45 protein-coding genes are annotated in these 57,671 nt (G+C 44.5%); 4 read left to right on the top strand and 41 right to left on the bottom strand.

Going from position 1 to position 57,671, the window contains the following annotated elements; translation table 11 throughout:
• Window positions 1-64: 64 nt before the first annotated feature.
• The 17 genes from T357_RS0102410 to T357_RS0102325 all read right to left on the bottom strand — a co-directional run bounded on the left by T357_RS0102410 (window position 65) and on the right by T357_RS0102325 (window position 23,866).
• A complete protein-coding gene (locus T357_RS0102410; protein ID WP_081828016.1) occupies window positions 65-1,354 on the bottom strand; it encodes a PspC-like choline-binding domain-containing protein in 1,290 nt (429 codons plus the stop codon).
• A gap of 67 nt (window positions 1,355-1,421) precedes the next feature.
• On the bottom strand, window positions 1,422-3,479 hold the full coding sequence (locus T357_RS0102405; RefSeq protein WP_031548259.1) for a sugar phosphate nucleotidyltransferase: 2,058 nt from the start codon (window positions 3,477-3,479) through the stop codon (window positions 1,422-1,424).
• A 765-nt stretch (window positions 3,480-4,244) separates the two neighbouring features.
• Window positions 4,245-6,380, bottom strand: a complete 2,136-nt coding sequence (locus tag T357_RS0102400) for a glutamine synthetase III family protein (RefSeq protein WP_031548257.1) — start codon at window positions 6,378-6,380, stop codon at window positions 4,245-4,247.
• Between the two features lie 186 nt (window positions 6,381-6,566).
• Window positions 6,567-7,430, bottom strand: coding sequence for a class II fructose-1,6-bisphosphate aldolase (gene fba, locus T357_RS0102395; RefSeq protein WP_031548256.1), 864 nt, complete (start codon window positions 7,428-7,430; stop codon window positions 6,567-6,569).
• A 647-nt stretch (window positions 7,431-8,077) separates the two neighbouring features.
• The gene (gene thrC / locus T357_RS0102385) at window positions 8,078-9,559 is read right to left on the bottom strand and encodes a threonine synthase (RefSeq protein WP_242840049.1); all 1,482 of its coding nucleotides are present in this window, start codon (window positions 9,557-9,559) and stop codon (window positions 8,078-8,080) included.
• Window positions 9,560-9,627: 68 nt separating this feature from the next.
• Window positions 9,628-10,248: a uridine kinase gene (gene udk, locus T357_RS0102380; RefSeq protein ID WP_031548252.1), complete on the bottom strand. Its 621-nt coding sequence runs from the start codon at window positions 10,246-10,248 to the stop codon at window positions 9,628-9,630.
• Window positions 10,249-10,536: 288 nt separating this feature from the next.
• The gene (locus tag T357_RS0102375) at window positions 10,537-11,004 is read right to left on the bottom strand and encodes a VanZ family protein (protein ID WP_031548250.1); all 468 of its coding nucleotides are present in this window, start codon (window positions 11,002-11,004) and stop codon (window positions 10,537-10,539) included.
• Between the two features lie 141 nt (window positions 11,005-11,145).
• Entirely contained in the window at window positions 11,146-11,868 is a 723-nt protein-coding gene (locus tag T357_RS0102370; RefSeq protein WP_049962222.1) for an ABC transporter permease subunit, read from the bottom strand.
• On the bottom strand, window positions 11,846-12,808 hold the full coding sequence (locus tag T357_RS0102365) for an ABC transporter ATP-binding protein (RefSeq protein WP_031548246.1): 963 nt from the start codon (window positions 12,806-12,808) through the stop codon (window positions 11,846-11,848). Before T357_RS0102365 ends, T357_RS0102370 begins: the two co-directional genes overlap by 23 nt.
• Window positions 12,808-15,384, bottom strand: a complete 2,577-nt coding sequence (locus T357_RS0102360) for a hypothetical protein (protein ID WP_031548244.1) — start codon at window positions 15,382-15,384, stop codon at window positions 12,808-12,810. Before T357_RS0102360 ends, T357_RS0102365 begins: the two co-directional genes overlap by 1 nt.
• Complete coding sequence (locus T357_RS0102355; RefSeq protein WP_330373075.1) at window positions 15,368-16,582, bottom strand: sensor histidine kinase; 1,215 nt, start codon at window positions 16,580-16,582, stop codon at window positions 15,368-15,370. Before T357_RS0102355 ends, T357_RS0102360 begins: the two co-directional genes overlap by 17 nt.
• Before the next feature lie 180 nt (window positions 16,583-16,762).
• The gene (locus T357_RS0102350) at window positions 16,763-17,464 is read right to left on the bottom strand and encodes a response regulator transcription factor (protein WP_031548240.1); all 702 of its coding nucleotides are present in this window, start codon (window positions 17,462-17,464) and stop codon (window positions 16,763-16,765) included.
• Window positions 17,465-17,488: 24 nt separating this feature from the next.
• A complete protein-coding gene (locus T357_RS0102345; RefSeq protein WP_031548239.1) occupies window positions 17,489-19,708 on the bottom strand; it encodes an RNA degradosome polyphosphate kinase in 2,220 nt (739 codons plus the stop codon).
• Between the two features lie 14 nt (window positions 19,709-19,722).
• Window positions 19,723-20,865, bottom strand: a complete 1,143-nt coding sequence (gene pheA, locus T357_RS0102340) for a prephenate dehydratase (protein WP_031548236.1) — start codon at window positions 20,863-20,865, stop codon at window positions 19,723-19,725.
• Window positions 20,866-20,898: 33 nt separating this feature from the next.
• Window positions 20,899-21,648 (bottom strand): lysophospholipid acyltransferase family protein, encoded by a 750-nt coding sequence (locus tag T357_RS0102335; RefSeq protein WP_031548234.1) that lies wholly within the window; start codon window positions 21,646-21,648, stop codon window positions 20,899-20,901.
• Window positions 21,649-21,765: 117 nt separating this feature from the next.
• Complete coding sequence (locus T357_RS0102330) at window positions 21,766-22,581, bottom strand: ABC transporter permease (RefSeq protein WP_031548232.1); 816 nt, start codon at window positions 22,579-22,581, stop codon at window positions 21,766-21,768.
• 100 nt (window positions 22,582-22,681) lie between these two features.
• Window positions 22,682-23,866 carry an acyltransferase family protein gene (locus tag T357_RS0102325; protein ID WP_031548230.1) on the bottom strand — a complete coding sequence of 395 codons (1,185 nt, stop codon included), beginning with the start codon at window positions 23,864-23,866 and terminating at the stop codon, window positions 22,682-22,684.
• Between the two features lie 264 nt (window positions 23,867-24,130).
• Here T357_RS0102325 and T357_RS0102320 point away from each other — a divergent pair, with 264 nt between their 5' ends.
• Complete coding sequence (locus T357_RS0102320) at window positions 24,131-25,609, top strand: DUF2142 domain-containing protein (protein WP_049962221.1); 1,479 nt, start codon at window positions 24,131-24,133, stop codon at window positions 25,607-25,609.
• 53 nt (window positions 25,610-25,662) lie between these two features.
• On the opposite strand, the gene T357_RS0102315 is transcribed toward T357_RS0102320, so the two are convergent.
• From T357_RS0102315 to T357_RS0102285, 7 genes are all read right to left on the bottom strand, one after another.
• Window positions 25,663-26,964, bottom strand: a complete 1,302-nt coding sequence (locus T357_RS0102315; RefSeq protein WP_031548226.1) for an acyltransferase family protein — start codon at window positions 26,962-26,964, stop codon at window positions 25,663-25,665.
• A gap of 28 nt (window positions 26,965-26,992) precedes the next feature.
• Window positions 26,993-27,418 (bottom strand): DUF2304 domain-containing protein, encoded by a 426-nt coding sequence (locus T357_RS0102310; RefSeq protein WP_044915893.1) that lies wholly within the window; start codon window positions 27,416-27,418, stop codon window positions 26,993-26,995.
• 35 nt (window positions 27,419-27,453) lie between these two features.
• Window positions 27,454-28,377, bottom strand: a complete 924-nt coding sequence (locus T357_RS0102305; RefSeq protein ID WP_031548222.1) for a glycosyltransferase family 2 protein — start codon at window positions 28,375-28,377, stop codon at window positions 27,454-27,456.
• Window positions 28,364-29,635, bottom strand: a complete 1,272-nt coding sequence (locus T357_RS0102300; protein ID WP_044915891.1) for a lipopolysaccharide biosynthesis protein — start codon at window positions 29,633-29,635, stop codon at window positions 28,364-28,366. Before T357_RS0102300 ends, T357_RS0102305 begins: the two co-directional genes overlap by 14 nt.
• Before the next feature lie 5 nt (window positions 29,636-29,640).
• Window positions 29,641-30,354: a glycosyltransferase family 2 protein gene (locus tag T357_RS0102295; RefSeq protein WP_031548218.1), complete on the bottom strand. Its 714-nt coding sequence runs from the start codon at window positions 30,352-30,354 to the stop codon at window positions 29,641-29,643.
• A 122-nt stretch (window positions 30,355-30,476) separates the two neighbouring features.
• Window positions 30,477-31,499 (bottom strand): ATP-grasp domain-containing protein, encoded by a 1,023-nt coding sequence (locus tag T357_RS0102290; protein ID WP_031548216.1) that lies wholly within the window; start codon window positions 31,497-31,499, stop codon window positions 30,477-30,479.
• Between the two features lie 10 nt (window positions 31,500-31,509).
• The gene (locus tag T357_RS0102285; RefSeq protein ID WP_031548214.1) at window positions 31,510-32,622 is read right to left on the bottom strand and encodes a DegT/DnrJ/EryC1/StrS family aminotransferase; all 1,113 of its coding nucleotides are present in this window, start codon (window positions 32,620-32,622) and stop codon (window positions 31,510-31,512) included.
• A gap of 206 nt (window positions 32,623-32,828) precedes the next feature.
• Here T357_RS0102285 and T357_RS0102280 point away from each other — a divergent pair, with 206 nt between their 5' ends.
• Entirely contained in the window at window positions 32,829-34,586 is a 1,758-nt protein-coding gene (locus tag T357_RS0102280) for a L,D-transpeptidase (protein WP_242840048.1), read from the top strand.
• 86 nt (window positions 34,587-34,672) lie between these two features.
• On the opposite strand, the gene T357_RS0102275 is transcribed toward T357_RS0102280, so the two are convergent.
• The 6 genes from T357_RS0102275 to T357_RS0102250 form a co-directional block, all read right to left on the bottom strand.
• Window positions 34,673-36,271, bottom strand: a complete 1,599-nt coding sequence (locus tag T357_RS0102275; protein ID WP_031548209.1) for an ATP-binding protein — start codon at window positions 36,269-36,271, stop codon at window positions 34,673-34,675.
• Window positions 36,272-36,522: 251 nt separating this feature from the next.
• Window positions 36,523-38,421 carry an autotransporter outer membrane beta-barrel domain-containing protein gene (locus T357_RS0102270; protein ID WP_031548207.1) on the bottom strand — a complete coding sequence of 633 codons (1,899 nt, stop codon included), beginning with the start codon at window positions 38,419-38,421 and terminating at the stop codon, window positions 36,523-36,525.
• 276 nt (window positions 38,422-38,697) lie between these two features.
• On the bottom strand, window positions 38,698-39,075 hold the full coding sequence (locus T357_RS0102265; protein ID WP_031548205.1) for a type II toxin-antitoxin system VapC family toxin: 378 nt from the start codon (window positions 39,073-39,075) through the stop codon (window positions 38,698-38,700).
• On the bottom strand, window positions 39,075-39,275 hold the full coding sequence (locus T357_RS0102260; protein ID WP_031548203.1) for a DUF2281 domain-containing protein: 201 nt from the start codon (window positions 39,273-39,275) through the stop codon (window positions 39,075-39,077). The genes T357_RS0102265 and T357_RS0102260 overlap by 1 nt, the downstream gene beginning before the upstream one ends.
• Window positions 39,276-39,438: 163 nt before the next feature.
• Window positions 39,439-40,146, bottom strand: coding sequence for an LrgB family protein (locus T357_RS0102255; RefSeq protein WP_031548201.1), 708 nt, complete (start codon window positions 40,144-40,146; stop codon window positions 39,439-39,441).
• Window positions 40,143-40,517 carry a CidA/LrgA family protein gene (locus T357_RS0102250; protein ID WP_031548199.1) on the bottom strand — a complete coding sequence of 125 codons (375 nt, stop codon included), beginning with the start codon at window positions 40,515-40,517 and terminating at the stop codon, window positions 40,143-40,145. Before T357_RS0102250 ends, T357_RS0102255 begins: the two co-directional genes overlap by 4 nt.
• 709 nt (window positions 40,518-41,226) lie before the next feature.
• Here T357_RS0102250 and T357_RS0102240 point away from each other — a divergent pair.
• Together T357_RS0102240 and T357_RS0102235 are read left to right on the top strand one after the other, a co-directional pair.
• Window positions 41,227-42,519: an acyltransferase family protein gene (locus T357_RS0102240; protein ID WP_031548197.1), complete on the top strand. Its 1,293-nt coding sequence runs from the start codon at window positions 41,227-41,229 to the stop codon at window positions 42,517-42,519.
• Entirely contained in the window at window positions 42,519-43,589 is a 1,071-nt protein-coding gene (locus tag T357_RS0102235) for a glycosyltransferase family 2 protein (RefSeq protein ID WP_044915888.1), read from the top strand. The genes T357_RS0102240 and T357_RS0102235 overlap by 1 nt, the downstream gene beginning before the upstream one ends.
• On the opposite strand, the gene T357_RS0102230 is transcribed toward T357_RS0102235, so the two are convergent.
• From T357_RS0102230 to rfbA, 11 genes are all read right to left on the bottom strand, one after another.
• Window positions 43,531-44,976, bottom strand: a complete 1,446-nt coding sequence (locus T357_RS0102230; RefSeq protein WP_031548193.1) for a lipopolysaccharide biosynthesis protein — start codon at window positions 44,974-44,976, stop codon at window positions 43,531-43,533. The genes T357_RS0102235 and T357_RS0102230 overlap by 59 nt on opposite strands.
• Entirely contained in the window at window positions 44,966-45,970 is a 1,005-nt protein-coding gene (locus T357_RS0102225) for a glycosyltransferase (protein WP_044915886.1), read from the bottom strand. Before T357_RS0102225 ends, T357_RS0102230 begins: the two co-directional genes overlap by 11 nt.
• Window positions 45,971-46,437: 467 nt before the next feature.
• Window positions 46,438-47,433 (bottom strand): glycosyltransferase family 2 protein, encoded by a 996-nt coding sequence (locus tag T357_RS0102220; RefSeq protein WP_031548189.1) that lies wholly within the window; start codon window positions 47,431-47,433, stop codon window positions 46,438-46,440.
• Between the two features lie 139 nt (window positions 47,434-47,572).
• The gene (locus T357_RS0102215; protein ID WP_031548187.1) at window positions 47,573-48,412 is read right to left on the bottom strand and encodes an NAD-dependent epimerase/dehydratase family protein; all 840 of its coding nucleotides are present in this window, start codon (window positions 48,410-48,412) and stop codon (window positions 47,573-47,575) included.
• Complete coding sequence (locus tag T357_RS0102210) at window positions 48,409-49,401, bottom strand: WaaS/CpsH family glycosyltransferase (RefSeq protein ID WP_031548185.1); 993 nt, start codon at window positions 49,399-49,401, stop codon at window positions 48,409-48,411. Before T357_RS0102210 ends, T357_RS0102215 begins: the two co-directional genes overlap by 4 nt.
• A complete protein-coding gene (locus T357_RS0102205) occupies window positions 49,382-50,356 on the bottom strand; it encodes a glycosyltransferase family 8 protein (protein WP_031548183.1) in 975 nt (324 codons plus the stop codon). Before T357_RS0102205 ends, T357_RS0102210 begins: the two co-directional genes overlap by 20 nt.
• A 434-nt stretch (window positions 50,357-50,790) precedes the next feature.
• On the bottom strand, window positions 50,791-52,548 hold the full coding sequence (gene leuA / locus T357_RS0102200; protein WP_044915944.1) for a 2-isopropylmalate synthase: 1,758 nt from the start codon (window positions 52,546-52,548) through the stop codon (window positions 50,791-50,793).
• Window positions 52,549-52,701: 153 nt separating this feature from the next.
• Window positions 52,702-54,063 carry a phosphoglucosamine mutase gene (gene glmM, locus T357_RS0102195; protein ID WP_031548180.1) on the bottom strand — a complete coding sequence of 454 codons (1,362 nt, stop codon included), beginning with the start codon at window positions 54,061-54,063 and terminating at the stop codon, window positions 52,702-52,704.
• Window positions 54,064-54,258: 195 nt separating this feature from the next.
• Window positions 54,259-55,182 (bottom strand): dTDP-4-dehydrorhamnose reductase, encoded by a 924-nt coding sequence (gene rfbD / locus T357_RS0102190; protein WP_031548178.1) that lies wholly within the window; start codon window positions 55,180-55,182, stop codon window positions 54,259-54,261.
• A gap of 84 nt (window positions 55,183-55,266) precedes the next feature.
• Window positions 55,267-56,304: a dTDP-glucose 4,6-dehydratase gene (gene rfbB / locus T357_RS0102185; RefSeq protein WP_031548175.1), complete on the bottom strand. Its 1,038-nt coding sequence runs from the start codon at window positions 56,302-56,304 to the stop codon at window positions 55,267-55,269.
• A 119-nt stretch (window positions 56,305-56,423) separates the two neighbouring features.
• Entirely contained in the window at window positions 56,424-57,323 is a 900-nt protein-coding gene (gene rfbA, locus T357_RS0102180) for a glucose-1-phosphate thymidylyltransferase RfbA (RefSeq protein WP_031548173.1), read from the bottom strand.
• Window positions 57,324-57,671 lie beyond the last annotated feature (348 nt).

The following is a 57,671-nucleotide window of genomic DNA, read 5'->3' as shown; positions in this document are numbered from 1 at the left end:
CAGACCTGTCACAGCCTGATCCCTTTCCAATTGTACCAGTGTCAAATTATGCCACGGATTTAAATCACTTAGGTCCGGTTGTTGAACCTGCATTTATGTTTACAGAAGAACCACTGTTAACGGAAGCAGACACATTAGTAGTTGATGTGGTAGTATCCGACGGAGCAACCGTTGCTGAAACAACATTGCCTGAAGTAGATGTAGAAGATGATGGCGATGTTGCGGTTACGGCACTTGTGCCGGAAGAAGGTGATGTAGTTACTGAAGTATTGGAATCAGGTCCTTCACCAACCGTGCCGCTTGCAAGTGTTGTGGAGGCAGCATTTGTTGTGCCGGTATTTCCTGTTGTTGTCACTGTAGTGGTTGTTGTGGTTGTTGTAGTTGTGCTGGTTCCATTGCTGCCGGATACTGTGCTGCTACTGCTGCTTCCTGAGGTTGTTCCTCCCGGTGATGTAACAGAATCAGAGCTGTCTGATGATCCTGTTGATGCATGTGTAACGGAAACTCCGTCTACCGAACTTGTGCATTCACCGTCGCTGTTGAACTTGTACTCAGTGCCGTCAATGGTGAGAGTCTTGTTCTTCTGCATCTTGCCATCCTTGAAGTAATAGTAAGAGCCTTCATACTCAAGCCATCCCACTACCATCTTGCCGTTCTGTGCAAAATAGTACTTCGCGCCATCGATCTCCTTAAAGCCCTGAGCCATCTTGCCGTTCTCAGTATCAAGATAATACTTATTGCCGGAAGCATCTTTCTTCCAGCCTGTCTGCATAACGCCCTGAGCATTGAGATAATAGTAAGAACCGTTGTTGGAATACCATCCGGTCTGCATAACACCATTGGACTCAAAGCGATACCACTTGCCATCGATCTTCGCCCAGGAATCCATAACGAGGGTTCCGTCTCCCGGCTGGAAATAATACCACTTATCGTTGAGCTCGATCCAGCCTGTTGTCATGGTTCCGTTGGACTTCAGATAATACCACTTGGTCTCTGTACCTTCTGTGAGTTTGAGCCATCCGGTCTGCATAACACCGTCTGACTGAAGATAATACCACTTGTTGTCTATCTGTCTCCAGCCGGTTGCCATGAGGCCGTTGCTTCTGAAATAGTGCCAGTTATCATTGATCTTCTTCCAGCCCGTTACCATGTATCCATCGTTTCCGATGTAGTAGTAGCCGGATGAAGTATGTATCCACTTATTGCTGATCTTTTCGTTGGTTGACTCATCTACATAATAATATTTTCCGTCTTTCTGACCCCAGCCGGCAAATGCCATCGGTGCAAAAGCACTGCATCCAATCACGATACTAAGTCCGGCTATTCCCAGTTTTGATTTTATATTCTTAATCATAAGACACCCCCAAAATCATCTATAGAAATTTTATCACGCATTCAAGCGTAAGTCTTTTTCTATTACATTAAAATTTTTCCAGGTTTCGTAAGATTTTGTAGGAGTCCTTGAAATACCTGTACATCTTAAGGGTGTAATCTCCGAAACTTTCCCCCAAAGCCATCTTATATATCCCCCAAAGCGCCCAGAGAAGCCCGCCGAGACCCATGTAGGCGATCACTATGGCATAGGCGTCGTCCGGTGAAAGCCCCTTCAGGGCAATGCCTCCACGAGACTCGAAAATCTTCTGCAGTTCTGACTCTGCAAGCGCATCTGCCACCCCGGAGGTTTCCAACAGACCTTTTTCTTCCCCACCTGACTGCAGTTTTTTATTCTGATTTATGGATTCGGTTTCCGAGCCGGGAATCCCCGACTCTCCATCTGCCTGCAGCTTTATATCCTGAACCTTTCCGGGTTCAGGTGCAGCAGCGTACACCCTTACAAGCTCCTTCGCCTTATCAAAGCTCATGTAGGAGTAAATTGCCGACATAGCAAGATCCAGCAAAGGATCCGCCATTCCCGCATACTCCCAGTCGATCATCTTTAAGCCTTCATCAGTAAAAATGAAATTGTCCTTTACGGAATCGATATGCGCGATGGTCTTAGGCCTGTTCAAAGAATCGATCCAGCCGAGCACCTCCTCCGCCTTCATCCTGACAGCCGGATAATCCTCGTAAGGAACCTCAGCTCCTGCTTCCTTTATATCCTTTTCATAGTTACCAAGCTCTCTTCTCAGGTCAAAATCATGTCCAAGCTTTATTCCGGAATTATGAAGCTTTTTGAGCACCGACATGCACTGTGAAAGCTCCTCGACATTATCAAAATCCGCGTTTCTTGCCCCATGATAATATCTCGATATCTTGTATCCGCTTTCCGCGTCAAAATACACAAGCTCTTCAGTTATATCAAGTCCTGCCACAGCTTTGTAAACCTCACCCTCCTGCCGACGGTTAATAAGCTTCTCCGTTCCGGGTCCGGGGATACGGCATATAAAGGCTTTGTTCCTGTACTTCTCAGAGATTTCCTCCGAATCCGAAACATTAAAATACCAGGACTTATTGGTCATACCCGCCTTCAGGCACTTAATGTTTATGATCTCCGACTCCGGAATTCCGAATATTTCCGAAACCAGCTGCATGGCCTTGGAGCCTGAATTGTTAACATACTTCTCGTCAAAGCGGCGGAGCTCCTCCAGGTTTTCGAATTCATAAACCACGCCCTCAGGCTGCTTGTTTATATAGATATCCGGAAGATTCTTCAGGTTTCTGATGAGAACATCCTCCCAGTAGAACTGCTCGGTTCCGGGCATCTTGTAGTAAGCTTCAATAAGCGGAAGAAATGCTTCCGAAAATTCCTTTGTGAGATAAACCGGACCGTACATGCACCACTTGTCGCAGCCGCCGACGCGCACATCCTTTATGGCACCGTTCTTTCCGGTCTCCATAGCCCATTCACGGGTCTCACCCTTCATAAAGGTTGCCGCATACCAGGTATCCGCCTCGAAACTGTGATAAATATTGTCCCTCATCCAGTTGTCGGAGGACAGGATATAGCAGTTTTTACCCTTAAGTACATCCTTCGCATGATACAAAGTCGCAAGCGTATTTTTATCACTGTATTCAGGATTATAGATAAGCTTTACATCATACTTATCGATGAGATAATCAAACTTCTCCTTGAGGTATCCCACCATGATGGTAATGTCTCTGACACCCACTTCATGAAGCTGCCTTATCTGACGCTCGATCATGCGCTCCCCAAAAACCTCAAGAAGTCCCTTGGGTGTCTCATAAGTAAGCGGCACAAACCTTGATCCGAATCCTGAAGCCAGTATCAGCGCTCTTTCCACCCGATACTTCTCCAGCATCCTTCTTCCCGTTTCGGTTATCTCGTAAGAGACATTTCTTCCCCTTCCCTCCGAGCTCTCCACCTTCGACAGAAGCCCCTCTTCAACCGTTTCCGCTATAAGCTTGTTGGTCTTCCCCAGCGACACCTCCAGCTGCTGTGCAATATCCCTCTGGGTACTCTCCCTGTTTTCAAAAAGAGTCCTTAAAATAATAATCGATTCCCTGCTCGCCTTACTCATATCTCTTCCTTCGGCAATACGCCTCATGTTTTGTTCAAATCAGCAAAATCTTCCTTGTTTTTGAACATGATACCATCATCTTCTCATGATTTCAAGTATTCACCTTATGTACCATCGTCACATTAAGGTCTCAAATTCATTTACCCGGTATAAAAAATGACTTTATATCTCCATTACGGAATATGAATCAATGAACAATATGATCTTCAATGACCTATATCTCCAAAAATGAGTTATAGGTCATGAATGAGTCCACTTATATATGACCTATTTCCATAAAATCAGATTATGAGTCAAGAAAGGATCTGTCTTATCATGACTTATATCCCAGAATTTGAATTTTGAGGCAAGGAACTATCAACCTTACCATGACCTATATTCCAAAAATCGTATTTTGAGGCAAGGAACTATCAGTCAAAGTCAGAGAAAATGCAAGGGATGGGTGGCAAGGCTTGCTTTATCAGCGTTTCGTAAGAAACGCTGATGCCCCCAGGCGGCGAGGCTGTTTCGGCGTAAGCCGAAATCAAACGAAAATGCCTGCGCGTAGCGCATTCCAATGGCATTTTCTCCTTTCTCGAGTTGAAAGAACAGACTAATAGGCGTGTCCGTACACGACACACGTAAGTGTGATCGGGTACGGACACGCCTATTAGGATGTACTTTCAATCTCGTGGGCCGTCGCACGTCCCCTGCATTTTCTGCACCATTTCAATCTCGTGGGCCGCCACGCGTCCCTTGCATTTTCTCGTCCGTCTTATAATACATTTACGGCTCAGAAACCTCGAAGATCAAATCGCCATAGCTTGGATATGGCCATAGATCCTTGTCCACGATCTGCTCAAGCTCGTCAACGGGAGCTCTCAGAGCCTTCATGGCAGGAACGATAACATCGTGGTATTTATGAGCCTTCTTCTCGGCATTCTTCTCCTTGCCGTACTTCTCAACCTTCTCGTAAAGATCGGTACGTGCATCCTCCATGTCCCCGAGAAGCTTTGAAGCTCTTTCAAGGAGAGTCTTCTGAACAGAAACATTGGCATCAGGGCAGGCCTTCACGACCTTATTCACAGAATCCGCAAGTCTTGTGGTGTAGTGAATAACCGCCGGAATAATCTGCTTTCCGGAGATATTGATCATGGCACGGGCTTCAATGTTGGTTACCTTTACATAGTGCTCATACTCAACCTCTGTGCGGCTCTCAAGCTCTGGCTGAGTGTAAATGCCAAATTCTTTGAAGAGCTTAACAGCTTTTTCGGTTGTGAGTGCAGGTATGGCATCAACCATTGACGGAAGATTCGGAAGTCCGCGTCTCTCGGCTTCCTTAACCCACTCTTCGCTGTAACCGTTGCCGTTGAAGATGATTCTCTGGTGCTCTGTAAGAAGCTTCTTAATGTAGTCGTGGCAGGCAGTTTTGAAATCCTCTGCCTTCTCAAGTACATCCGCAGCCTCTTTGAACTGCTCAGCCACTATTGCATCGAGGATGATATTAGCCTCGGCAATGGAATCGCTGGAACCTACCATACGGAACTCGAATTTGTTTCCGGTGAAGGCAAATGGTGATGTACGGTTACGGTCTGTAACGTCAGCATAGAGATCCGGCATGGTGTTGACACCGGTAGGAAGCTTCTTGCCCTTCTTGGACTTTGTAGCATAGCCCTGACCGATGAGCTGCTCCACCACATCCTCAAGCTGTGTTCCGATAAATGCGGAAATGATTGCAGGAGGTGCCTCATCAGCTCCCAGTCTGTGCTCATTTCCCACGTCTGCTGCGCTGAGTCTGAGAAGATCCGCATGCTTGTCAACCGCAGCGAGAACGCAGGCCAGAACCAGCAGGAACTGAACATTTTCATGAGGTGTATCTCCGGGGCTCATGAGGTTAATGCCGTCGTCTGTGGTAAGGGACCAGTTATTGTGCTTACCGGAACCATTGATACCTTCAAACGGCTTTTCGTGAAGAAGACACTCAAGACCGTGCTTGGGCGCAGTCTTCTTCATTACCTCCATCAACAGCTGGTTATGATCTACAGCAAGATTTGCCTCATCATAAACCGGTGCAAGCTCATGCTGTGCCGGTGCAACTTCATTATGTTCTGTTTTTGCCGTTACTCCGAGTTTCCAAAGCTGAATGTCTACATCACGCATGAACTCGGCGATTCTGTGTCTGATGGAACCAAAATAGTGATCATCAAGCTCCTGACCCTTTGCAGGCATCACGCCAAACAGGGTACGGCCTGTATAGATAAGGTCTTTACGCTTTAAATATTTGTTACGATCTACGAGGAAATACTCCTGCTCGGCACCTACAGAAGGCTTGACACTTTTAGAGCTTGTATTTCCAAAAAGACGAAGAATACGCAGGGCCTGTTCATTTACAGCCTGCATTGAACGGAGAAGCGGAGTCTTGGTATCAAGCGCCTCACCGCCGAAGGAGCAAAAAGAAGTAGGAATGCAAAGGGTGACAATGTCTCTGTTATCACCTTCGTGACGTAAAAATGCAGGGCTTGTGCAATCCCAGATGGTATAACCTCTGGCCTCGAATGTTGCACGAAGTCCGCCGGAAGGAAAAGATGATGCATCTGTTTCACTGCGGACAAGCTCTTTGCCGGAAAACTCCATGATGACCTTTCCGTTTTGATCAGCAGCTGAAATAAAGGAATCATGCTTTTCGGCAGTTATACCCGTAAGTGGCTGGAACCAATGAGTATAGTGGGTAGCACCATGCTCGAGAGCCCACTCTTTCATTGCCTGAGCAACAGAATCCGCAATGGTCGGATCAAGTTCATAGCCCTCAGTGATCGTCTTCTTAAGCTTCTTATAAACAGCCTTCGGAAGACGTTCCTGCATAACCTTGTCGTTGAATACATCTTCGCCAAAGATTTCAGCAACATTCAGAACATCATTCATTCTCAAATCTCCTTTTAACACCCTTGTCTTTGTATATTTAGTTGTGCTGTGCTGATTGTAAACCACCGAATAACAGTGTGGCAAGAAAAAAATATTCTGCTTTTCATTAAAGACATTGGTTAATGTGATGAAAAAGCTGCCGGAACTTTCATTCCGACAGCTTTTGAAAATTTATTATTTTGCTTATCAAGCCTTGTTAGCAGAACCGAAGATATTGATCTTGTTCTTGCACTCTGCAATGATAGCCTCTGTGCCCGGCTTAAGGAGCTTACGAGGGTCATAGCCCTTGCCTTCCTTATCCTTGCCAGCCTCAACGTACTCTCTTGTAGCCTTGGCAAATACAAGCTGAAGCTCTGTGTTTACATTGATCTTTGAAACACCGAGAGAGATAGCCTTCTTGATCTGATCCTCGGGGATACCTGAACCACCGTGGAGAACCAGTGGAAGCTCACCGATCTTATCCTTGATAGCTGCAAGAACATCAAAATCAAGACCCTTCCAGTCAGCAGGATATACACCGTGAATGTTTCCGATACCTGCAGCAAGGAAATCGATTCCGAGATCAGCGATCATCTTGCACTCATTAGGATCAGCCTTCTCACCGTCAGATGCAACACCGTCTTCTACACCACCGATGCCGCCAACTTCAGCCTCAATAGAAATGCCTAAATCATGAGCTGTCTTAACAAGTTCTTTTGTCTTTTCAACGTTCTCATTGATATCATAGTGAGAGCCGTCAAACATGATAGAAGTAAATCCAGCTTCGATACAAGCCTTGGAGCCTTCGTATGTACCGTGATCAAGGTGAAGAGCTACAGGAACTGTGATTCCAAGAGACTCATCCATAGCCTTAACCATAGCAACTACTGTCTTGAAGCCTGTCATGTACTTGCCGGCACCCTCAGATACACCGAGGATTACAGGTGACTTGCACTCTTCACAAGCAAGAAGAATTGACTTTGTCCACTCGAGATTGTTGATGTTGAACTGTGGGATTGCATAGTGTCCTGCAAGTGCCTTGTCCAGCATGTCCTTTGCGTTTACTAACATTTGATTTCCTCCTAATGTAATTACTTTTACATAGCCTGTTAATATATTAACATACTATGTATTGTATTTCTATAAGAACATAAAAGATTGTTAAAAATTTCGCATCATGCCCTTACAAATACCATTTTTCCAAAAAGCCGAAAATATCATCACTAAACAAATTAGCGGTGAAAAAATCATCTTGGTCTATAATAGCATTTTTTAACCCAATATGGTACTCTTCGTTATTAAAAATACACAAATTTCTCCGTATTGTAACTGTACGTCCGAGTATAAAACAGACCGGAGCCGGTGGGCATCCATTTAAAGACGTTGAGCCGAGTCGAGAAAAAATAAAATCGGACCCCTATGAGCCGACGGGTGTCCATTTAAAAACGTTGAGCGAGGACGAGAAAAATCAAGGTCAGACCCCTTAGAGACACTTGGTTCCTTTTCCTTAGCCCCCTCGCCAAGTCTGAGTTTTCATAAAAGTAAACTCAGACATTGGCGAGGGCCTAGTGTCTCTTAGGGGTCTGACCTTAGATTTTTCCGCCGCAGCGACTCGTTTTTAAATGGACACCCGCCGACTCGTAGGGGTCCGATTTTAAATTTTTCCGACGAGACGACTCGTCTTTAAATGGATGCCCGCCGGCTCCGGTCGTACGTCATCAACCGAAGAGAAACTTCTCAACAACATCTTCCATATCTGCTATCTCACAGACTGTGTTGTGGCGAATCTCCGCGCTTCGTACATCCTTAATTGCTCTCGGCTCCGGAACACCCGCAATCTTCTGAAGCGCATCGATAACCTTGAAAACATCCTCATCATCGCCGTTCTCACCCAGGGCCTTCATGACATTCGGAGAGAACTTGAAAGGACTTGCAGTCGAAGCGATAACAGTCTTTGTCTTGTCGCCGCTTTCCTTAACATAGTTATCGTAAACCGCCTTGGCAACCGCTGTGTGAGGATCGATAACATAACCGGTCTTCTCCTTGAGAGCCCTGATGGAGGCAAATACAGACTCCTCATCAGCATAGCCACCCACGAAATCCTTGATAAAGGAACGCATCTCATCAGTAATCTCGTAAACACCGGTCTCCTTAAGGTCAGCCATAAGCTTTGCTGTCTTCTCAGCGGAACGACCTGTGCTGAGATATATGAGACGCTCAAGATTTGAACTGATAAGGATATCCATGGAAGGACTTGAGGTCAGGATGAAAGGACGGTTCCTGTCATACTTTCCGGTTCCGAAGAAATCGGTAAGCACTCTGTTCTCATTGGAAGCACAAATCAGCTTCTCGATAGGAACACCCATATGCTTTGCGAGGTAAGCCGCAAGGATGTTTCCGAAGTTGCCTGTAGGAACACAGACATTGATCTTCTCACCGTCTTCGATCTCACCTGTGGCAATCAGCTTGGCGTAAGCATAAACATAGTATGCAACCTGGGGAACGAGACGTCCGATATTGATGGAGTTTGCAGAGCTCAGGATAACACCCTTGTCCTTCAGCTTCTTTGCAAACTCCTTATCTCCAAATATCTTCTTAACCCCTGTCTGGGCATCATCGAAATTACCATGGATAGCCGCCGCATGAGTATTGAGCCCCGGCTCTGTACGCATCTGAAGCTCCTGGAACTTTGATACACCGCCGTAAGGATAGAAAACTATGATCTCTGTACCCGGCACATCACTGAAGCCTGCCATGGCAGCCTTTCCGGTATCGCCGGAGGTGGCTGTAAGGATAACGATCTTGTCGGTAACATTGTTCTTTCTTGCACTTGTCACCATGAGGTGAGGAAGTATGGAAAGTGCCATATCCTTAAAGGCAATGGTTCTTCCGTGGAAAAGCTCAAGGAAATATGCATCGTCCTTCTTTACAAGGGGAGCTATCTCCGGAGTCTCGAATTTCTCATCATAAGCAGAGTTGATGCAGTGACGAAGCTCCTCCTCCGTGAAATCCGTAAGGAACTCTTTCATTACCTCATAAGCGAGATCCTGATAGGACATGCCGCTGAGCTCCTTTAAAGATTTTGAAAGCCTGGGAAGTGACTCCGGCATAAATAATCCGCCGTCATCGGCAAGTCCCTTAAGTATAGCCTCTGATGCCTGCAGGCCTGTTTCTCCGCCACGTGTACTATTGTAAAGCATTGGTACTGTTTCCTCCTCATCTATATACATATGTTTTTGCCGTTTGTTTCTGCCATACAGATGCAGGTCTAATCGGCTCCATTTTTTAAAAGACTGCTGATTTTTGTTTTCATAAGATCGAATGCCACATCATTCATTCCACTGTTGATGACGATATCCGCCATAGCCTTTGTAGGTTCAACATAAAGATAATGCATAGGCTTTACGGTTGTGAGATACTGGGTGGATATGTCCTCAACCTGTCTGCCTCTTTCCTTAACATCCCTGATGATTCGTCTGATGATTCGCTCATCGGCATCAGCTTCAACATAAATCTTTATATCAAAAAGTGAACGAAGCTCGGGATTCTCAAGAACCAAAATGCCTTCCACAATGATGATCTTTGAAGGCTTAAGTTCTACGGTCTTGTCTGTACGATTATGCTGTGAATAATCATAAACCGGACACTGTACCGTTTCTCCACGTCTCAGGGCCTTTAAATGTGAGATCAGAAGATCCGTTTCAAATGCCTCAGGAGAATCATAATTGTTTTTCTGACGTATCTCAAAAGGTATTCCGTCATTGGACTTATAGTAATTATCATGATAAATGACAGTTACCTTATCTCCGAATTCAGCTTTGATCCTGTTTGTAAATGTTGACTTGCCGGAACCGGAACCGCCGGCGATGCCGATCATAATACAGCTCATAAATATTACACCTCTGTGTTTTTGTTGAAACAACGATACCTCGGGAGCGGATTCCACCGTCGGGTTGTACTGCCGCCGTTTCACCTTTCCCGTAGAGTTTCTACATCATTATAATCATATCCATAAGTCCTTTTCAACCGAAGACAAAAGAAAAACCGGGGCAAAACCCCGGTTGTATAAATCCCAGTTATAGCACTGATATATTTAAAAGCTTTGTTAATCTGTCATCGGATCAACATTGTATCATGACCACTTCAGAATTGGCGGCACATTCTCTGAGAGTACATTTCAATTCTTCCTGAAAACCTTGTACAAGGCATAGATCACGAGGCATCCAAACAATACTCCCATGGAATCGATGAGAACATCAGATATCATTCCTGCTCTTCCGGGCACAAACAATTGGTGAAACTCATCTGTTGCGGCATAGATTGTTCCTGTTAAAAAAGCTGTCCTGAAGGAACCTTTAAGATTCATTCCAAAACTGCTCCGGCAGGTCATAAACAAAAGGATACCAAGTACCGTATACTCCGTGGCATGGGCTGCTTTTCTCACCGGATGATCGATATGTTCGGCAAATTCAATCTGTTCCTCCGGTGACCACCCGGTGTATCCCGGTACAAAAACTTTTCCTATGGTTTCTCCCACATACAAACTCGTTTCAGTGGAGTCATCAGCAGGCTGCGAAGACATTAAAAATATCACCAGCATCCACAGCAGAGTCAGCACCAGAAATATCCACCGCCTACTGCTCATATTTACCTCTCTGATCATATGTCGATTTGTTCCTCATATATCAATGTTTTTTATCCGGAATATCTGATATGCCGGCGTCAATCTGATTGGCTCAATAAAAGTCATTTCTTCATGTCACCTATGTCCAAATCCGAGCTTCCTCTATCCTTCCTTTATCTTCTTTCTCCTTCGCGGCGTAATCTGTCTCTTACTGATATAAAGCATAAATGCCGACAACAGGAGCATAGCGGCTACTGCTTCAGAAATAAGTCTCGCCTCACTTATGCCCATGGCGTCCTTAAATATATATGACACTATGATCAATGCATAGCTGATAAATATGATCACATACGCTATGGCATTGGCCGCTGCAGTACTGTTTACGAGAGAACTTCCCATGATCCCGACACTGGTGCAAAAGACTGCCGTCACCATGAGGGCCCCTGTATACTGCAAAACCTCGGTAAGTGTAATCCCTCCATATATATACACAGTTGAAAGTATGGGTATGGAGGTGATGGCCAGAAGAAGCAGTGTACTCAATGCTCCCAGAAACTTACCGATCACTATATCCCAGGGATCCAGCTGCGTCGTCAGAAGCAGGCCCAGAGTCTTCCTCTCTCTTTCTCCCGAAATGGAAGAAGATGTAAGCGCCGGTGCTATGAGAAGTATAAGGAGCAGCTCAGCTGCTGCTGCGATATAGTAGATCCTCAGGAAATTGATATAGGATATCTCCCCCGTTGCTCTTGCGTTTTTCGAAACATAGAAAAGATTCACAAGTACAAGAAAGGCAAGGCAGCCATTTACCAGAGTGATAAGAAAAGGAAGAAAATATCTTCTGACGCTTGTTATCTCATCCTTTTTAAAAATCGGACTCAGCTTCATAGTAGGTCACCCTCCTTTCCTCCCTTGCTCCGGTAAGCTGCAGGAACAACGACTCCAGATTTCCCTTCTCACGATGGAACCCTTTAATATTAACCCCTGCCTCAACAAGCTTTTTCAGAAGCAGAGCCTCATCCCGGTCTGAACCCCCGTATGTGATAAGGAGATCCTTGTTACGGATGCTCACAGACTTAACCATCTTGTCTGCCCGCAATGTAGTAAGGGCCGAACTAAGATTACCCGAGACTGAGATGATGATGGGGTTCGAAGCATTAACCTGATCAAGTACATCCTCGATTTTTCCTTCCATAACGATTTTTCCCTGATCAATGATACCTATATCGGTACAGAGTTCAGAAATCTCGTTAAGTATATGGGACGAAATCACTATGGTTTTTCCGGTATCAGCAAGGTTTGCTATTATCTGCCGGAACTCAAATCTTGTATTGGGATCAAGACCTGCAGTAGGCTCATCCAGTATGAGTATCTTCGGGTCATGGATAAGGGCTCTCGCAAGGCTCAGCTTCTGCTGCCCTCCACGACTCAGGGAATCCATGTACTGGTTCTGCCTGTCGGCAAGTCCTACCATATTGAGAAGTTTCTGAATGCGCCTCTTTATCTTCGGCTCATTAATATCATAGCAGTCCGCAAAAAAATCCATATACTCTATGATGCGGAGATTCGGGTAGCTTCCGGTGTAATCAGGAACATATCCTATCCTTTTCTTAAGTCTGCGGACATTGGAACCGGCTTCCATATCATCCACCATGACAACTCCCTGATCAGGGAAATCAAGGCCGCACATCATCTGGATAGCTGTGGTTTTGCCGGCTCCGTTGGGACCGACAAAACCATACATGGCACCGTCTTCTATGTGCATAGTGAGCCCGTCAAGAGCATTTATATGTCCATATGTTTTTTTAACATTTTCAAGGGAGATCATCAGCTGTCTCCTTTCCCAGTCTCGGAAACGGTCTCCTGAACAGTCGCAGGAACCGACGGTGCAATTTCGTCGGCAACAACACTTCCATCGGCATCCAGCGGAAGCGGTCCTTCTCCTTCCTGCTGCTCACCTCCGACTTCATTTTCAAGTATCTGATTTATGACAGTAACATTTTCCTTCACGGTGACAGTGATCATCGGAAGATACATTCTCTCATCGATGCCCAGATTCTGCTCGCCCGGTGTATATTTCACCACGAGAACATTATCCTCATCAAGATAGTATGTAAGCTCCTTATCGCTCAGAACTCCATCTCCTATGTCCACGGGATCAAAACCGCCGGTACTATTGTTATAGAAGCTTAAGGAGCCCTTAAACGGTCTCAGATTTCCTATCCTGTGGTTAGGATTTCCTGAATCATCGGAGCTCAGGCTCTCTATGGTTATACTGCTAATGTTATCGCCCTCTCCAAGGTGGTAAGCCAGAACTGCAGGAACCACGCCAGAAATAGTGTTGTCACTGATGTCATAATCTCCGGTCCTGATCTCAGGGTCCGTAGACATAACACTGTAGCTGTATTCATCCCCGACCCTTGTGTCCAGAGGAAGAGATGCCACCACCATGCTGACTCCGTAGCTGTCATAATTAAGCTGATCTGAGAAACTTAAGTGTTCTCCCAGGCCGCTCTCACGGACAAATCCCACAAGCCTTGCATCCCCGTAATATCCCGCCATGTTGTCGGAAATATAATATTTCAGGAAGCTGAAATTTGCACCGTCCGTAACTGTATCGGCAATCCTTTGATAATCCCCGACGGGAACATTGACAATGTCCTTTCCCGACAGGTCAACTTCCTCACCTGCTCCAAGTTTCCCTATAAGGATAACCTTGCCATAGATAAGGATGGCTGCATCAGAAAGCTCATAGTCCGAATCATTTTTGAGCACACCCTGCACCTTGCCGTTTGAGTACACCATATCTGTGGTAAAGCAGCCTCCGGGATTCGGTGTTTTCGTGTTAAACTCAAAATATCTTCCGGTAAACGTATCTGTCCTGGAAATGATTATCTCAGTTTTGTCACGATCATTATTGATGGTAGTGTGTCCGGTTTCCGAATCCAAAGAAAGCTCCTGGATATCTCCGTTATAATCGGATCCTTTAAGCACCGGATATACATAGTATTCAGATTTTACATCAAAGGTATAGGTACTGTTATAGGGAGACCTCAGATTTACATAATCGATCTCGTTAATGCTGTCTTTGGACACTTCATTGAGCTTTGCGTATGTAAGGAAAGGGCCTGAGAATCTGGTTCCAACGCCCATTACCCATACGAGCATGGCAGCCAGAGCAGTAACCACTATAACTCCGGGTCTGTAAAGCCTTATCATGTCATGGGTACGGAGGTAGAAATAAAGACCCGGCCCCACCAGAAGCACATAAGCAGACAGAATTGTCACATAAAACAAAGGTTCAGGGATCTTACTGAGATCACTCATATTCATAAGAGCCTGAATATCCCAGTAACGCTTGAGACTTCTCTCCGATGCCGCAACAGACAGCTTGTCCAGACGGTTCTGTCCCAGTATCGCCTTAAAAAGATCGTCCACATAGAACATCTGATCCGTTGCGAATCTCTGAATATCGCAAAAATCATAACCCGAGACAGCTATAGCGCCCGTCCCTTCCGTAACAGTAGAAATAATGGGGACACCGTCGGAATACATCACTTCTCTTCCTCGTGTAAGTGTCACGGCAGAAGCATTGAGATCAAGGATATTTTTATTGGATCCTCCGGAATACTGCTCTCCCATATTGAGCTTCATTTCTCCCGGCATGAGGGGCTCCCTCAGATAACCGTCAAAGTATGGCGCAAGAGCAAAATTTCCCTTTGCTCCTGTTCCCAAAACCAGGACTCCGCCACTTTTAACCCAGTCAATTATGGTTTCAGCCTCGATCTCCGTCATAAGATGAATGTTATAGTCGGAAATAAAAAGGACATCCAGCTGGTCAAGTTCTTTCTTGTCCTTCGGCAGATTTTCTGTGTCAAGAGTTACTGTTCTCGTGCGGAGGATACCGTTATTGATACCAACACCGCCAAGGTAGGTAAGGGTTTCGGGACTCTGGGAAATAAGGCCAATGATCAGTTCCGCGTCAGAGCCCGCCACATCCAGGCCCACTCGCCTTGAGCCAAGCAATTCTCCCTTGGAATCCTCCGCGGTCACCAGAATCTGATTCACTCCGGAACTGAGGGATACGGTAGCCGAAAGCACATCCTCGGATTCTCCTTCTACGGTCTTCCTGTATCTGTACTCATAAACACTGTTCTCAGACTCCACCATGTACACATGGATATAACCTGAAAAAGTCTTTTCGCTTGTATTTTCTATGGTAATGCTCAGGGGCAGAAATCTTCCGGCCTTGGCAGTATTCTGATACCCATAGGTGACGGAAAGGTCAATGGTATCCGCTTTTGTTATCAGAGGAAATACCATCACCATGAAAAGCACGGCGCAAATAATCTTTATCTTTGAAAGCAGGCATAATGAGAGCCTTGCATTATCTTCTGTAGTCATAACCTCTCGAGTCATGATTGTGGGATTCAATATTTCTGGATTCAAAATTCTCTTTCCCTTCCTCAAAGTGGATCTTCAGCTTAACAGTAAAAACTGTTCCCGAAAGATCTGAAGATACCGAAACCGCACCATGATGCATGTCGGTAATGTTTTTAACGATAGCAAGTCCAAGTCCCGTTCCGCCGGGGCCGTTCTGAGTGGTACGACTGTGATCCGTTCTGTAAAATCTGTCAAAAATAAGCGGCAGTTCCTTTTCCGGGATCACATAACCGTAATTGACGATCTTGATGGTGACGATCTCTCTGTCGGCACGCAGGTTAACCTTTACTCTCTTACCCTCTTTGCCGTACTTGATGGCGTTATTGATAAGATTGTCAAAAAGCCGGGCCAGAAGGTCACCGTCTGCTTCTATGATCTGGGAGCCGGTATTGGAAACATAATCGTAGCTGAGCCCGTTCTTCGCGAAATTAGGATAGCTTTCCTCCAGCAGCTGTGCCAGGAGCTTTACTATATCAACCTCTTTGATGTTCAGGTTCACTTTTCCGTAGGAAAGCTTGGTGAATCCGAAAAGCTCTTCGATAAGCTTCTGAAGTCTCTCCGATTTGTTGTAGGCTATATCCAGGTATTTCTGTCTCATTTCCGGGGATATGCTGTTGTTCTTTCTGAGAAGTTCCAGGTATCCGATAATGGATGTAAGAGGAGTTCTCAGATCATGGGCAACATTGGTGATAAGGTCTGTTTTTGACTGCTCCGAATTTCGCTCCTTCTCAATGAGATCCCTTATATCCTTCTCCATGCGGCTGATGTTTTCGGCAATCTCTGTCAGCTCTCCCTCACCGGTCACATCAAGCTTTGTGGTGAGATCCCCTTCCGAAATCTGCTGTACCGCATTGGCGATGGTCTCTATGTCTCTTGCGGTTTTCCTCTGCATCATCAGGAAGATAAAAGAAAAAACAGCTATTCCGAACAGCACAAAAAGAAGGACACTTATCGTAGACCCGAAAGCAAAACGTTTCACTGTCTGCGAGTCGTTTCCCGTCTGATAAAGAAAACTTGTGATGGCTGTAATGTTGGTAACCAGAAAGACCTCAAGAACTGCGGTGATCACTGCCGAAACGCCAATATTTGCAATAATCTGCATCATGTAACCGCGTCCTGTACTGATCCTGCCGGTATTTTGTTTCTTTTCGTTATCCAAGGCTTTGTCTCACCTCTCAATGATTCTCTGCCATGGGTATACTACCGGGGACGGTTCTCGCGGTTGAGAACCGTCCCCGGTGGCAATCACAATTGAGGACCGTTCCCCATGACACCGATAGCACTCTACAAATAAAGCCGGAGGAACTCCTGCGTCTGCAGTGCTCCGTCCGGCTTAAAATCATTTTTCAATCTTATATCCAACGCCCCAAACGGTGGTAATGATCTTGTTTTCTCTGCTGTCTTCCTTCATCTTTCCGCGGAGACGACGGATATGAACCATAACTGTGTTATTGGCCTCATAAACCTTTTCGTTCCATACCTTCTCAAATATCTCATCTGTGGAGAATACCTTACCGGGATGAGAAGCCAGAAGGAAGAGTATATCAAACTCAATAGGTGTAAGCTTTATATCCTCTCCGTCGATGATAACCTTGTGATTATCCTTATTGATAGTCATGTTGCGGATGGTTATCTCATTGTTAGTGAACTGGTTGGCCGCGTTCGGATTTAACTGTGTATATCTGCGAAGCTGTGACTTCACTCTGGCTGTCAGCTCAAGAGGATTAAATGGCTTTGTAACGTAATCATCAGCTCCTCCGGTAAGACCCACGATCTTATCAAGGTCTGTGGACTTTGCTGAAAGCATGATTACAGGGATATTGGACTTTTCACGGATCTTCTTGCACATCTCGAGACCGTTCATGCCCGGCATCATGATATCAAGGAGTACCAGGTGGATCTCCTGCTCATCCAGAATCCTGAGTCCATCCTCGGCGTTATAGGCTTTGAACACCTTATATCCGTCACTTACCAGATAAATCTCAACAAGCTCGGCGATCTCCTTTTCATCATCTACTACAAGAATATTAATCTGTGGCATAACTACTCCTTTTACTTTTTGTCTTTACTTCTTAATATCTTTATGTTCTACTGGTTTGAATAATTTCTTTTCAGACTTTTTGCGGCCCTTCAGCTTTTTGCTCTGCTCCATGGCTTCTTTGCACTGAAGCTCCTGGGAATTTATCTGCTTGCGGCCTCTCAGATCAGGGTGATGATACTCACCTTTCTCATCCATGATAGAGGCTTTAACATTATCCGCAAGTTCCAGATCCAGGATATGCTGAAGTCTGTTCTGAATGTCTTTGTCATGAACAGGGAACACAATCTCTATACGTCTGTCAAGGTTTCTCGGCATCCAGTCTGCACTTCCGAGATAATACTCCGGATCCCCGCCGTTTTCAAATCTGAAAATACGGGCATGCTCAAGGAAATATCCGACTATGGATCTCACACGTATATGATCGCTGAGCTTGGGTATGCCGGCTCTTAAGCAGCATATACCTCTGACTATAAGGTCTATCTCGACTCCTGCCTGACTGGCCTCATAAAGAGTTCCTATAACCTCAGGATCGCACAGAGAGTTCATCTTTGCTGTTATTTTAGCAGGAAGCCCTTTCTTTGCGTTCTCTATTTCCTTACGTATTTTTTTCAATACCCATTTTCTGAGCCATAAAGGTGCCAGAATCAGTTCATTCCAGTTCTCGGGCTCAGAATATCCGGAGATCATGTTGAAGAAATTGGAAGCATCCTCTCCGAATTCGGGACGGCAGGTGAAGATACCGAGATCGGTATAAAGCTTGGCCGTGCTGTCATTATAGTTTCCGGTTGCAAGATGCACGTATCTGCGGATTCCATCTTTTTCCCTGCGGACTACAAGGGCAATCTTACTGTGAGTCTTCAGTCCCACAAGTCCGTAGATAACGTGAGCTCCCGCTTTCTCAAGACGTTCCGCCCACTGGATATTGTTCTCTTCGTCAAAACGGGCTTTAAGCTCCACGAGAGCGGTAACATCCTTGCCGTTTGCGGTTGCCTCCTCCAGAGCCTTTACTATGGGGGAATTACCCGACACTCTGTAAAGTGTGATCTTTATGGCCAGGGTTTCCGGATCTTTCGAGGCATCCTTAATAAGCCTTACAACCGAATCAAAGGTTTCATACGGTACGGTCTCAAAGATATCCTTCTGCCTGATGCATTTAAATATGGAATCCTCATTATCAAGAGCCGGTACCGGCTGAGGAACATACGGAGGGGTCTTCAGATGCTCAAAGCCTTCCACATTATAAAGCTTCATAAGGAAGGTGAGATCCAGAGGACCGTTTATCCTGTAAACGTCATTTTTGTTCTCAATGGCAAGCTCTTTACGGAGTACCTTGAGAAGCCGCTTATCTATGGTGTCCTCCACCTCGAGACGCACTACTTCGCCCCAGCGGCGCTGCTTAAGCTGTTTCTTTATCTCTTCAAGAAGATCCGTTGCCTCCTCTTCGTCGATACTGAGGTCGGCATTTCTCATGATTCTGAACAAATGGGTGGATACTATCTCGTAATTCGCAAACAGCAGTCCCATATTACGCTCTATGACCTCTTCCAGTAATATGAAGACCCTCTGCTTCTTTCCGTCTGACAATGTTTCCTCAGGAAGCTCCACAAGACGCGGAAGAGTATTCGGCACCTGTACCATCGCAAACTCGAAGTTGTCCTGGGTGATGTCGAGGCCGGCTGCCTTTTTATGTTTCTTGCTGGTAATGCTCTTTCCCTTTACCTTCTTGGGTTTAACCAGAGCCGCGATATTCAGGGTTCTGTTAAGCACCAGCGGGAATGGCCTTGAGGAATCCACAGCAACCGGTGTAAGAACAGGATATACCTGCTCCTTAAAATACTTATCGATAAACCCGCCTTCCTCTTCAGTAAGCTTCTCATGCTCGGAGATGAGGTAAAGTCCCTGATTCCTGAGGGCAGGCAGTATGGACCTGTTGTAGGTTGAATACTGCAGGCTCATAAATCCCTGAACCTTTTCCGAGATGGCATCCAGCTGCTGCTGCGGTGTCATACCGGCTATATCCTTCTTCAGATATCCGGCATTAACCTGATCCTTGAGAGAAGCCACTCTGACGGTATAGAACTCATCCAGATTGGAGGCGGTAATGCTTAAAAATTTCAGTCTCTCAAACAAAGGCTCGTCATGATTCCTTGCCTCATAAAGACAGCGGGCATCAAAGTCAAGCCAGCTTAATTCACGATTTGTGTAGTTACCCGGATCAAAAACATTTTTAGTATTAAATGCCATGGCAAACTCCCTTATCAGTAGTTACCGAGTATCCTTAATTCTGACACCTGATCTCCCATGCCGGAAATTGCATTGATAACATTTGGCATGTCAAGTCTTCCTTCGATATCAACAAAAAAGCGATACTCAAAGATGTGTTCCGGAATAGGACGGGATGAGATCATAGTCATATTGACATCATTGAAAATAAAGTTTCCGAGGATGTTGTACAGAGCTCCCGGCTCGTGCTGAGCTTCAAAGCAGAGGCTTATCCTCTTTGCCTTATCGGTGTAAACCTTGTCCTTTCCGATAACGAGAAATCTTGTGGTGTTTGTTTTCTGCTGGTTCACTGATCTTTGAAGAATGTTGAGACCGTAAAGCTCGGCAGATCTTTCCGAGGCTAATGCTGCTATCGCGGCATCCCCCTTATCTTTCACGTACTTTGCGGCAACGGCTGTATTGATGACCGGAACCGGCTTTATACCGGGATGGGCATCAAAAAAGTCACTGCACTGTCCCAATGCCTGAGGGTGGGAATATACTTCCTTAAGTCCCGAAACGGAAGCTCCCTCTACACCCATAAGTGCATGTTCTACCTTTAAATCTACTTCCTCTATTATAGCAAGTTCGGGATATTTTATCATCAGGTCAAAATTGTCAGAAACCACGCCATGGCTTGAATTTTCGATAGGGATCACTGCATAGTCGGCTTTCCCCGCTCTCACCATGTCCGCTGCGTCCTTCCAGGTATGAACGCTTTCTATGTCATAATCTGTACCGAAACATTTAAATGCCGCAAGCTGGGCATAGGCACCTTCCACTCCCTGATATACAGCCTTCTTTCCTGTCTTATCTATCTCGCTTATTTTCGAAAAACCGGAATCAAAGTTCTTTCCGTGCTGAGTCATGATACCGAACTGAAGTCTCCGGGAAATGGTCATCATCTGACGATACAGTTCCTTAATTGCCTTCTTGTCAAAATCACTTTCCAGATAAGACGCCACCGAATCCAGCTTCTGCTGTTCTCTCGCAGGATCAAAAACTGCTTTTCCGCTGTTGATCTTTACTTCAGCAACCCTGGCACAGAGATCCATACGTTTCTTGTAAAGCAGGGTAATGTCTCTGTCTATGGTGTCAAGCTGATCCCTGATATCCAGAAGTGTCTCTTTGTTTTCCATGTGTCGGTCCCTTTCAGTCTCTGAATTATGTCTTTAAGCTTCTTTTGCTTTCAATTCCTTTATGCCCTCTATAACCTTGTCTCTGGCATAGCTTCCGATATGATTTCTTTCTTCTTCCGTAAGCTCACTCATAAGTATCGGCTCTCCGATCTTTACCTTAACGTGCTGAGGATGAATAAAAGGAAAATGGGATTCCAAAACTTCTCTGGTGTGTATCATTGAAATCGGCACTATCTTGCAGCCGGCCTTTTCTGCGATCTTGAAGGAGCCTTCCTTGAACGGCAGCATTTCTTCCTCCGTCTCACTATGAGAACGTGTTCCTTCGGGATAAATGTAAATGGAGATCCCGGCTTTCACGTACTTTATTGCTGTAAGGATAACCTTAAGGGATTGCCTGAGATCGTTTCTGTCTATCATGAGACAGCCTGCATAGTCCATCCATCTTGCCAGAGGCTTAATCTTCTGCATCTCTATCTTTGCAATAAAACCTGTCGGTCTGTCTACAAGTGTGTAACCTATAACCACATCAAAATATGAGCGGTGATTACCGACAAACATAACTGCCTCTTCTTTTGGGATGTTTGTGAGGTTTTCCATTCCTTCAACATCATAAGTAACCTTGCAGGAATTCAGGATGTTACGAAACAACACCTGCACCTTATTAAGGGTTGCAAGAGATCTTTCTCTTCTGTCCTCAACTTTTTCTATTTTTTTGGCATTAAAAATATCACCGATTGTGAAGAAAAAGATTAAATGTGCCAATGCAAGTATTGTGTAAATCATGAATTCCTCCTGAATCTTGACTCTTCTTCATGAAGAGCTTAAATCAATGCCCTTAATTCAAATAAATATATTTGATTTCGGGAAGGTATAACGTTATCCGGGAACATGGATTTTTTCTCAAAGAACGTCCGAGAAATGCGGGCGTACCCGTTTAAAGAATCCGAGTCCCATGAAAAATATGATGAGGGTAACAGCCCAAAAGTAAATGCTCAGTGTAGGTCTCATCCAAAACGGATCCCCTGTCAGCATTGAATCACGGTACCCTGCAACGATATAGTAAAACGGGTTTAACTTAAGTACTGTTCCGACCCAGGGTGCACGGCTTGTGAATAATGTCTCATCATACATAATGGGGCACATCCAGATGCCGAACTGAAGCATTATCCCTACTATCTGCTGCATGTCCTTAAAGAAGACATTAACAGCACTTGTAAGATAACCAAGTCCCAATGCCAGAACGGAAGCCGCAAAGCTGTAGTATAGGATCTGTATCCAGCTTGGCTGCGGCATCTTTCCGGAAATGAGATATGCCGCAAGCATGATAACTATAAAGCAAAGGTGTACAAAAAAGCAGGATGCCAGCTTTATGATGGGCAAAAGTTCCACCGGAAATACCACTTTCTTCACGAGATAGCTGTACTCATGAAGTATTCCGGTTATGGTGTTCATGGCTTCACTGAAGTAAAACCAGGGAACAAGGCCGGGAATCAGCCAGATTACGTAGCTTGTGTTGGGAACCGGAGGCGCCGATTTGAAGCCGTAGGGTCCGAAAATAAAAGCATAGATAGCTACCGTAACGAGAGGCTGGACAAACATCCAGATGATCCCGAAATAGGATCCAACAAATCTCTTTCGGAAATCTGACTTTGCGAGATCCAGGATCATCCTCCTTCTCCCGATGATATCCCTTATCAGTTGTTTTAAATATTTCATATATTTACAAGGGCTCTGTAATAAGCCTCTTTATAACTCCTCGAAAAATCTTAATAACTCATTATACCACTTTTTTGAGGTATTTCCTAATATTACAGGTTTATAAACAGATGGTTTTCATTATTGTATCATTTATCTTTTTTATCATCCTGTTTTGAAATTTTCCTACTGTGTTTTCATAAATCCAGGCTATTACAAAGAGGGCTATAAAGGTGGTGATCGCCAAAATAATGAACTCTTTGCTGTAGGATATACGGTTCACCATCAGTATATAAAGGTGTAAAGAAAAGCAGCTTATGAGCGGGAAATGAATAAGGTAAATCGAGAAGTTGGAGGGAGCCAGTGCTCTCAAAGGCTTTATCTCCAAAGCTTTTTGTAATGCGGGCGTATGCATTATGCCCAGTATCAGGAAAAAGCTGAAGCCTATTACCCAGTACATGTTCCAGATGAAGTATTTACTGATTTCCGGAAAATGTGCATGTATATAAGGAAACAGGATATTGGTGAGTCCTCCGGCATCCAGAAATACAGGCACTATCGCAACAGGCAGGAAAATGGAGTTGTTGCCTTTCTGTATATGTTCATTAATCCGCATCAGCACTACACCCATGAGCACCAGATGAAAGTGGAAGAAGTTTGGCTCCGGGAGATGAAAAAAACTGTAGATCATACAAAGAAGACAGATAATGTCATAAATAATAACTGCCGCCGCTGATCCGGATGATGCTTTCTTTTCTATGAGTTCCCTTACAAAATTATATAAAAAGATAAAACAGGTTCCGAAAAAGATGTACTTCATCATCCATAATGGGCCATTCAGTTCGCCGCTCATGGTCAGTGAGGCAGTGATGAGCCCGCTTAAGGTTGGCGCATGATTGTAGAAAGTGCCTATCCAGCTGTTATTCAGAAGTTGACTGGAAATGACAGTTGGAAATCCGATGGTGTAGTAAATCACAAACGAAATAAGATTTATAAAGAAAAACGGAATCACAAACCTGATATATCTTGTGATAAACTGTACAATCAGGTCTTTCAAAGACGATATCTTTTTATGTGCCGCCAGGTACCCTGCCAGCATACAGAACCCGTAAAGTGCCAGATTTGAATCCACCAGTATGGAAAGCGGCGGAAGAAAAAGCGCCTGGAGCTCCGGACGAAGATCCGGCTTGATCTCACACATTGTCCAGAAAGCTCCCGTAAAGTGAGTCCAGAAAATAATAAGACAAAAGATATATTTCAATGAATCAAGATAGTAAAGCCTCTTTGAAGCTGATTTCTCTGACATAAAAACCCCATAAAATGTTATTCGTTTTATTTAAAGCCATATCCAATCTGCTTTTTATTAAATAACTCTACTAAAAACGTGTAAAAATCTCAAGAAACAACTATTATGAGACGGACAAACCGCTCACGATGTGCTATCAATCGAGTGGGCCGGCACACATCCCTTGCATTTTCCGGACGGGATATAATAGTTCAATTGACACCCCTAATATGATATGCTTTGGTTGTTTAGAAGATTTTTGGAATTCGGGGGGCGCACATCAAGATGCTTAAGCTTCATAAGATATATTTTCTGACAATCCTTATTATGGGCATGATCTTTACGGCGGTGCTCCCGCCTCTTTCGGCCCCGGATGAAGTGCTGCATTTCGTCGGAGCCTATGAGCTTTCAAATAAGCTGATGCTTAAACCTGCAAGGGACACAAACGGAAATGTCATCATCCGAAAGGAAGACGAATACATCGTAAACTGGCCCGGAGACAATGACTGGAATAAAGCAACGGTTATCGGGCAGACACTGGACGCTTCAGTTTACAAGGAAATACATGATTATGGTTTCTTCGGCGTGAGAGAAGAAGGAGAAAGCATCACTCTGCAGCAGCCCGTGGCAACAACTCCACTTGCATATCTTATGCCGGCCCTTGGGATCACACTGGCAAGGTTTGTAAATCTCAGCGCTTTTGGGCTTCTGTTTCTGGGAAGATTTATGAACCTTCTGCTTTTCTCTGTTCTCGGAGCACTTTCCGTGAAAAGGACTCCCGTTGGAAAGAAAGTATTTTTTGCCGTATCTCTTTTTCCCATGGCACTTGAAATAGCGGGAAGCTACAGCTATGACTCCTACATCATGGCGCTGAGCTTTTACCTTACAGCGGTGATTCTTGACCACGCTGTCGGAAGTGAGAATCGTATGATAACAATCAGGGACATCGTGGAGATGGGGCTTCTTGCGGTGCTTCTGTCTCCCTGCAAGATGATATACTCAACGCTTTTTGCATTATGCCTCATGATTCCGATAAAAAAGTGGAAGAAGCCGAGCTTTGCGAGATGGGGTATGACAGTTTTGCTTATCGGAGCATTGATAATCGGCTCCATCGTGCTTGTGAATCTCCGTGAAGTGCTTCGTTATATCAATGCTTCCGGCGTGACCCAGGCACCGGAACTGACTTCTTCGGGAGAAGTAAACACTGTAAAGCTTCATGATCTCTCGGAACTCCTCCGGGATAAAACTTTAGTGTTCCGCATCATCAGAAACACCTTCCAGATCCTTGGAACCCAGTATCTGGGAACTACAGTCGGTATGTGGCTGGGAGCCTTTGACAGAGGCCTGGCAACGCCTGTACCTTTTCTTTTTGTATTCTGGATAGGCGCTATAATCACAGGAGCATATGATCCGGAAGAACCGGTTCCGGAAATTTGGAAAAGAATTATCATGGCAGGAACCGTTATCTTACTGACATTTATTCTGCTCACCAGCATGCTGCTATCCTATACCCCGGCGGACACCTTCTACATCTTAGGAGTTCAGGGAAGATACTTCCTCCCCTACCTGCCGGTGCTGCTGCTTTGCTTCCGGGCAAAGTGGATCAAAGGTCTTATCGAAAAACTTAACGCCATATCGGGAAAAGGGCTTTCCCAAAACCTAACAGCATCAATCCCTAAGCTATTTCTTATATTAGAAATTGTGATGGATGGAATAATCCTCGCCGGATGCTACCAGACTGTCGTTTCAAGAATGATATATTAGATGACCCTTCATCCGAGATATGTAGGCACTTCTAGTTCAAAGGTCCTATGGGACTATTTCCCTCGTATCCTGCTCTTTATTCTGTCAATCATGATGCCCACGAGCATCGGTACCAGCACCGGCACCACCAGATAAAGCACCCACCACTGCTGAGATAAAGGCGAAGGATACTGCGACAGATCCATACCCGGATCCCTGTAGTAGAATTTTCTAAGCAGCATATCCAGCATCTTGAAAACAAAGATGTGGAGCGCCATGATATCAAAACTGTATCTTCCGGCAGCTGCAAGAAGCGCTGCCACCGGATTCGGTCCCAAGGTAAACAAAGGACACGCTCTAAGCTTACTGTCTTCCGGAAGCTTATCATTGACCTCTACTCTCTCAACAAGCTTTGAAAGCATAATGGTGAAGAGTATTCCGAGAACTCCGCCAACATAATACCAGCATCCAAAGATATCCTGGCTTGCAAGATCGAACCATATCCCCGCATCTATGAATTTATTGAAGATGAAATAGATCAATACCACTGCCGGAATCATTATGGGCCAGCCAAGCTTGTCCTGCCAGTTCGGAAGGTATTTCTTCATGAAATATCCGAAAGCAAAAAACGGCTCTATCACAAAAGCAAGTTCCATATGATAAAGAATGTTAATGCCTTTGTCCACTGCATAGATTCCTATGAAAAGACATAACAGAGACATGATCACTATGCTGATATTTTCAGAGGTCTGATATTCCTGTGATACAGTTTTTTCACGAATGCTCGCGAGATTCACAAGCTTTTTCACGTCTCTGTGTTCGGACTTATAATCCGCTGCGGAAGTCACATTTGATTTTTCCGCATCCTTATTCGGATTTTTACCATCTTCCGCAGAGGATCCCGCAAAAGCACCGGAAATCTTGTTTGAAAGATATATAACTCCGGCAAAAAGCACCGAACCCAAAAGCCAGAGAGGCACAAACCACATGGGGCCCGAATAAAGTTCAGGTCTTTCAAGCACCATACTGCCCATGATGGATCTCAGAAATTCAGGTCCGTCATAAATCACTGAACCGGGTGTCATTAGACCGTGTACCACACAGAAGTTGTGGGTAATTGCAAAGAAAATGCAGTACAGCATGTACCTTCCCCAGGTTCCCTTTATACGTTTCCCAAAATACCTGAAAGGATCACGTCCATACTTTTCTTCATTAAAAAAATATCCCGTTACAAAAAAGAACAGAGCCAGATGGAAAAGATATACTATGGCTCCGCCAACCTTTCCGGTGTGACCGAAAACGATAAACACTATTCCAAAGCCCTTAAATATATCCCATAAAAGATATCTTTGTTTCTCGCCCTTAACTGATGTCATTTCCTTCACCCTGTTCTGATGTCCCGTTTTATTTTGCCGGCTTTACATCTTCAAGTCTTTCATGAGCCTTCACTGAAGAGACTCCCCGATCATCTGTGGATCTCAATGTTTTATCATCCATTTCATTCTTTTCTTTAAGCGCCAGCTCCTGAACCAGATTCCTGAGCTTGTCCTCCAGAGAACTCACCCTCATGCTCATGGAAAAAAGTCTCATGATCAGGATAAATATCATGAAGAGGAACAGGAAATTGGCAGTGCTGTAAATCCCCAGAAGTCCTGCCAGGGCATCCGGCACCACAGGAAATACCGCGAACACTACGAACATGAATACCAAAAGAATCCAGAATATAGAATCCTCAATATTCAGTTTTGCCTTGTGTATCCTGTTAAGGACCACTGTCAATGTTCCGACAGATGCGACCACCAGTACAGCTCTGAAAAGCGGTGTCATCATAATACTGTTTCTCCTCAAAAATAGTTGTTTAGAAATCAATTTCCCCAATAGTGTTTATTCATAGTAAGCTTCAATATGGTTTTCTTTGAAAGCTTCTTATAGTTCCTTCCCAACCTGAAACCTATATACTTGCAACCGGAAACCCAAATGAGTCTGACCACCGAAAAAAGCTTTCCTTTTTTCATAAGTGCGGCTGCATTACCCTTTACCAGTTTAATGCCTTCGCCCTCTGACTTGAGGCCTCCGAATACCTCCGGATGATCCGCCTGAGAAACTCCCAGATCAAAGTTTCTTCTCAGCTGCTGCATGCCGGTGTAATTATGTGCATGGAAAACCGCTGCTTCGGCACAGTAGGCACTGGCGTAACCTGCTTTAAGCATCCTGCAGCAGTAGATCATATCCTCATTAAAGATAGTATGGTCAATAAATCCACCAAGCTTGTCGAAAATATCCCTTCTGTAAAGACAGCATACATTGGACTCAAAATAGGTCTTGATGCCAAGCCGCGGCAGATCCTCGATGGTTTTTACGAAAGATTGTGCCGGATAATTAAAGCTCCTTGAATACTTTTCATCCTCTGAGCTCTCTCCCGTCGCAAGCTGCCTTCCGTAAACCGCCCCGATTTCCTTATCCTGTGATGATTCCATCATCTTCACAAGATTCTCCACCATATGTTCGTCCTTCGGCACAGCATCATCTGTCATCATAAGGAAATAATCCGCCCGGGATTTGGAAACTCCGAGATTTCTGGTGGCGCCATGATCAAACTCCTTAGCCGAAATATCTGTCACGGAGACATTCTCATAATCCTGAAGGAGCCTTCGGTCCAGGAATTTTTCTTCTGTGTTAACTATGATCACGCGGTTCACAGGATAAGTCTGTTTTTGGAGCATTTCCTGCTGCCTTATGAACTTGGATCCCGGTTTGTAGGTCGGGATGATAACATCAACTGTTTTCATTGATTTTCCTCACCGAAACTATTGTATACAGTGTAAAGATAACCGTAAGGAGTGACATCAGCATAACATAGTTAAGAGCGCCGCCAAACATTCCCCGGGTTCTCACCATGGGGCCTGCCGTTAATATCGCCACCGCAGCCGTCATCACATAACCTATAAATATCTGAAGCTGTTTCCGGACGGTCACAAGAATATAGTACATAACATTGGCAAAGGCATAAAGTGAGCCGCCAACTATGAGAAGTGCAAATGTCATAAATTCTGACACCAGCTTTCCATCAGCGGAAGGTCCCAGGAGAAATTCGAATACTCCGAGCCCGAAACGTCCGAATATAAAGGTCAGTATCAAAATCAAAATACTAAGGACCGCAACCGCCTTTACCATGTAAATACAAGTCCGGTCAAAGGCCTTCCTATTGTTCTCGCTGTAGTAGGTTGCCAGTTTTGTAAGCATTGGCCTGATAAGAAAATTCGCGATGAGATAAATAAATGATGTGGGCATGAAAAGTACGTTAAAGTACCCGGAAGCCGCATCTGAAAGCTCGGCGTCAATGGCATACTTCGAGGCCGAGAAAATGTAAAAGTCCACAAAAACGCTGAGGAACAAAAGAGCTGTTGAGGATATAAGCTCGTAGGATTTTTTGAATTCACGCTCTGATGGAGCGAGTCCCTTTCCGAGAACTCTCACGGCAAAAAGTTTTGTTCCCATAATCTGCATCACATCTGCTGCTGCAACCGCAATCAGAAGATTTCCGGACACAAGCAGCACAAGAAGCAATGTCAGAACCGAAAGACTTGTTCTGAACGCAAGGGACTGTCCGGTACGGTACAGCTTATCCTGTCGCTGAAGCTCTGACTCATAAACATCAGCATAACCGTCTATGATTTTATATACGGATAGCAAAACAAGGATCATCGACTTATGGATATCATAATTTCCTTCCATCATCTGTATGCCGACGAACAAAAGGCTTCCCAAAAAAGCCAGCAGCGATGTGATCCGCCTGGTAAGAAGATAATCCGAGAAGCTGAACTGTCTTTTCATATCCGTTATATGAAACGGTCTGATGCCGAAGTAGGAAATGATGAACATCTGCTGCCCAAGGGTTGAGAAGCCGAAACCGAATATTCCTCCCTCTGAAGGTCCTGCAATACGTATCACCGCAAAGGCGAGAACTATGGAAGCCATTGCATAGATAAGACTTCCTAACGCATTCCATATAAAATCTCTGTTGGATTCAATAATGATATTTTTCATGAATCTTACCTGCTGCTCTGTATGACCAGTATGGATATGAGCATCCTTGCCATATATTTCATTGCGTTCACAGGCTTCAGATATGATTCCCCTGCAAGCCTGTCATCTATAGTCACGGGAGCTTCGGTAACCTTTGCACCCTTTTTGATCAAAAATGAAATGGTATCCGGTTCCGGCCCGTAATTCAGCCTGTTGGCAAAGCTGTCGATAACGCGTCCGCTGTACATCCTTAATCCGCAGGTGGGATCGGTTATGGTCTTTCCGGTGGTGATCTTGATAGCCACTGAAATGAGTCTCGAGCCTATCTCACGCATGGAGCCGCCCTTTTTCTTTTCCAGAAAGCGGGAACCCTGGACAATGTCATAATCCCCTTCTTTCATCTTCTCATACAGTGTTTCTATATCTTCGGCACGATGCTGCCCGTCTCCGTCAAACTGAACGGCGTAGCTGTAGCCCTTCCTGTAGGCATATTTCATACCTGTCTGGAAGCAGCCCGCAAGTCCGAGATTGGCCGGAAGGGATATATAGTTATAATGCTCCCGTTCGCAAAGCTCCACAGTACCGTCGGTTGAACCGTCGGAAATGATGATGTAATCCATGGGGAACTTTTGCGCCTTGATGTCTGCCACAACCTTCGGAAGATTCTCCGCCTCATTATAGGCAGGTATGACCAAAAGCACTTTTTCTCTATTTGAATTTTCCTTTAATGCTTCCGCCATACAGATCTCCATTCCGCCGCAATTGACCTGCAGCACATATAGCATTGAAAAGTATTTTTCACATTAATCTCCATTCTGCCTTCAAGCTGCGGCACAAATAGTGATGGAATATATTTTTCACACTACATCTTTATTTCCATATATTTTCTGGTCATAAAGCCGCATTTTTGCTTAGGCAGTTCTTCCATCTTCTGACCGTCAAAAATGCGCATATGATTCTTTATCATGGGAACGCCTGAAAGCTCCGTAAAGGCTACGCCTCCGGAGAATCGGGGATTACATTCAACAAAATAATAAACTCCTGAGCCCTCACCGCGGATAAACTCGAAGTTAACGCAGCCCGTGATACCGGCGCGCTCAGCTATCCTGCAGCATACATCCTGAAGAACCTCATCCTCCATTATCCTTACGCTGAGTCCCGCACCGTTTGCCGTACGGAGAAGCTCTTCTCTCGGTACCGCCCTGCAGTTTCCTTTGGTATCGCGAAGGATGTCCACGGTGATAACATTACCCTTTATCATAGGCTGAACGATGTATCTGGTAAGATTTGTATCATTCAGCTTTTCGGGATCGATGATGTTTGAAAATGCAAAGCCCAGCTGATCCTCATGGTAGATTCGGTAAAGTCCGCCTGAGCTTCTTCCGTCCACAGGCTTAAGGATAAGTGGATAAGTAACCTGCTCAAAATCCACTTCCTCAGCAAGCTTTGTAGGAATGATCCTGACAGCACCCTTTACCTCAGGCTCCTCTATCTCATTAAGAACACCTTCAACCAGACGGCTCATGAGATACTTGTCTCTCAGTACCTCGATTGCCTCTTTCGAAGACATGCAGATGGTTACCTTTTCGTTTTCCAGTTCTTCTCTGTGGCGGTTAAGTACGTCAATCTCCACATCGATGAGTGGAAGGATGCGGTCCACATGCTCCTCTTCACATACCTTTTTTATAAAGGAAATGTAGGCTTCTTCATCACTTGCGTAGGGCGCTTTGTAAAACACGTCCACATCAAGGGAGGCTGCAACCCACTCTTTATCATATATGTCGCTGCCCACTACCTTATAGCCCATCTCATGAAGACTTCTTATAACCGCGTCCGCGGAAAAGGAGCCGATGGCTGTGACCAGCGCTGTTCTTTGTTCTGTCATTTTGTTCTCCTCAGTTAAGTATCATCATGCAGATACGGTCCACATCCTCAAGGCTCAGATCCGGATAGATCGGAAGTGTAAGTATCTCAAGAGATGCGAGAAGCGCCCGGGGAGTATCATTAACATCATACTGATCCCTGTAGCAGCCATAGGCATTGATGCATGGATAGAAATACTTACGGGCGTTAACATTACCGCCCTTAAGTGCTGCCCAGACCTCATCTCTGGATTTTCCGAACTCGTGGAAACGCACCGGCATATAGGCATAATTCGGCTTAAGGTCCGGATTTTCCTCAGGCAGTATGATTCCGGGAACGCCGCTGAGATTCTCCATATATCTCTCAAATACTGTCTTACGTTTTTCGATATACTCCGAAACATGGCGGAGATTGCAAAGTCCCATGGCGGCAGCGAATTCATTCATCTTGCCGTTACCGCCCACGGAAGCCACTTCCTCCTGGCCGAGGATTCCGAAGTTTTTAAGCTCATAGAGCTTGGCCATGAGCTTCTCGTTCTTTTCTCCTGTTGTAACAGCGCCGCCTTCAATAGAATTGAAAACCTTGGTGGCATGGAAGGAAAACATTGAAGCGTCCCCGAAGGTACCGATTCCCTTTCCCTTATACTCCTCACCAAATGTGTGGGCAGCATCATAAAGAACCTTGAGGTGATGCCTGTCTGCAATTTCCTGTATCTTTTCCACGTCACAGACATTACCGTAAACATGCACGGGAACTATGGCAGAGGTTTTTTCGGTTATAAGTGACTCCAGCTTATCTGTATCGATGGTATAGTCCTTTAAATTAATGTCACAAAAAACCGGCTTCAGCCCGTTTCTCACGATGGCATGGGTTGTGGACGCAAAAGAAAAAGGAGTGGTAATGACCTCTCCGGAAAGCTCCATGGCCTGAATCAGGAACTCAAGGGCGCTGTGGCCATTGACAAAAAGCTGCAGGGAACCAACCTTAAGATACTTCGTAAGTTCTTCCCTAAGCTCTTCGTGATACTTACCCATATTGGTAAGCCATGCAGAATCCCATATATCCCTCAGCATCTGAGTGTATTCATCCAGAGGCGGGAGGCTTGCCTTAGTTACATTTATGATATTTTTTTCTATATCTGACATTTTATCTCCAAAAATTTTTTCCTTATCATAGTTTTCTTCCGAAATATTTATAAAAAATAGATAAGGTTTGTTGCCAATACTTTACGATTTTATAATATGCCCTATAAAAAGTAAATCCCGTCTAGCACTTTCCAAAAGCTTGTGTTAAAGTGTATGCGTGCATTTTTTAATAAGGAAATAGTTTCCATATTTTTGGAGGATAAAAAATGATTAGTATGAAACGTACTGTCGCTATCCTTGCAGCAGCTGCCATGATGGTTCAGCCCATGTCTGTACTTGCTGCAACCCCCGGCGACAATCTCGTCCCTCAGTTTGAAATTACAGATGACACAACAACCAACTCATCCGTAATCACCACCAATGCTGTCACAGCATCAGATCCTGCTGTAACCTCAGACCAGGTTATAGACCAGAGTCAGACAGGAGTAATTGTTCAGGACTCTTCTGCAGGAAGCATTACACCGGGTGCAGTTGAAGGGCCCACAGGTGATAACGCAGTTATTTCTGCGGATCCGCAGACAACCACTGAAAGTACCGGAACACCTGATAATACCGAAACAGTTACAGGAAATACACTTCCTGCAGCCACAACAACTCAGTCAACAGGATCATTTGCCGATAATAGTGGAGCAAGCTCAAGCTCAAAAACACTTCCTGTTGTAGATCCTACAGATGTTGAAGGCATCCGTTACAAATACATGACAACCCCTAACGAAGGAAACATGGAGGCAGATCCTGTTCTGAACCTTGTACCGATGGGTTCCTACTTCATCTATGACGGATCAGGAAAGCGCCTCGACTGGGGAACCACTTCCAAGAATGATTCCTTCGCATATTCTTCAATCGGTTTCACAAGCTTCATGCTTGAGCATGCAAATGTAGGAAGATGGTACTACAGAACCTACTCCAATGGCACAGGCTGGGGCCCATGGGCAACCTCAAAGGAGGCTACACCTAACCAGGGTATCATTTCCGCAATGCAGATCCGTGTAAAGGGTTATACACACAACCTCGGTGATCTTTACTACAGAGCACTTCTTAATGACGGTACTGTTACTGACTGGGCTAAGGAAGGTCAGGCAGTAGGTTCCATCGGTGATGACCGCTATATCGTAGGTATCAAGCTTGCTCTTTGGAAGAAGGGCGTTCAGTTCTTTGATTCAACAGAGAAGCCTATGACTAATGCCTCTAACGAAGGTGTTTACCATACCTCATCAGGCACTATTTATGTAACAGCTGATGGTCGTTCCTATACAGGATGGGGCTTTGACAGTGATTCCAACCAGTACTACTTCAACGATGGTGTTGCGGTAACAGGATGGAATGTGGTCAACGGCTACAACATTTACTTTGATGAGAACGGTGTAGCTCTTAAGGATCTTTCAGAAGTTATGGGTGCACCGGGAGCTTATGCATTGAGAATCAACAAGGCAACCAGAACCATGTACGTTCTTGCACAGGATTCTACAGGAAACTTCACAATTCCTTACAAGACACTCATGGTAACAGTTGGTGATGATACTCCTATCGGTTCCTTCAGCATCTATGAGAAGTACAGATGGCACTTCATGCACACAGACTGCTATTGCCAGTTCCTTTCAAGATTCAAGGGTCACTACCTGCTTCACTCACTGCTTTACTCAAGACCTGACTACAACACAATGGATGCCATCTACTACAACTACATGGATGACTCAATGTCCGGCGGATGTATCCGTCTCCGTGCTGTAGACTGTGCTTGGATATACAACAACTGTCCAAACGGCACAACCGTTACAGTTTACAATGACAAGTGGGACAAGGGTCCTATCGAGAAGGATGCTATCCAGCAGGCTATCCCGAGAAACCAGACCTTCGATCCTACAGATCCTTTAGTAACAGCTGCTCAGGACGCTGCTGCCAAGGCTGCTGCTGAAGCTGCTGCCGCTGCCGCTGCCAGTGAGACAGGCGGAGAGCCACAGTAAAATAAAAGTTTCAATTAATTTAAAAGAGGTTTGTCGCATGAATGCGGCAAACCTCTTTTTTTGCTTCAAATCATTTCCCTTGGCCTTTATTCTACGGGATCATCACTAGCTTCTGCCACCTTCCATCCTACGAGCTTCCTTGACTGTGAATCAAACGAAACACCAATCTTGTAGAGCTTTCTTCCGTCAGCAATATACGGCAATGCATACTCCTTGGTATCTATTTGTGCAAGTGCAGACTCTGCCGTATCATCCCTCTTGAATTCAAACAAGTAAATGTAGTCCTCTGTCTGAATACATAGATCAATGCGTCCATCATAAATCTGTCTCTCGCAGTCAACATACTTCCCAAGCAATATGACAAGCAGATAGACTACTGACTGAAAATAATGCTCAAAAGGATCATCTTCTCGTGTATAGGTGATGCTGGCAAACAATCCCGACAGCACATCCCTGATTTTATCCAATTGTCCGCTTTCTATGTATTCATCTAAAGTAAAGATATCAAGACCGTTTCCGGATGTTGCTTTTGGCACATAATATTTCAAAAGGCTATCGACAAAGCCATATTTCACTTCATCATTCGGGAAGCATAATGTATATCTTCTGCGCCTTTTATCATAATCAGCTATTGTAAGATATCCCGTCTGATAGAGAAGAGGAATAAGATCCAATGTATCTCCCGTATAATCCTTCAGGGTCGCTTCGTCTGCATAAATTGTTCTGTTTGTAAACTTCCGGACATCAAATCTGCTTTCCTTTATTTTACTTAAAAGAAATGTCGGTGTCCCTGTTTCAAACCAGTAAGAACCAAACTCTTTTGAGAAAAATGCATTCAACAGACTAAAGGGATTATAAACACCCTCAGAGAATGGATAAAACCGATAACCATCATATTGTTTTTTGATAGCATCCAGACACTCATCAATACTTAGGCCATGACAATCCGCCAACATTTGTAATTCCCGGTCGAAAAAGTTCGTTATCTCACTATCAGTAATTCCACATAACGCAGCATATTCTTTGTCCATGGAAATATCTTTGAGTTGATTAAGGTCACTGAAAATGCTGACCTTATGGAATTTAGTAACGCCGGTAATAAAGATAAACTGAATTGATTCATCGGCTTTCTTCAATCTGCTGAAGAAGCCTTTGAACACCTCTTTGATATGATTCTGCAATTCCGGATTATTTATCGTGTCCAATAACGGCTTATCATATTCATCGATCAGAACTACGCTTCTCAACCCGGTCTTTTCAGCAGCCAGTTCCATGACTTTTTGGAAACGATCCCCCAAGGTTCGGTCTTTATATTGTTCACCATAAATTGCTTCCCAATCCGAAAGCATTCCATCAAGAACTGTCTCAATAGGGGTCTGTAAATAGTTGTCACCATTAAAGTCCAGATAAAATACGGGATATCTTTTCCAGGCCTCTGCATTATCCTTCTCCAGCTCTTCTATTTCAAGTCCCTTAAATAATTCCTTCTTCCCCTCCCAATATGCCTTCATGGCAGATAGCAAAAGGCTCTTTCCGAATCTCCTGGGTCTCGACAAAAAATAAGGAACATTATTATGAGCCAGTCTGTAGATATATTCTGTCTTGTCAACATAAAGGAAATTATCAGTCCTTAGTTTCTCAAATCCCTGTATACCTACAGGCAGTTTTCTGATAAATTCTCCCATGGTCCAGCGCTCCTTTATGATTCAAACACTCGTCTTGATAACAGTATACTAAATACCATAATTATAGTAAACGCATAGCGATTCCCCCTACATCAATTATGCTGAATAAAAAAACAGGACCTCTGTCCCATAATTGAGACAGAGGCTCCGGTTTTGAAAAGAAGGTATATTGATATTCAGAATGCTCTGAACATATCATCTTGCCTTAAATCGTCTTGCAATAATTTCCTGATACCATTATTCAGTATCTATCAATATGTCCATTCGCTAGTCGCAGGCATTCCCAGGAACATTGAAGGATCCATCTGAAGTCCGTAAATAATGTAAGTGAGTCCTTCTGCATTCTTATTGAATGGAATGTTAAGCACACCGTTAGCTAAACACTGAACCACTACGCTTGTTCCATCACTGAACATAACAGTGTAAGACTGACCTTCTGCTACACTTGCTGCAACAGGAACATCAACTGTATCAGTAGCAGCTGTAAGGAACATGCTCTTGAAGTCTACCACTCCGGCACCCATTATGTTATTGGTTCCCATAGTACTTACATTGTTTGCCGAGAAATTGTTGAGAGCTGTTATGGTATCTACCGGTGTAAGAACATCAGCTACATTCTGAACCATATCTGCTCCGCCGAGATTCAAAGCATGCACCTGAAGTCCCTGTATTGCCTGCATGGTTGCGGCTGCATTAGCATCAGAATAATTACCAACTGACCAGTTTTGTACGCCGGTTGTGCCGGTTGTCTCATCTGACTCATGCTTCTTACTGTTGTCAATGCTGGTTGAAGCAACCTGAATCTGTGCACTGCTCTGATTGCTTGTAGTGGCCTGAACATCATTCTGAATCTTCTTCAGGGTTACACCGATATCAACACCACCGCCTCTTGGAACAGTAAGGAGGTAGGTTCCGTCAGCAGAGCCCTTGTTAAGGCTAATGATATGTCCGGGGCTTACGTTGAAGAAATTCTCAATTTCATAACCGGAAGGAACTGTTACTGCAAAGGTAACTGTTTCATCCTGATGAGCTGTGTCATATCCATTAACTTCTCTTGTACCTGAAGCGATTGAAACGTCTGACTGTACGCTGATGATGTAGTTGATGCTCTGTTCAGCCTTCTTGGTGACATCATTTGTACCATAAGTAGGCTTTTTAGTATTCTCATCATATCCTGTGATTGCTTCTACGACAGGCTTATCATCTGAAGTATCAACCTTCCATACAGTGGTGATGTTTACGTCATCAAGAGAAGCCTTCTCATTTAGAACTATATTGTGTTCTTCACCTGAAATTTCACCTTCAACTGTAAGGTTCACACTAGGCACTTCATCCTCAGACTCTGAACCAAATCCATGAGTTATATTCACAGCTGTATCGGAGGCAGTCACATTCTCCATAATAGTGATGTCTACACTACCATCATCGGCACTATCCGGCATATATATTGCCGAACCTTCACCTTCCTGTTTTACACTTCCGCCAACATTTACATCTATTTCCGAATTACCCCCAACCTCATTTATTTTCACTCCATATGCCTTACCATTAGTTGAAGTGGCCTCAACATCATTATCAACTTTTACATCAACAGAGCTTGTCGAATTAGAATCAGAAGCCCAAGCATTAATTACAATACCAGTTGACGAACCACCTGCTTCGCTAGTTTCGGAAGATGATACTCCACCAACATGGACGTTGACAGAAGCATCTGAATCGCTTCCATGAGCTGCTGCCCCTGCCAAAACACCTGTTACATAACCGTCACTCTCTACATCAACGACGCCTGTTATTGTTACTTCAGCTGTAGCACTTGTTCCACTACTAGAACTTGAATTCGAGTAAGCTTGCACGCCGTGATAATCATCTTCAACAATTACATCTCCAGCAACTTTTAACGAAGCTTCTGTACTCTTATCTTCGCCATCATCATTATCATAGCTATATACATCTATGGCGTCACTAACATTTCCTGATAGTTCCTTCTCCACTTTACCGTCACTGTCACTAATCTTTTCAGCGCCTATGTTTATTGAGACATTATCATCTTCCTTGTATGCAAATGTCGTAACCCCTGAGCTAATCACCATAGATGCCGCAAGAATCACCGCCATAAGTTTCTTTGTGTTACATAAGTTCCTTCTTTTCACTTAAGTTCTCCTTTCTCCAGCCGGGATTTCCTTATTCACCGGCCAAAAAGACACGTTTTATCTGATTTATCTCTCATCGACTGATATATATATATATATATAATTGGCATTTTCAAAAATTTAGAGATTTTTAATAAATATTAAACCTCTTGACAACAGGATTTTGTGTGACTTATCAAAGTCTAAGCCACATTACCGCTTGTTTTTTTAACGCAAAAAAGCAGCTGCGGGTTTTCCCACAACTGCTTTCTACTCACGAACAAATAATCAATATTTTTACCAAATCTTATTAATATCATACTGAGCAATCTTCTCGTCTTTTGTAACAAGAGCCATGCCTTCCGTGACAGCTTGTGCCATTATCAATCTATCAAAAGGGTCATTATGCAAAAAAGGAAGATCTTTAACCTTGTCCAAGTGCCCAGGTTTAATCGGAAGAATAGCTATATCAACATCCTCACATTTTTCTGCCAGTTCATGTGCACTAATGTCTATATCCAGCTTTCCTATAGACTGCTTAATTGCTATCTCCCATAAGGATGCTATACTCACAAAAACTTTGTCTGAAGACTTTATGCTATTCATGGCACGTTCGCTTAGTTTGGAATCATCAAACATAAACCAGATCATAGCATGTGTGTCGAGTAGTATCATCACATATACTCCTTAAAACAATTCGGCGTCTCATCAAAATCATCTGCCATATATTTTAGTTTTCCTTTTAATGTATTTGATTTCCTTTCATGGACAGGCTGTTCTTGTCTGGATTTGAGAAACTTGATGAAATCGATAACTTCAGACATATTGCTTTCAGATAAATCCTTAGCCTCTTCTATTAGTTCAGCATATACCATAGAAACCAGCCCTCCTTTATTATTTTGAATTACCAATACATTCTAGTATCAGTATACTAGAAATTAAAATCTTAGTAAACGCTAGCCTAGTCCAAAATCATTACGCAATTCTTGCCTGAAGTCGTATTGGTAAAACAAATTCACTGTGATATCGCTAATTTCATCATAGAAATGTCCCGCTTACCAATGGAACAAGAATAACCGTAAGTATTCCGGCTACGCAGATGCTTAGTGAGCTCATGGCCCCTTCAACCTCTCCAAGTTCAAGTGCCTTTGCGGTTCCTACCGCATGGGCTGAGGTTCCGAGAGCCAGGCCTTTTGCCACCGGATGTTCGATACGAAAAATCTTGAATATAGTCTCGGCTATCATGTTTCCGAGAATACCGGTTATAATGATTGCCGCAACCGTAAGGGTCACAATGCCGCCGGCTTCCTCCGATACGCCCATGCCTATGGCGGTTGTGATGGACTTGGGAAGTAATGTTGCTATGTGGTCACCTGTAAGACCAAAAAGCTTTCCCATGAGCAAAATACTCAGGATGGAGCAGCAGGTTCCGGTCGTGATTCCGATGGCCACAGCAGCCAGATTATCCTTGAGAAGCTTTAGCTGCTTATACATTGGAACCGCAAGACATACCGTAGCCGGAGTCAGAAGGTAACTGAGCATCTTTGCGCTGTCGCGGTAGGTTTCGTAGGGAATGTCCAGAACCGCAAGAACAATTATGCAAAGTACCGTAGAGACCAGCAAAGGGTTCAGGATGGCAAATTTAAACCTGGCTTTAAGTTTCAGGGCAATGATGAAAAGGCCGATGCTGAGAAATAGTCCGAAATAGTCGGAGCCTGCTACGGCACTTATCAGTGTTTCTTTCATTCCGAAGCCTCCTTATATTCCTTTTTTTCAGACCGCCTGAGGATCAATGATGCAGCGATGCCTGTAACAGTCATTACGATAACGGTTGAGGCTATTATGATCACAAGATAGGGCACGAGTACAGGAATGAGAATGTCCGTCACGCTCATGATGCCCACTGCTGCGGGAATAAACATTAGCGTCATAGTATCCAGAAGAAATCCTCCGGTTGTTTCAACATCCTCGAGCTTTACTATTCCTGTAATGAGCCCGGTGAGAAGCAGGACAAGCCCGTAAACTCCCGCAGGAATCGGTAATGGCAGCAATTTGTTCAGAGCCTCCCCGATAAAGGTGAAAGCCATGATCCATGCCACCTCTTTTACATATTTCATTTTAAATACACCTTCTTTTGATAATGTTTGTATACAGATCTGTGATGACAGGTCTCAGAATAATAACAGAGAAAGCATAGTCCACTGCAAACATCAAAACAAGATGATATTTAGACAAATTAAGATACGAAAAGCCTAAATAATGTGTGTATAATTTGAGACTGTATTTTCATCTGACTGATGGTTGTTTGACAGATTTCTATGCTGATGGTAAGATGAGAATGTAAAAAGAAATAAAAAGGATGCCACCGGTAACGGCAGGCTTCCTTAAGAATTAACTACAAGAGTAGCCGCCTAAGTTTGACCGACCGGGGCGGCTATTCTCGTGTGTTTTTGCTATTGCGTCCGATGGCGTATCCAAGACCGAACGCGGTCAGCGCAAGGCTAATCACTGCGATTAATCCCTCTATCGTCAACATCTGCATTTACCTCCTTTCCGGTGAAAGCTAGGAACAAGTCCCGCACTATAGTTACCGTTTGGAGGTGTCATTATCACATTAGAATATTCGACCTCCGAACAAATCGAAAGGCCTACCGTCCACCGCACATAATTGCTAAAGGTGACATCCCAGAATGGTAGTGTATCATGAAGCCCCAGCTGTGACAAGTTCATTTTTGGCACATATATTTACAGTCATTTGTATACTCCTACTCTGTCATGATATAATCTTGAATCGTAAATCAGAAATACATACAAAGGATAAATAGAATGTCAGAATCAAATCCAAATAGCAATCATGGCATACGGCACAGTTCCCGAGATCTTAATGTCGAGCTCCTGCGTATCATCGCCTGCCTCATGGTCATCATGATACATGTAAGACCTTTTCCATTTTCGGGAACGACTCTCAGGGATGCCGTAGTTTTTATAAATGTCATGAATGGTCCGGCAGTGGCCGCCTTTTTTCTCATAAGCGGTTTTTTCATCAGCAAAAAACAGACTCTTTCACATATAATATTACGTTTTCTAAAAGGTGTTATCCTGCCGACAGCAATCTTTGTATTCTGCCTCGGACTCGTTCGCCCCTGGATCGATACTCCGGGGATGGGACTTTTACAAAGTGTTCTTAACTCACAGCCTTTGGCTATTCTTTCCGATATGCTTCAGGGGTTCCTTGCTTTTGATACTGTGCGTTTCGGCATTTATGCAGATCACTTATGGTATATCTTCAGCTATGCCTCCATCATGTTTTGGATGCCTGTGATACTAACTCTTGTAAAACACGATGAAAATACTGCTTTAAAACTAATGCTTCTGATCGGAGTTTTTCACTACACGCTTGTGAATCTCAGTGCCCTGGTGGTTCTGCCTTTCGGGATATACATTCCAGAAGCCATGGGAAAACCGGCACTGTACACCATCGCAGGATACCTTTTTTACTCATGGATAAAGAAGGTGCGAGCCACTGAACAATCTCTTACCAGGAGCAAACGCTTACCCTTACTGTTTTTGTTTATGTTCATAATCCTTTCAACAGTGCTTTTCTTCCTTCAGAAGCATGTTTATATGCAGGGACTTATGATCGGAAGATCGGTAGATGAATTGAATATGGATTACTATTTCACAAGCTGGAGCGGACTGATCTGTGCCCTTCAGACAGTAAGCCTTGCAGGATTTGTACTTTTGCTTCCATTAAAGCTTCAATACAAAAGCGGATTTTCATCTGTAAGCTCAGCAAACACTGACAATGGCAGCTTTAAAGATCAGACAAAGCAATCGTCAGGCAGCATAGCAGTACCTTACTCTGCCGTGGGTATGCTCATTTCCACCCTTGGAGGCTATACATTTTATATTTATCTGATACACTACGTATTTACAAATCATTTTAGAGCAACGGGACTTGAGGCAGCGTTTAAAGCCTTCTTCGGAGAGACCTCCCTTGGACTTATGCTTTACAGCCTGATTTACTCTTTATTTGTTTTCGCCTTTTGCTCTATACTTATATTTATATTCAGACAACTCACTAAGCTAATATCTACTGTTTTAAGGTATAAAAAATAATGTCTAAAGATACAATTAACAACAATATAAAAACCAAAACCCCCGATGGTTTCCGAACCGTCATCGTTATCCCAAACTATAACGGTTTACGTTTTCTCGATGACTGCATGAATGCCATCGATGCCCAGACCGTGGATCATTTCGTAACTCTCGTGATCGATAACGGCTCGGGTGAAGAAGATACAGAGTGGCTTAAACATTGGCAGGAAAAGGATAAGGTTCATCGAAAACTAATACTTAACAAAGATAACCTCGGTTTCTCCGGTGCCGTTAATCAGGGCATCCGCTATGCCATGGAGCATAAAATCGAGTTCACTTTGCTTTTAAATAACGATACCAAGGCAGCTCCTGATTTCGTGGAGGTCCTGGAAAACCGCATGGATAAGGACAGTAAAAAGAAAGTCTTTGCTATCTCCAGCAAGATGGTTAAAATGCATGACCCTTCCATCATGGATGACGCCGGAGATCAGATGACGGTTCTTGGCTGGCAGTTCCAGAGAGGTTTAGACGAGCCTTCCTCTCTTCCAAGATGGAATACCGAGTCAGAAGTTTTCTCCGCCTGCGCAGGTGCTGCAATGTACAGAACCGAGCATTTTGAAAAGGTGGGGCTTTTCGATGAGAACCATTTTGCCTATCTCGAAGATATTGACCTTTGCTACAGGGCACAGCTTTATGGTTTCAAGGTTCTATACTGTCCCGAAGCACTGGTTCATCACGTTGGTTCCGGAACCAGCGGCTCAAAGTACAATGACTTTAAAGTTCGTCTGAGCGCCAGAAACTCACTTTATCTTCTCTATAAGAACCTGCCCCTGTTTATGGTGATACTTAACATTTTGCCTATCCTTGCAGGTTACCTGATAAAGATACTGTTCTTCACAAAAAAAGACTTCTTAAAGTCCTACATGGAGGGCATCTTCGAAGCCTTCAGCAAGTTCAAAACTCTCAAAAGGGCAAAAATAAATGAGGTACCGCCCATGCGATACCTCACTCTGGAATTAAGACTTATTGCCGCTACTTTTGAGTACGCTTCGAGACTAATGAGACGATATAGTCCAAAGGCTCGCGGCTAAAAATATAAGAAGCCAAAAGATATACGATAACTCCCGTCACCATCTGTAGGATCAATGTCGGGACCGGAGCAAACCGGAGAAGCTCCACGCTCCAGGCGGCCGCACCCATAAGCACTGAAACCACCAGGGAGGGCAATACCTCGATCCACTGCCTCAGGGGCCCGTAACCTATAAGCTTACCGTTCGGCCATGCATTGATGACGGTACAAAGATACTCGTCAATGACTTTAAGTATAAGCATTGGCCATATACCGAAAGGAAGACTCAAAAGCAGTATTACAATGCCGAGAGTCTTTTTTATTAGCTCAAGTTTCAGGAAAAGATCGGACCTTCCCATGGCATTCATGACCTGAAGGTTGATGATGTGAATGGGATAGACCGCGTAGCTCACAGCCAGCAGCACAAGATACGGCGCCGCCACCAGCCATTTCTCTGTAAGGAGAATCTCTACAAGTGGTCTCGAAACCGCTGCAAGTCCAGCCATCATTGGGAAGATCACGAAGGCGCTGAGCCTTATGGATCTGCTGGCCATACGCCGGAGCATTTCAGGATCATCCTGCTGTTTACTGTAAGCCGGAAGCATTACCGACTGAATAGCTGTGGAAAGATTCGTTGCGATGATCTTTGGGAACTGCTCACCTCTGTTATAGGCTCCGAGGTCGGCACTTGAGTACTTTTTGCCAATGATAAGGCCGTAAATATTCTGCCACACCGCATCGATAAGGCCTGAGGCAAGTATCTTCCAGCCAAAGGAAAATAGCTGCCTGAGACGTCCTGTGCGGAACAGAAAGTGAGGGTACCACCTTACGGTGAAGAGCATCACTATCATAAGTGAGAAGTAGTAGGATATCTGCTGGGCAGCCATGGCCCAGACTCCGAAGCCCTGCATGGCGAGGGCGATGGACACCGCTCCGGATATAAGCACCGCGATCATGGTTGACTGAAAAAGCTGCCTGAACCTGAGATTTCTCGCCACGAAGGCTGTCTGTATAGACACGATGGCTCCCGGGAAAAGAACGATTCCCATGACTCTTACAAGCTCTCTCAGCACCGGAATCCCGTAATAGGCGGAAATCCAGGGTGCTCCCGCAAAAAGCACCAGGTAGCATCCCAGTGCCAGCAGCATACTGATCCAGAAAACCGAACTGTAATCCTCTTCCTTTATATCCTTACCCTGCACAAGAGCCGTTGCAAAGCCGGACTGCACAAAGGTATTTGCTATTGTTATAAATATGGTGATAAGACTGATGGTTCCGTACTCCGTGGGAGTCATGAGTCTCGCCAGTATGAGTGCAACCACAAACTGCACTCCCTGGGAACCGCACTGCTCCAGCACCTTCCAGAAAAGCCCGCTTATCACCTTGCTTTTCAAATTATTATCTGCCATTTTTCCTGTTTCGCAGCCAATTGTAAAGCTTCGGCATGCGATATTCAAATCCTATAAAAAATCTGTCCCGGAGATTCAGTTCATTGAAAAACTCTCTGTTCTCAGGTTTAAAGATCGTCTTAAAGTCCCTGACATTGACCTTGGTGAGGAACTCATTTCTTCCTCCTGCCCTCATGGCCGCCTCATGGAACCTGCCACCGGTCACTTCATCGAAGCGCCGATACATCTTCCATAAATCCTCCGCGAACTTTTCCTGTTTTCTAATGTAGTCGCCGGTCATCTGGCTCTCCGTCCAGGAGCCCCCTATGGCGAAACGGTAAACGCTCATGGGCTCATCGAAATAGTAGCTGTCCCCGGCTACCGCCGCCATAAGTTCCAACGGTCTGTCGCCAACAGGGCAATCCACATAGTAATCCGGCAGTTTTTCAACGATTTCCCGCCTTAACAGGAAGCTTGCAAAGGGTGAACCCACTGCTTTATCCACAAGCTCCTCCGGTTTAACCACACGGGATTGTTTATAAGGTCTCATAAGCTCCCCGTTTACGAGAGCCCCGTCTTCGGAAACAACCTTAGCGGAATGAAAAGTAAATACACACTCCGGATGTGCCTCCATATAGGAAACCTGCTTTTTCAGCTTCTCAGGATCACACCAGTAATCATCCCCATCCGTAAGGGCTACATATTTTCCCACAGCCCTCGGAAAGTTAAAGGCCCCGGAAATATTGGTAATCCCCTTACTGTACTGATTTTCTGTCCTCAGTATCGGCTTGATGATATCCGGATACCTCTCCTGATACCCCCTGATGACCTCCTGGGCATTGTCCGTAGAAGCATCATCATGTATCAGAACCTCAATCTCGAAATCCCTCTCCTGCCCCAGGATGTGATCCAAACACTCACCTATATACTTCCCGTGATTGTACGTCACCACACAAACAGAGACCATAACAGGATTAATTACATCATTTTTAACTTCAATTCCTACTTCACCCATTAACTAACCTACTATTATGTATCAGTTCAGCCAGAACATATGTGGAATATTGACTTATTCTTGCGTTTACTTGATTTGAGTCATATTGATTCTCTTTGTTCAATGACTCATTTCAGGAATATCATTTATGGAGTCATATTTTCCGGTTGAAACCCTTGACTCATTCTTGCATTTACTTGATTTGAGTCATATTGATTCTCTTTGTTCAATGACTCATTTCAAGAATACCATTTATGGAGTCATATTTTCCGATTGAAACCATTGACTCATTCTTGCATTTACTTGATTTGAGTCATATTGATTCTCTTATTTCAATCTCAACACCTTAATACCTACGCAACCACGGAGGAAAATGAAAGGGATGGGCGGCTAGGCTTGTGAGTTGAAAGAACATACTTACAGACATGTACTTTCAATCTCGTGGGCCGTCGCCCGTCCCTTTCATTTTCCGGAGTCCCTAGATAATCTTACCTTATAAAGAAACACTCCCCCACAGTCCTGTGAACCATATTGTAAGTGAACCCATACCTCAAAATGGTTATGATCTTCCCAAGCCTGCTCTTTTCCCGGATACTCAGGAAGCTTTCCAGCAGGACCTTCTGTTTCTCCGAAAGTCTGTCCCCGTAAATCTCCATAAAGCACCGGGCCTGCTGAAACATCTCCTCATAAACCTTTCGGGAATGCTCATCCATCTCAGCCTTGCTTTTTCCATCTTTTCTGCCGATGCCGAAACGGCCGAGAATCTCCATGATACGGGAACCCTTTTCAGCACCGAGGACATTGTTCCCATGCTGCCTATACTTATAAAGGGATTCCGGCACGAAACGAATCTGTCCGAAGGCTGCCGCAACAAGGGCTATCCACTGATCATGCATGACACAATGCTCAGGCTCCCTGTCTATAAGCTTTGCAAGAGCCCGGTTTATCATCATTGCCCCGCCAACAACATTGTTCTGAACCAGCAGCTGATTCAGCTTCTTTCTCGCGGGAGTCATTTTCTGGTAAGTCACATAGCTTGGGGAGATAGGATTAAGCTCCTGATCCACCACCTCAGAATCACAATGTACAAGAGTTGGTTTATCATCACCGTAAACCGCCTCCAGTATCTTCATCTGTTTAAGGGTCTTCTCAACCTTATCCGGATTCCATACATCGTCCTGGTCAGAAAGCATGATGTACTTGGAATCTCCGTATTTCCCCTCTGCCAGAAGCTTCAAAAAATGTTTCTGTGCACTTCCGCAAGGGGGATTCTGTTCCAATATCTCTATCCTTCCGGGATTGGCTTCCTTCAAAGCTTCAACGATTCCCAGTGTCCCGTCATTTGATCCGTCATCCGACACAACGATCCTAATATCCTCATAACTCTGCCCTAGGATAGAATCTATCTGCTGTTTGACATAATTCTCACCATTATAGGTACACAAAAGCACTGTGACCTCATAACTTGAATTTTTTGATTCCATATCTATCTCAATTAACTCTTATTTCTTATATTTTAATTCTTACTTGCTAACTACTGATTTTTATCATCGAAAACCTGCCGATGTTGAATTGATCAGTTATTATCAATGTGCCAGAATATGACACACATATTCCATTCTGTCAGGAATCAGCCCGTCTCTTCTCCATTATCTTACGGATTACGCTGTCATCTCCCCATACCGCCTTACTATCGTAAGGTCTGTCCGGGAATGCCCCGTATTTCAGGCTAATGCTGTAGCCCATATCCTTTATGAAATCCTCAACTCTTGTGGCAAGCTTCTCAGGGAATCCGGAGCAGGCATTGATGACACCCTGATACTCCTTCTGCTCGATGACCGCCGCAAGCATTTCACAAAACCTGTCATAGTTTATGAAATCCCACTGGTTCTGTCCCATGGTAAAAGGAAATTCCTTGTCCCCGCGCTTTTCCGCAGCAGTGATCTTCGAAAAAATGGAGCAGCCATGCTCGGAATTTCCGACGATGTAGTAGCCTCTCACCCACTGTAAAACCGTAGGTTTATTCTTACAAATAAGCTCCAGTGACTGACGAAGGGCATTTTTGGAAATACCGTAAAGAGACTGGGGATTGCAAGGCGTATCCGGCTTGATGGAGCCCTCAAAAAAACCTATCTCATGCATGGAACCCATTACCGCCAGCTGGCTTATTCCTGATTCCACAAGTTTCTCAAGAAAAGCAAAATGCTTAGGCAGGTCATTAATGTGTGACGGATCATTGTGCACGAAACCGTTCTTCCATGCCAGATGAAAGCAGGCATCGGGTCTTCCGAAAAACTCAAAAGGATCCTCAAGAGAAAAGAGGTCTGCTTCTTTTAACTCTGCTCTTTTGTCAACGATATCAAGCTTAAAGTCCGAAGCTATAACCTGATTTCCGTCATCAAGCAGCTGCTTCACCAACCCCTGACCTATATATCCGTTTGCACCTGTAACAATAATCTTCATTCAATCTCTCCAAAAATATCCCTGAGGAATCCATCCAGACTATATCTCTCATACACCTCTTCCGGAATTTCCTTATAGGGCTCTTCGATGAACTCCTTCGGCACAGAAAAGTCCTCGGGGTCATAAATGTAAACATTCTCCTTGCAATAGAAGTCCGTGTCCAGAATGTGCCTGTTGTTGGTGATGAGTTTGCATCTGTGTCCCACCGATTCAATAGTTCTCATGCTGAGACCGTTTTGCTGAGGAAAAGTGTAATCCACAAAACACCTTGTATGATTGTAGATATCATTGGTTTTTTCCATTGGAAGGGAATCAAAATGCAAAGCCTCCCGGGCCCCCTTATACAAAGGATTTCTCTTAAGAACCGCCTCTTTAATATACTGAAGCTTCGGCACATAAATGTACCCGAAAAGATTTTTCCCGTAGCGCTCCGCAAGCTCCTTAAGCTTTATGAGAATCTGCATGCGTCTCGTATGCATGGAGCATAAAAATATAAGATCGTAGCGCTTGTCCTCTGAGCTTTGGCATTCTTCCTTCTTAAAAAATAACGGTCTGTAATTCCAGCCGTACTTCTCCGAATCCACCGGATCAAATGTGTAAATCTCATCAAACTGAGGATTCAGCCTTGTCTGATCCGGAAATGTGGATACGCTGTCCCATTGATAAATCTTGAAAGTCGCGGCCCTGAATCTTTCCCGAAGCCGCTCAATGACCCGGTCTGTCATCCATTGGCCCTTTATAACAAAAACAGTGTCAATGTCTTCGGTCAGCTTTGAAATCACGCCCTCATAGTAATCAAACACCAGCCTGTCCCTTAAGCCCTTTGTGTAAAACATCACCAGCTTGTTATAGAGACTGTGGGCATGAAGGTTGGAATCCACTAAGAATACCTCTGCCCCTGCTTCCTCAAGTTTCCTTTTTATGTCTTTCTCATAATTATAGAAATAGGGCATTATGAGAAGAATCTTCTTATTTTCTAACTTTATCATTGTAATACTTGTCCGAAATAAACTGACGCACAGGAGGCGCCAGGAAGGTGATAATGTTCATGGCATGGTAAGCAACCATGAAAGCTTCCTTTCCCTTCACCTTCTTTGCATCGGCAAATGGTGTCAGCTTTAGATATTTATCATAGGCGAGACTGTAGTGATTCATGTTTCCTCTGTTCCAGGGGCGTTCATCCGAAGCATAATGCACTATGTGTGGATGATGCTTTGCGAGTCTGAAGCTCTCCTTGGACTCACCCTTTCCGTAGGCAGCGGACTTCTCCACCAGAGTCTCGTATCTGAAATAGTAGTAATTGGTAATAAAATCGTAGGTTTGTCCTACTCTCTTTATACGGCCCTTAAGCACATGATTAAGGATGTCCTGATCATTAAATGGAAGCTTTCCGCCCATGGTGTTGTAATACTCAAGGCAGTTGGTTTCCATGTCCTCAGACCTCCATGCGGAAAGATTGAGAAGGATCATACCTGCATTATAGTAGTTATCCTCCTCCGTCAGCCCCACCAGCTCCTTCACTTCAGGATAAATGGTAGGCTCAGCCGCCATAGCTGCGATGTCGTCATTGAGCCTTAAATCATAAAGCCCCGAAATATCCCTAAGCACAACCGTGTCACAATCCAGATACAAAACCTTGGTAACCGTTTCCGGAAGTATGGAACCCATCAGCAGTCTCGCCAGTGTTGTGATACGAAACTTACCCGTATCAAGCCCATAAATCCTGTCCTTCAGATCCTGCATCAGACCTTCTATGGGATAGAACTCAACCTTTCTTCCATAGAATTTCGCCATCTCCCGGACCTTCTGCTTATTTTCCTCAGAAATCCCGTCGGACAGCACGTGAAAGTTGATCTCAACTTCTTTATTATGTTCGATCAATGATGCCATGGAAACCGCCATGTGCTGACAGTAACCGTCATCAGTCGCATATACTATATTCATAAATTAATTCCCAAAAAGATTTAATAATAGCCAAATAAGCGCAATTCGGCACTTGATATACTACTATCATTTCACTATTAATTCAAGATTGCCATAAAATGCATCTTTTTCGGAGATAAACAGCTAGGAGCGGTCGGGCATCCATTTGAATGCGTTGAGCCGAGTCGAGAAAAATCAAAATCGGACCCCTTAGAACCACTTGGCTCTATTTTCCTTAGCCACCTCGCCAAGTCAGATTTTTCATAAAGAAAATATCTGACATTGCTGCCCAAGATTTGTTTTTTAATCTTGGGAGCCGCGCGGCTTTGAGCGCAAAAAAAGAATCCATAAGGATTCTTTCTTTGTTAGGGCCTAGTGGTTCTTAGGGGTCCGATTTTAGATTTTTCCGACGAGGCGACTCGCATTCAAATGGATGCCCGACCGCTCCGGACTACTCACGAATTCCCGAACAGTCCCTTCGGCTTCTCACCGCTGAGCTTTCGCTGCTCTACGCGCTTCTTTCCTGCTTCCTCAGCCACATCCTTGAAGTACAGACGGTTAACCGCACTGAAGAGCGCTCTGATGGAAGAACGTGTGATATTGGAAGAAAGTCCCACGCCATAGCTGGTCTTTCCTGTGTCAATGTCAAGAAGGTGAATATATGATACCGCCTTAACATTGGTACCTGAACCAAGAGCATGCTCCTGATAGTCGATAACCTTTGCCTTGATGCCGATCTCATGGTTAAGACCCGTAAGAACCGCATCGATAGGTCCGTTTCCGACACCACCAAAGTTCTTCATCTCACCACGGTTCATGTAAGTAACATTGGCAAGAGTTGTGAAACTGTCGTCGCCCTCGTTCTCGGTATCCGTTGTACGTATATTCTTGAAGTGGATAGGCTCCTTGGTCTGTACGTAGCAGGCATCGAAGATATCGAAGATCTCCTGAGGTGAAACCTCGCCCTCCTGCTCCGAAACAAACTGGATGTAATCCGCAAACTCTCTCTGCATTCCCTTAGGAAGCTTGTAGCCAAACTGGGAATCCATAATGAAGGCAACTCCGCCCTTTCCGGACTGGGAATTGATACGTACGATAGGCTCGTACTTTCTTCCTATATCCGCAGGATCGATAGGAAGATAAGGAACCTCCCAGATCTGACTGTCCCTGTCCTTCATTGCCTTAACGCCCTTATTGATGGCATCCTGATGGGATCCCGAAAATGCAGTGAAAACAAGCTCACCTGCATAAGGAGCTCTCGGATGAATGCTCATCTTTGTGCATCTCTCGTAAACTTCCTTTATAGGGTTAATGTCTTCGATATTAAGCTTTGGATCCACACCGTGTGAAAACATATTGTAGGCAACTGTGAGAATGTCTACATTACCGGTTCTCTCGCCGTTTCCGAAAAGTGTTCCCTCAACACGATCTGCTCCTGCAAGAAGGGCAAGCTCTGTGGAGGCAATACCCTCCCCACGGTCATTGTGAGGATGAACGGAAACGATAACATGCTCACGGTGCTTTAAGTGATTGCACATATACTCGATCTGATCGGCATAAACATTGGGAGTATTCATCTCCACAGTTGATGGCAGGTTAATGATGACTTCTCTGCCCTTTCCGCACTCCCAGGCATCCAGTACTGCGTTGCATATTTCAGCCGCAAAGTCCATCTCCGTTCCCGTAAAGGACTCGGGAGAATACTCAAGACGGATTGTTCCGGGGAAATCCTTGGCATACTTCTTTACAAGCTGTGTACCTGTAAGAGCGATGTCAATGATCTCCTGCTTTGACTTTCCGAAAACCACATCTCTCTGAAGAATGGATGTTGAATTGTAGATATGAACGATAGCCTTATCAAGACCCGCAAGACACTCGAAGGTTCTTTCCAGCAGCTCTGCGCGGCACTGAACCAGTACCTGCACGGTAACGTCTGACGGGATCATCTTGCGCTCGATGAGCTGACGCAGGAAATCATACTCGATCTGTGATGCGGCAGGGAAACCAACCTCGATTTCCTTGAAGCCAAGCTTTACCAGCATCTGGAAGAATTCTATCTTTTCTTCAACACTCATCGGATCCACCAGTGCCTGGTTACCATCACGAAGATCTACAGAGCACCATACAGGTGCCTCTACGATTTCTTTGTCCACCCATGTTCTTTCCGGATATTTGAATGCCGGAAATCTTCTGTAACGCTTGTAATTCAACATAATCTCATTCCTTTCGCATGAAGAACCTAAGCCCACAACCGCCATTGGTCCTTCACTATTATGCATTTGATTCATCAGTAGGTTTAAATCTTGCCTAATATAAATCGTAAGTGGGCGTAAAATGCATTTTCCGCCCACTTAATTATAGCCTTATTAATCGTTCAGCACTAGACCCAGTTCTTTCATAACATCTATAACCTGGGATACATATTTCTCACATTTCTTCATGGTATCCGCCTCAACCATGACTCTTACAAGAGGCTCTGTTCCGGAAGCTCTGAGAAGGATTCTTCCGTCTGAACCAAGCTCCTCCGTAACCTTATCAACCGCAGCAAGAACCTTCGGATCCTTCTGTGCCTTCTCCTTGTCCTCAACTCTGACATTCTTAAGCAGCTGAGGGAATACGGTAAACGGTGCAGCCAGATCCTTAAGGGACTTCTTCATCGCCAGCATTGTCTCCATAACCTTTATGGAAGTAAGGATACCGTCACCGGTGGTTGCATGTCTCATAAAGATAATGTGACCAGACTGCTCTCCTCCGAGAGAGAAACCATTATGCAGCATGTTCTCATAAACAAATCTGTCACCAACCTGTGTCTTTTCATACTTAATGCCTACGGCATCCAGTGCTTTGTAGAGACCGAAGTTAGACATTACCGTTGTAACGATGGTGTCGTCCTGAAGCTGTCCTTTTTCCTTCATATAACAGCCGCAGACATACATGATCTGGTCTCCGTCAATGAGATTACCCTCTGCATCCACGGCAAGACATCTGTCCGCATCTCCGTCATAAGCAAATCCCACATCACAGCCTTTTTCCACAACAAACTTCTGAAGAGACTCAATGTGTGTTGAACCGCAGTTATCGTTAATGTTGGTTCCGTTTGGCTCGTTATGGATGACGAAGGTATCTGCTCCGAGAGCATCGAAAACGGACTTTGCAATGGAAGAAGCGGAACCGTTTGAGCAGTCGAGGGCAACCTTCTTATCCTTGAAACTCTTTGTTGCAAGTGAAATGAGATATCCTATATAACGGTTTCTTCCTGCCGCAAAGTCTACTGTGCGGCCGATCTTATCCTTTGTTGCCAGAGGTACCTCAGGAGTTTCACCGTCAAGATAAGCTTCTATCTCAGCGATAACATCCTCTCCAAGCTTCTCTCCGTTTCCGTTTATAACCTTTAAACCGTTGTCATAATAAGGATTATGTGAAGCTGAGATCATAACCGCACAGTCAAAATCCTCGGAACGTGCCACATAAGCAACAGATGGTGTAGTTGTTACATGAAGAAGATAAGCATCGGCTCCAGTTGCTGTTATACCTGCAGCAATGGCATACTCGAACATGTAACTTGAACGACGGGTATCCTTTCCGATAACGATACGGCATTTTTCACCGTCCTTCTTGTCTTTTCCATAGTACCAGCCAAGGAACTTACCTACGCGGAATGCACTGTCCGCTGTAAGATTGACATTAGCCTCACCTCTGTAACCGTCTGTTCCAAAATATTTTCCCATTATATAAAGCTCCTTTAATTTCTATACTCCGACAGGAAGAAATCCTCCTTCTGAATAAAAGTCGGCGTTAGTTCTGAATATATTAAATTTCCGCCAGGTGAACTTTTTCTGACAGTATACAGGCACCGTTCAACATATTTACTATGTGCCTCTGTAATGCAGAAAAGGACTGCCATTAAGGCAGTCCCGTTATCCTCATATCTCTATATCTTTTAATGCTTCAAGATATCTTGATAATGCATCCTGCCATGTTGGAAGCGGCTTAAATCCATTCTCAACAAGTTTTGACTTATCCAGTCTTGAATTAAACGGACGGGCTGCCTTACTGAGACCGTACTCCTCAGTGGTAACAGGAATAACCTCTGTAGCAAGACCTGCCTGCTTATAGATTTCCTTTGTGAAATCATACCAGCTGATATATCCGCCCTCATTTGTGGCATGATAATATCCATACTTGTCGGTTTCAAGCATATCCACAAGAAGTACTGAAAGATCAAGGGTATAGGTAGGTGTACCGATCTGATCATTAACCACACGAACCGTATCGTGGGTCTTTCCTACATTAAGCATGGTCTTGATGAAGTTCTTTCCGTTAAGTCCGAATACCCAGGCGATACGTACTATAAAGTACTTTTCAAGGGTTTTTGAAACCGCAAGCTCGCCTCCAAGCTTTGTCTCACCATAGTAGTTAAGTGGAGCATAATCCTTGCAGTCCGGCTTCCAGGGCTCTGTGCCCTGACCGTTAAATACATAATCGGTTGAAATATAGATCATTTTGGCATCAAGCTTCTTTGCCACATCCGCGATGTTCTGAACACCGTCAACATTGATGGCCTTAACCTTTGCCTTCTTGTCTTCATCCTCTGCGAGATCCACTGCTGTCCATGCAGCGCAATGTACTATAACATCCGGATTGATCTCTGATATAACCTTATCCACCTGCTCACGGTTTGTGATGTCCATGGAAACATAGGGAAGCTTTGTAACCTCGCTTCCGTCCTGTATACCACTGTATACGGGAGCTATGTCTGAACCAATCCCCTCATGTCCTCTTTTGGCAAGCTCGTTCATAACGTCATGTCCGAGCTGTCCGCCGACACCGGTAACAAATACTTTCACGTTTTTGTACTCACTTTCTATTATTTCACGATGTAAGTGGTCAGGCATTAACATCGAATCGTTTCCCGATCCGTACCTGCACCATCACTTATCACTGAGTCCCTTGCCTTCAACATACATCTTATCAAAATAGCTCTGATACTCACCGGAGATGATGTGCTCCCACCACTCCTTGTTGTTGAGGTACCAGTCAATGGTTACAGGGATTCCTGTATCGAAAGTGTACTCAGGCTTCCATCCAAGCTCTGTCTCCATTTTTGTAGGATCCATAGCATATCTCTGGTCGTGTCCCGGTCTGTCCTTAACGTACTCGATAAGTGACTCAGGTTTTCCGAGAGCCTTGAGGATGGTCTTTACTACTTCAAGGTTTGTTCTCTCGTTGTGTCCGCCGATGTTGTAAACCTCGCCAACCTTGCCGTTACGAACGATAAGGTCGATGGCCTTGCAGTGGTCTGTTACATACAGCCAGTCGCGGACATTGGCACCGTTTCCGTATACAGGGATCTTCTCATCGTTAAGTGCTCTTGAGATAACCAGCGGGATAAGCTTCTCAGGGAAGTGATATGGTCCGTAGTTGTTTGAGCATCTTGAAATGGTTGTAGGGATACCGTAGGTTCTGTGGTATGCCATTACGAAAAGATCTGCTGATGCCTTTGATGCTGAATATGGTGAAGATGCCTTGATCTTGTTGTCCTCTGTGAAGAAGAGGTCAGGTCTGTCAAGAGGAAGGTCACCGTAAACCTCATCGGTTGATACCTGATGATAACGCTTGATGCCATACTCCTTACATGCATCAAGAAGTGTAACTGTTCCGCCGACATTTGTCTGAAGGAAGATTCCGGGATCTGTTACTGACCGGTCAACGTGAGACTCTGCTGCGAAGTTAATGATCACATCAGGCTTCTCCTCTTCAAAAAGCTTGAAGATGAATTCTCTGTCTGCGATATCGCCCTTTACAAACTTATAGTTTGGCTTGCCCTCAAGTGGTGCAAGTGTCTCAAGATTTCCTGCGTAGGTAAGTGCATCAAGGCAGATCCACTGATCCTCGGGATAAGTATTAACAGCAAAATGCATGAAGTTGCCGCCGATAAAACCGGCACCGCCTGTTACTATATATTTCATTATTTTGTTCCTCTCGTATTACTTTTGTAACTTTAAAAAGCTCATCTGAATTATATCCGCCATTTTACGATTCATGAATGGCAATAAGACCGGCAGATCATTATCAAAGAGCCATATATTTATTTTGAAAATTCCTTAAGCTTATCAACATACTTGCCTTCGAGAACATCCTTAAGGTAACGGCCGTACTCGTTCTTCTTATACATCTCATAAGCTTCCTGTACCTTCTCAAGGCTGATCCAGCCATTATGATAGGCAATTTCCTCAAGGCAGGCGATTTTACGATGCTCATGGGTCTCAATGGTACGGACAAAGTTTGTGGCATCCACCAGTGACTCATGGGTTCCGGTATCAAGCCAGGTGAAACCCTGCCCAAGAAGCGTCACATCCAGCTCGCCGTCCTCAAGGTAAATACGGTTAAGGTCAGTGATCTCAAGCTCACCTCTTGCTGAAGGCTTAAGATTCTTAGCATAGTCAACAACCTTGTTGTCATAGAAGTAGAGTCCTGTCACACAGTAATTTGACTTAGGATGCTCTGGCTTCTCTTCAATAGAGATTGCCTTTCCTGTTCTGTCAAATTCAACGATACCGAATCTCTCGGGATCATCAACATAGTATCCGAATACTGTTGCACCCTTTTCTTTTGCGGCTGCACTTCTGAGAAGTCTCTTGAATCCGTGTCCGGAAAAGATATTGTCACCAAGGATCATGGCTACAGAATCATCTCCTATGAAATCTGCGCCAATGATAAATGCCTGGGCAAGTCCGTCCGGTGACGGCTGTACTTTATATTGTAAATTGATGCCAAACTGACTTCCGTCACCGAGGAGTTCCTCAAATCTCGGTGTATCGACCGGTGTTGAGATAATCAGGATGTCGCGGATCCCGGCATTCATAAGAACGCTGAGGGGATAGTAGATCATCGGCTTGTCATAGATCGGAAGTAACTGTTTGGAGGTTACTCGTGTAAGTGGATATAATCTTGTACCGGATCCTCCGGCAAGTATAATTCCCTTCATAAATTCTCCTTCTACTATCAGGTTCGGTAATGAGCCCCTGATTTTGGGCGTAGTTCACCCGACATGTATACATACTTTTCAAATTTTAACACAAGAGGGGGGGATATACAAATTTATTTTTGATTAAGACGGGTGGAGTGGATAACCGGCCGGAAAATGGAAGGGATGGGTGACAACCCACGAGATTGAAATGGTACAGAAAATGCAGGGGACGGGCGACGGCCCACGAGATTGAAAGGACAGCCCGGGCGTCATGTCCGTATCCGATCACACTTACGTGTGTCGGCTACGGACATGACGCCCGGGCTGTTCTTTCAACTCGCAAGCCTTGTCACCCATCCCCTGCAT

This window comes from Oribacterium sp. FC2011 (assembly GCF_000701645.1).
Lineage (GTDB): Bacteria > Bacillota > Clostridia > Lachnospirales > Lachnospiraceae > Oribacterium.
The sequence above is the reverse complement of the archived record's forward strand: the minus strand, read 5'-3'. Positions and strand labels throughout refer to the sequence as shown.

Excerpts from the sequence above, each read along its gene's own strand:
- T357_RS0102410 (WP_081828016.1), bottom strand. The coding sequence starts at position 1,354 with ATGATTAAGAATATAAAATCAAAACTGGGAATAGCCGGACTTAGTATC.
- T357_RS0102405 (WP_031548259.1), bottom strand. The coding sequence starts at position 3,479 with ATGAGTAAGGCGAGCAGGGAATCGATTATTATTTTAAGGACTCTTTTT.
- T357_RS0102400 (WP_031548257.1), bottom strand. The coding sequence starts at position 6,380 with ATGAATGATGTTCTGAATGTTGCTGAAATCTTTGGCGAAGATGTATTC.
- fba (WP_031548256.1), bottom strand. The coding sequence starts at position 7,430 with ATGTTAGTAAACGCAAAGGACATGCTGGACAAGGCACTTGCAGGACAC.
- thrC (WP_242840049.1), bottom strand. The coding sequence starts at position 9,559 with ATGCTTTACAATAGTACACGTGGCGGAGAAACAGGCCTGCAGGCATCA.
- udk (WP_031548252.1), bottom strand. The coding sequence starts at position 10,248 with ATGAGCTGTATTATGATCGGCATCGCCGGCGGTTCCGGTTCCGGCAAG.
- T357_RS0102375 (WP_031548250.1), bottom strand. The coding sequence starts at position 11,004 with ATGAGCAGTAGGCGGTGGATATTTCTGGTGCTGACTCTGCTGTGGATG.
- T357_RS0102370 (WP_049962222.1), bottom strand. The coding sequence starts at position 11,868 with ATGAAGCTGAGTCCGATTTTTAAAAAGGATGAGATAACAAGCGTCAGA.
- T357_RS0102365 (WP_031548246.1), bottom strand. The coding sequence starts at position 12,808 with ATGATCTCCCTTGAAAATGTTAAAAAAACATATGGACATATAAATGCT.
- T357_RS0102360 (WP_031548244.1), bottom strand. The coding sequence starts at position 15,384 with ATGACTACAGAAGATAATGCAAGGCTCTCATTATGCCTGCTTTCAAAG.
- T357_RS0102350 (WP_031548240.1), bottom strand. The coding sequence starts at position 17,464 with ATGCCACAGATTAATATTCTTGTAGTAGATGATGAAAAGGAGATCGCC.
- T357_RS0102345 (WP_031548239.1), bottom strand. The coding sequence starts at position 19,708 with ATGGCATTTAATACTAAAAATGTTTTTGATCCGGGTAACTACACAAAT.
- pheA (WP_031548236.1), bottom strand. The coding sequence starts at position 20,865 with ATGGAAAACAAAGAGACACTTCTGGATATCAGGGATCAGCTTGACACC.
- T357_RS0102335 (WP_031548234.1), bottom strand. The coding sequence starts at position 21,648 with ATGATTTACACAATACTTGCATTGGCACATTTAATCTTTTTCTTCACA.
- T357_RS0102330 (WP_031548232.1), bottom strand. The coding sequence starts at position 22,581 with ATGAAATATTTAAAACAACTGATAAGGGATATCATCGGGAGAAGGAGG.
- T357_RS0102325 (WP_031548230.1), bottom strand. The coding sequence starts at position 23,866 with ATGTCAGAGAAATCAGCTTCAAAGAGGCTTTACTATCTTGATTCATTG.
- T357_RS0102320 (WP_049962221.1), top strand. The coding sequence starts at position 24,131 with ATGCTTAAGCTTCATAAGATATATTTTCTGACAATCCTTATTATGGGC.
- T357_RS0102315 (WP_031548226.1), bottom strand. The coding sequence starts at position 26,964 with ATGACATCAGTTAAGGGCGAGAAACAAAGATATCTTTTATGGGATATA.
- T357_RS0102310 (WP_044915893.1), bottom strand. The coding sequence starts at position 27,418 with ATGATGACACCGCTTTTCAGAGCTGTACTGGTGGTCGCATCTGTCGGA.
- T357_RS0102305 (WP_031548222.1), bottom strand. The coding sequence starts at position 28,377 with ATGAAAACAGTTGATGTTATCATCCCGACCTACAAACCGGGATCCAAG.
- T357_RS0102300 (WP_044915891.1), bottom strand. The coding sequence starts at position 29,635 with ATGAAAAATATCATTATTGAATCCAACAGAGATTTTATATGGAATGCG.
- T357_RS0102295 (WP_031548218.1), bottom strand. The coding sequence starts at position 30,354 with ATGGCGGAAGCATTAAAGGAAAATTCAAATAGAGAAAAAGTGCTTTTG.
- T357_RS0102290 (WP_031548216.1), bottom strand. The coding sequence starts at position 31,499 with ATGACAGAACAAAGAACAGCGCTGGTCACAGCCATCGGCTCCTTTTCC.
- T357_RS0102285 (WP_031548214.1), bottom strand. The coding sequence starts at position 32,622 with ATGTCAGATATAGAAAAAAATATCATAAATGTAACTAAGGCAAGCCTC.
- T357_RS0102280 (WP_242840048.1), top strand. The coding sequence starts at position 32,829 with ATGATTAGTATGAAACGTACTGTCGCTATCCTTGCAGCAGCTGCCATG.
- T357_RS0102275 (WP_031548209.1), bottom strand. The coding sequence starts at position 36,271 with ATGGGAGAATTTATCAGAAAACTGCCTGTAGGTATACAGGGATTTGAG.
- T357_RS0102265 (WP_031548205.1), bottom strand. The coding sequence starts at position 39,075 with ATGATACTACTCGACACACATGCTATGATCTGGTTTATGTTTGATGAT.
- T357_RS0102260 (WP_031548203.1), bottom strand. The coding sequence starts at position 39,275 with ATGGTATATGCTGAACTAATAGAAGAGGCTAAGGATTTATCTGAAAGC.
- T357_RS0102255 (WP_031548201.1), bottom strand. The coding sequence starts at position 40,146 with ATGAAAGAAACACTGATAAGTGCCGTAGCAGGCTCCGACTATTTCGGA.
- T357_RS0102250 (WP_031548199.1), bottom strand. The coding sequence starts at position 40,517 with ATGAAATATGTAAAAGAGGTGGCATGGATCATGGCTTTCACCTTTATC.
- T357_RS0102240 (WP_031548197.1), top strand. The coding sequence starts at position 41,227 with ATGTCAGAATCAAATCCAAATAGCAATCATGGCATACGGCACAGTTCC.
- T357_RS0102235 (WP_044915888.1), top strand. The coding sequence starts at position 42,519 with ATGTCTAAAGATACAATTAACAACAATATAAAAACCAAAACCCCCGAT.
- T357_RS0102230 (WP_031548193.1), bottom strand. The coding sequence starts at position 44,976 with ATGGCAGATAATAATTTGAAAAGCAAGGTGATAAGCGGGCTTTTCTGG.
- T357_RS0102225 (WP_044915886.1), bottom strand. The coding sequence starts at position 45,970 with ATGGGTGAAGTAGGAATTGAAGTTAAAAATGATGTAATTAATCCTGTT.
- T357_RS0102220 (WP_031548189.1), bottom strand. The coding sequence starts at position 47,433 with ATGGAATCAAAAAATTCAAGTTATGAGGTCACAGTGCTTTTGTGTACC.
- T357_RS0102215 (WP_031548187.1), bottom strand. The coding sequence starts at position 48,412 with ATGAAGATTATTGTTACAGGTGCAAACGGATATATAGGTCAGGGGTTG.
- T357_RS0102210 (WP_031548185.1), bottom strand. The coding sequence starts at position 49,401 with ATGATAAAGTTAGAAAATAAGAAGATTCTTCTCATAATGCCCTATTTC.
- T357_RS0102205 (WP_031548183.1), bottom strand. The coding sequence starts at position 50,356 with ATGAATATAGTATATGCGACTGATGACGGTTACTGTCAGCACATGGCG.
- leuA (WP_044915944.1), bottom strand. The coding sequence starts at position 52,548 with ATGTTGAATTACAAGCGTTACAGAAGATTTCCGGCATTCAAATATCCG.
- glmM (WP_031548180.1), bottom strand. The coding sequence starts at position 54,063 with ATGGGAAAATATTTTGGAACAGACGGTTACAGAGGTGAGGCTAATGTC.
- rfbB (WP_031548175.1), bottom strand. The coding sequence starts at position 56,304 with ATGAAATATATAGTAACAGGCGGTGCCGGTTTTATCGGCGGCAACTTC.
- rfbA (WP_031548173.1), bottom strand. The coding sequence starts at position 57,323 with ATGAAGGGAATTATACTTGCCGGAGGATCCGGTACAAGATTATATCCA.